The 56,829-nt window shown below is 67.1% G+C and carries 53 protein-coding genes (1 of these 53 running past the window's edge); 36 read left to right on the top strand and 17 right to left on the bottom strand.

Features of this window, described 5'->3' with window-relative positions:
- On the bottom strand, positions 1–1,678 hold the 5' portion of the coding sequence (locus AB4851_RS13620; RefSeq protein WP_414449188.1) for a glycoside hydrolase family 28 protein. The gene continues 281 nt to the left of window position 1, outside the view; 1,678 of the gene's 1,959 nt are visible here — the first part of the coding sequence; the start codon lies at positions 1,676–1,678; its stop codon lies off the left edge, out of view.
- Positions 1,679–1,834: 156 nt separating this feature from the next.
- On the opposite strand from AB4851_RS13620, the gene AB4851_RS13615 reads away from it, so the two are divergent.
- Together AB4851_RS13615 and AB4851_RS13610 are read left to right on the top strand one after the other, a co-directional pair.
- On the top strand, positions 1,835–2,071 hold the full coding sequence (locus AB4851_RS13615; RefSeq protein ID WP_414447642.1) for a hypothetical protein: 237 nt from the start codon (positions 1,835–1,837) through the stop codon (positions 2,069–2,071).
- A 155-nt stretch (positions 2,072–2,226) separates the two neighbouring features.
- Positions 2,227–3,777, top strand: a complete 1,551-nt coding sequence (locus AB4851_RS13610) for a methyl-accepting chemotaxis protein (protein ID WP_414447641.1) — start codon at positions 2,227–2,229, stop codon at positions 3,775–3,777.
- Between the two features lie 212 nt (positions 3,778–3,989).
- Here AB4851_RS13610 and AB4851_RS13605 read toward each other — a convergent pair whose 3' ends face one another.
- On the bottom strand, positions 3,990–5,348 hold the full coding sequence (locus AB4851_RS13605) for an MFS transporter (protein ID WP_414447640.1): 1,359 nt from the start codon (positions 5,346–5,348) through the stop codon (positions 3,990–3,992).
- Positions 5,349–5,398: 50 nt separating this feature from the next.
- On the bottom strand, positions 5,399–6,049 hold the full coding sequence (locus AB4851_RS13600) for a 4-carboxy-4-hydroxy-2-oxoadipate aldolase/oxaloacetate decarboxylase (protein WP_414441917.1): 651 nt from the start codon (positions 6,047–6,049) through the stop codon (positions 5,399–5,401).
- 90 nt (positions 6,050–6,139) lie between these two features.
- Between AB4851_RS13600 and AB4851_RS13595 the strand changes: the two genes are divergently transcribed.
- Entirely contained in the window at positions 6,140–7,033 is an 894-nt protein-coding gene (locus tag AB4851_RS13595) for a LysR family transcriptional regulator (protein WP_414441918.1), read from the top strand.
- A 280-nt stretch (positions 7,034–7,313) separates the two neighbouring features.
- Here the strand turns inward: AB4851_RS13595 and AB4851_RS13590 are convergent, their stop codons facing one another.
- Positions 7,314–8,213, bottom strand: a complete 900-nt coding sequence (locus AB4851_RS13590; protein ID WP_414447639.1) for a lipopolysaccharide biosynthesis protein — start codon at positions 8,211–8,213, stop codon at positions 7,314–7,316.
- Positions 8,214–8,256: 43 nt separating this feature from the next.
- Between AB4851_RS13590 and AB4851_RS13585 the strand changes: the two genes are divergently transcribed.
- The 9 genes from AB4851_RS13585 (at position 8,257) to AB4851_RS13545 (ending at position 17,975) form a co-directional block, all read left to right on the top strand.
- Positions 8,257–8,424, top strand: coding sequence for a hypothetical protein (locus tag AB4851_RS13585; RefSeq protein ID WP_414447638.1), 168 nt, complete (start codon positions 8,257–8,259; stop codon positions 8,422–8,424).
- Positions 8,425–8,733: 309 nt separating this feature from the next.
- On the top strand, positions 8,734–8,952 hold the full coding sequence (locus AB4851_RS13580) for a hypothetical protein (RefSeq protein ID WP_414447637.1): 219 nt from the start codon (positions 8,734–8,736) through the stop codon (positions 8,950–8,952).
- Between the two features lie 405 nt (positions 8,953–9,357).
- Positions 9,358–10,020: a GntR family transcriptional regulator gene (locus tag AB4851_RS13575; protein ID WP_414447636.1), complete on the top strand. Its 663-nt coding sequence runs from the start codon at positions 9,358–9,360 to the stop codon at positions 10,018–10,020.
- Between the two features lie 96 nt (positions 10,021–10,116).
- Entirely contained in the window at positions 10,117–10,896 is a 780-nt protein-coding gene (locus AB4851_RS13570) for an N-acyl homoserine lactonase family protein (RefSeq protein WP_414447635.1), read from the top strand.
- 40 nt (positions 10,897–10,936) lie between these two features.
- Positions 10,937–12,064 (top strand): sugar ABC transporter substrate-binding protein, encoded by a 1,128-nt coding sequence (locus AB4851_RS13565; protein ID WP_414447634.1) that lies wholly within the window; start codon positions 10,937–10,939, stop codon positions 12,062–12,064.
- A gap of 17 nt (positions 12,065–12,081) precedes the next feature.
- Entirely contained in the window at positions 12,082–13,605 is a 1,524-nt protein-coding gene (locus AB4851_RS13560; RefSeq protein WP_414447633.1) for a sugar ABC transporter ATP-binding protein, read from the top strand.
- 10 nt (positions 13,606–13,615) lie between these two features.
- A complete protein-coding gene (locus AB4851_RS13555; RefSeq protein WP_414447632.1) occupies positions 13,616–15,715 on the top strand; it encodes an ABC transporter permease subunit in 2,100 nt (699 codons plus the stop codon).
- Positions 15,716–15,888: 173 nt separating this feature from the next.
- Positions 15,889–16,293, top strand: a complete 405-nt coding sequence (locus AB4851_RS13550) for a DUF305 domain-containing protein (RefSeq protein ID WP_414447631.1) — start codon at positions 15,889–15,891, stop codon at positions 16,291–16,293.
- Positions 16,294–16,508: 215 nt separating this feature from the next.
- Entirely contained in the window at positions 16,509–17,975 is a 1,467-nt protein-coding gene (locus AB4851_RS13545) for an ISNCY family transposase (protein WP_414447630.1), read from the top strand.
- Positions 17,976–18,147: 172 nt separating this feature from the next.
- Here the strand turns inward: AB4851_RS13545 and AB4851_RS13540 are convergent, their stop codons facing one another.
- Both AB4851_RS13540 and AB4851_RS13535 read right to left on the bottom strand, forming a co-directional pair.
- Positions 18,148–19,176, bottom strand: a complete 1,029-nt coding sequence (locus AB4851_RS13540) for a hypothetical protein (RefSeq protein WP_414447629.1) — start codon at positions 19,174–19,176, stop codon at positions 18,148–18,150.
- Positions 19,177–19,420: 244 nt separating this feature from the next.
- Positions 19,421–20,338 (bottom strand): LysR family transcriptional regulator, encoded by a 918-nt coding sequence (locus AB4851_RS13535; RefSeq protein ID WP_414449187.1) that lies wholly within the window; start codon positions 20,336–20,338, stop codon positions 19,421–19,423.
- A gap of 165 nt (positions 20,339–20,503) precedes the next feature.
- On the opposite strand from AB4851_RS13535, the gene AB4851_RS13530 reads away from it, so the two are divergent.
- From AB4851_RS13530 to AB4851_RS13485, 10 genes are all read left to right on the top strand, one after another.
- Positions 20,504–21,355: a transporter substrate-binding domain-containing protein gene (locus AB4851_RS13530; RefSeq protein ID WP_414447628.1), complete on the top strand. Its 852-nt coding sequence runs from the start codon at positions 20,504–20,506 to the stop codon at positions 21,353–21,355.
- Positions 21,356–21,366: 11 nt separating this feature from the next.
- Entirely contained in the window at positions 21,367–22,047 is a 681-nt protein-coding gene (locus AB4851_RS13525) for an amino acid ABC transporter permease (protein WP_414447627.1), read from the top strand.
- The gene (locus tag AB4851_RS13520) at positions 22,037–22,699 is read left to right on the top strand and encodes an amino acid ABC transporter permease (RefSeq protein WP_414447626.1); all 663 of its coding nucleotides are present in this window, start codon (positions 22,037–22,039) and stop codon (positions 22,697–22,699) included. The genes AB4851_RS13525 and AB4851_RS13520 overlap by 11 nt, the downstream gene beginning before the upstream one ends.
- Before the next feature lie 33 nt (positions 22,700–22,732).
- Positions 22,733–23,692, top strand: coding sequence for an agmatinase (locus AB4851_RS13515; RefSeq protein ID WP_414439157.1), 960 nt, complete (start codon positions 22,733–22,735; stop codon positions 23,690–23,692).
- Positions 23,689–24,435, top strand: coding sequence for an amino acid ABC transporter ATP-binding protein (locus tag AB4851_RS13510; protein WP_414447625.1), 747 nt, complete (start codon positions 23,689–23,691; stop codon positions 24,433–24,435). The genes AB4851_RS13515 and AB4851_RS13510 overlap by 4 nt, the downstream gene beginning before the upstream one ends.
- Before the next feature lie 2 nt (positions 24,436–24,437).
- Positions 24,438–24,854 (top strand): RidA family protein, encoded by a 417-nt coding sequence (locus tag AB4851_RS13505; RefSeq protein WP_414447624.1) that lies wholly within the window; start codon positions 24,438–24,440, stop codon positions 24,852–24,854.
- Between the two features lie 245 nt (positions 24,855–25,099).
- Entirely contained in the window at positions 25,100–26,125 is a 1,026-nt protein-coding gene (locus AB4851_RS13500; RefSeq protein WP_414447623.1) for a FecCD family ABC transporter permease, read from the top strand.
- Positions 26,122–27,114 carry a FecCD family ABC transporter permease gene (locus AB4851_RS13495; RefSeq protein WP_414447622.1) on the top strand — a complete coding sequence of 331 codons (993 nt, stop codon included), beginning with the start codon at positions 26,122–26,124 and terminating at the stop codon, positions 27,112–27,114. Before AB4851_RS13500 ends, AB4851_RS13495 begins: the two co-directional genes overlap by 4 nt.
- Positions 27,115–27,124: 10 nt before the next feature.
- Positions 27,125–28,189 carry an ABC transporter substrate-binding protein gene (locus tag AB4851_RS13490; protein WP_414447621.1) on the top strand — a complete coding sequence of 355 codons (1,065 nt, stop codon included), beginning with the start codon at positions 27,125–27,127 and terminating at the stop codon, positions 28,187–28,189.
- Complete coding sequence (locus AB4851_RS13485) at positions 28,186–29,064, top strand: ABC transporter ATP-binding protein (RefSeq protein WP_414447620.1); 879 nt, start codon at positions 28,186–28,188, stop codon at positions 29,062–29,064. The genes AB4851_RS13490 and AB4851_RS13485 overlap by 4 nt, the downstream gene beginning before the upstream one ends.
- Before the next feature lie 34 nt (positions 29,065–29,098).
- On the opposite strand, the gene AB4851_RS13480 is transcribed toward AB4851_RS13485, so the two are convergent.
- Positions 29,099–30,016, bottom strand: coding sequence for a LysR family transcriptional regulator (locus AB4851_RS13480; RefSeq protein WP_414447619.1), 918 nt, complete (start codon positions 30,014–30,016; stop codon positions 29,099–29,101).
- Positions 30,017–30,152: 136 nt separating this feature from the next.
- Between AB4851_RS13480 and AB4851_RS13475 the strand changes: the two genes are divergently transcribed.
- The 7 genes from AB4851_RS13475 (at position 30,153) to AB4851_RS13445 (ending at position 38,914) form a co-directional block, all read left to right on the top strand.
- Entirely contained in the window at positions 30,153–31,124 is a 972-nt protein-coding gene (locus tag AB4851_RS13475) for an ABC transporter permease (protein WP_414439165.1), read from the top strand.
- A complete protein-coding gene (locus tag AB4851_RS13470) occupies positions 31,121–32,071 on the top strand; it encodes an ABC transporter permease (protein ID WP_414447618.1) in 951 nt (316 codons plus the stop codon). The genes AB4851_RS13475 and AB4851_RS13470 overlap by 4 nt, the downstream gene beginning before the upstream one ends.
- Before the next feature lie 7 nt (positions 32,072–32,078).
- Positions 32,079–33,056 carry an ABC transporter ATP-binding protein gene (locus AB4851_RS13465; RefSeq protein ID WP_414447617.1) on the top strand — a complete coding sequence of 326 codons (978 nt, stop codon included), beginning with the start codon at positions 32,079–32,081 and terminating at the stop codon, positions 33,054–33,056.
- Positions 33,053–34,072 (top strand): ABC transporter ATP-binding protein, encoded by a 1,020-nt coding sequence (locus AB4851_RS13460; protein WP_414447616.1) that lies wholly within the window; start codon positions 33,053–33,055, stop codon positions 34,070–34,072. The genes AB4851_RS13465 and AB4851_RS13460 overlap by 4 nt, the downstream gene beginning before the upstream one ends.
- On the top strand, positions 34,069–35,727 hold the full coding sequence (locus tag AB4851_RS13455) for an ABC transporter substrate-binding protein (RefSeq protein ID WP_414447615.1): 1,659 nt from the start codon (positions 34,069–34,071) through the stop codon (positions 35,725–35,727). Before AB4851_RS13460 ends, AB4851_RS13455 begins: the two co-directional genes overlap by 4 nt.
- Positions 35,724–37,658, top strand: a complete 1,935-nt coding sequence (locus tag AB4851_RS13450) for a CocE/NonD family hydrolase (RefSeq protein ID WP_414447614.1) — start codon at positions 35,724–35,726, stop codon at positions 37,656–37,658. The genes AB4851_RS13455 and AB4851_RS13450 overlap by 4 nt, the downstream gene beginning before the upstream one ends.
- Positions 37,659–37,807: 149 nt before the next feature.
- Complete coding sequence (locus tag AB4851_RS13445) at positions 37,808–38,914, top strand: porin (protein WP_414447613.1); 1,107 nt, start codon at positions 37,808–37,810, stop codon at positions 38,912–38,914.
- 135 nt (positions 38,915–39,049) lie between these two features.
- On the opposite strand, the gene AB4851_RS13440 is transcribed toward AB4851_RS13445, so the two are convergent.
- From AB4851_RS13440 to AB4851_RS13410, 7 genes are all read right to left on the bottom strand, one after another.
- Complete coding sequence (locus AB4851_RS13440; protein ID WP_414447612.1) at positions 39,050–39,646, bottom strand: hypothetical protein; 597 nt, start codon at positions 39,644–39,646, stop codon at positions 39,050–39,052.
- Entirely contained in the window at positions 39,643–40,071 is a 429-nt protein-coding gene (locus tag AB4851_RS13435) for a hypothetical protein (protein ID WP_414439173.1), read from the bottom strand. Before AB4851_RS13435 ends, AB4851_RS13440 begins: the two co-directional genes overlap by 4 nt.
- 132 nt (positions 40,072–40,203) lie before the next feature.
- Positions 40,204–40,758: a c-type cytochrome gene (locus AB4851_RS13430; protein ID WP_414447611.1), complete on the bottom strand. Its 555-nt coding sequence runs from the start codon at positions 40,756–40,758 to the stop codon at positions 40,204–40,206.
- 14 nt (positions 40,759–40,772) lie between these two features.
- Complete coding sequence (locus tag AB4851_RS13425) at positions 40,773–41,087, bottom strand: DUF4148 domain-containing protein (RefSeq protein WP_414447610.1); 315 nt, start codon at positions 41,085–41,087, stop codon at positions 40,773–40,775.
- Positions 41,088–41,270: 183 nt separating this feature from the next.
- On the bottom strand, positions 41,271–42,071 hold the full coding sequence (locus AB4851_RS13420) for an ABC transporter ATP-binding protein (RefSeq protein ID WP_414447609.1): 801 nt from the start codon (positions 42,069–42,071) through the stop codon (positions 41,271–41,273).
- Between the two features lie 25 nt (positions 42,072–42,096).
- On the bottom strand, positions 42,097–43,083 hold the full coding sequence (locus AB4851_RS13415; protein ID WP_414447608.1) for an ABC transporter permease: 987 nt from the start codon (positions 43,081–43,083) through the stop codon (positions 42,097–42,099).
- A 29-nt stretch (positions 43,084–43,112) separates the two neighbouring features.
- Complete coding sequence (locus AB4851_RS13410; RefSeq protein ID WP_414447607.1) at positions 43,113–44,246, bottom strand: ABC transporter substrate-binding protein; 1,134 nt, start codon at positions 44,244–44,246, stop codon at positions 43,113–43,115.
- Between the two features lie 289 nt (positions 44,247–44,535).
- On the opposite strand from AB4851_RS13410, the gene AB4851_RS13405 reads away from it, so the two are divergent.
- The 7 genes from AB4851_RS13405 (at position 44,536) to AB4851_RS13375 (ending at position 52,432) form a co-directional block, all read left to right on the top strand.
- Positions 44,536–44,778, top strand: a complete 243-nt coding sequence (locus AB4851_RS13405) for a hypothetical protein (protein WP_414447606.1) — start codon at positions 44,536–44,538, stop codon at positions 44,776–44,778.
- Positions 44,779–44,984: 206 nt separating this feature from the next.
- Positions 44,985–45,458: a hypothetical protein gene (locus AB4851_RS13400; protein WP_414447605.1), complete on the top strand. Its 474-nt coding sequence runs from the start codon at positions 44,985–44,987 to the stop codon at positions 45,456–45,458.
- A 527-nt stretch (positions 45,459–45,985) separates the two neighbouring features.
- Complete coding sequence (locus AB4851_RS13395; RefSeq protein WP_414447604.1) at positions 45,986–48,076, top strand: ferritin-like domain-containing protein; 2,091 nt, start codon at positions 45,986–45,988, stop codon at positions 48,074–48,076.
- Positions 48,077–48,090: 14 nt separating this feature from the next.
- On the top strand, positions 48,091–49,113 hold the full coding sequence (locus tag AB4851_RS13390) for a DUF692 domain-containing protein (protein WP_414447603.1): 1,023 nt from the start codon (positions 48,091–48,093) through the stop codon (positions 49,111–49,113).
- Entirely contained in the window at positions 49,106–49,969 is an 864-nt protein-coding gene (locus AB4851_RS13385; protein ID WP_414447602.1) for a putative DNA-binding domain-containing protein, read from the top strand. The genes AB4851_RS13390 and AB4851_RS13385 overlap by 8 nt, the downstream gene beginning before the upstream one ends.
- Positions 49,970–50,207: 238 nt before the next feature.
- The gene (locus AB4851_RS13380) at positions 50,208–51,191 is read left to right on the top strand and encodes a hypothetical protein (RefSeq protein WP_414447601.1); all 984 of its coding nucleotides are present in this window, start codon (positions 50,208–50,210) and stop codon (positions 51,189–51,191) included.
- Positions 51,192–51,334: 143 nt separating this feature from the next.
- On the top strand, positions 51,335–52,432 hold the full coding sequence (locus tag AB4851_RS13375) for a S1 family peptidase (protein ID WP_414447600.1): 1,098 nt from the start codon (positions 51,335–51,337) through the stop codon (positions 52,430–52,432).
- 25 nt (positions 52,433–52,457) lie between these two features.
- Here AB4851_RS13375 and AB4851_RS13370 read toward each other — a convergent pair whose 3' ends face one another.
- The 3 genes from AB4851_RS13370 to AB4851_RS13360 all read right to left on the bottom strand — a co-directional run bounded on the left by AB4851_RS13370 (position 52,458) and on the right by AB4851_RS13360 (position 56,741).
- A complete protein-coding gene (locus AB4851_RS13370) occupies positions 52,458–53,636 on the bottom strand; it encodes a phosphotransferase enzyme family protein (protein WP_414447599.1) in 1,179 nt (392 codons plus the stop codon).
- Between the two features lie 196 nt (positions 53,637–53,832).
- Positions 53,833–54,459: a nicotinamide riboside transporter PnuC gene (gene pnuC, locus AB4851_RS13365; RefSeq protein WP_414447598.1), complete on the bottom strand. Its 627-nt coding sequence runs from the start codon at positions 54,457–54,459 to the stop codon at positions 53,833–53,835.
- Positions 54,460–54,485: 26 nt separating this feature from the next.
- Complete coding sequence (locus AB4851_RS13360) at positions 54,486–56,741, bottom strand: TonB-dependent siderophore receptor (RefSeq protein WP_414449186.1); 2,256 nt, start codon at positions 56,739–56,741, stop codon at positions 54,486–54,488.
- Positions 56,742–56,829 lie beyond the last annotated feature (88 nt).

The following is a 56,829-nucleotide window of genomic DNA, read 5'->3' as shown; positions in this document are numbered from 1 at the left end:
TGGCCTTCACGTTCGTGATGTTGACGTTCTGCACGAGCGCGGGGCGCGTGCGGATCGCATCGCTGGCGGGCTGGTAGTCGCAATCGAACGTGATCAGGCCGCCCTGCGACGCCGACGGGTTGCCCGACGCGGAAGTCGCCACGCCGAGCGGCACGGTGCTGTTGATCGGGCTGCCGGTCAGCATCTTGCTGCCGTAGCCGGCGCCCGTCAGGCTCACGCCGTTCGGCAGCGTCACGCCGTTCACGTAGAAATTGCGCACGAAGCCGCCGCGATTCATGTTGGTCTTGATGCGGATCGCGATGTTCAGCGAATTGGTCGCCCAGAACTGGTTCAGCATCGTCAGGTTGCGCGCGTAGACGTTCTCGATGCCGCCGCCCATCTCGCTGCCGAGCGTGATGCCGCCGTGGCCGCTGTTCATCGTGCAGTTCTGCACGACGTGGTTCTGCGCCGGGCCGTATTGCGAGTCGAGATCCTTGCCCGACTTGATGGCGATGCAATCGTCCCCGGTGTTGAAGATCATGCCGTCGCACAGCACGTTGTTGCAGGCGTCGGGATCGAAGCCGTCGTTGTTCGGGCCGATGCTGTCGGCCATCACGCCGCGAATCACGACGTTCGTGCAGTCGGTGGGATGGTGCTGCCAGAACGGCGTGTTCTGGGTGTGATAGTTCTCCATCAACACGTTCGTACACCCAAGGAATTCCACCATGCACGGGCGCAGGTAATGGCCGAGCCCGAAGATGCGCTGCGCCACCGGCACGCCGGCCTCGGACAGCGCGGGCAGGTAGTTCTGATCCTGCTGCCACGGCGTGGCCGGGTTGGTCAGCATCGTATACAAGGCATCCGAAATACCGGGCACGGCCGTCTTCAGGTCGACGTTGTTCGGGTTCGTGTAGGCCTGCGACGGCGTGGACGAACTCGCGCAGCCGTAGGCGCCGGTGGTGCCCTTGTAGGTCCACCAGCAAGTGGCCGTGTTGCCCGTGCCGGCGAACGCCGTCATGGCCTGGCCGTTCAGGATCGAGGTGGCGCCTTCGCCGGTCAGCGCGATATGGCTGGCGTTGCGTGCATACACGGGCGTGCCGAAGTTCAGGCAGTCGTTGGCCTGCCAGCGGCTGTAGAACAGCTTGCCGTTGGCACCGCAATCGACGGGGCCGTCCTTCGCGTAATCGGCCGGGTTCGCGCTGAAGAAGATCGTGCAGTTCGCGCTCAGGTGGAAATTGACGTTGCTCTGCAGGACGATCGGCCCCGCGCAATACCATGCGCCGGCCGGCACCACCACGCGCCCGCCGCCTGCCGCCGAGCAGGCCGCGATCGCGGCCAGGAACGCCGGGCGAGAATCGAACGCGCCCGCGCCCTGGGTGGCGCCCGCGCCCGGGCTGACCGGCGATTTGGTCGCGTCGGTGTACGGGCTGGTTTGCGCGATGACCGAGCACGGTTGCGCGCCGTAGGCCTCCACTTGAAAATCCACGGCGGGAAACGACGACTGCGCGATGCCGTTCAGCGACGCGATGATGTTGGTCGCCAGGCCGCTCGGCCCCCAGATCGGATCGGCCGGCGCGATGGATGCGCCGCCACCCGCGGCCGGCGCCGAATCGGTGCCGCTGCCGCAGGCGCCGAGCAGCGTGCTGCCCACCAGTGCACCACCGTAGCCGAGGAAATGTCGTCGAGTAATCCTAAACATCTGCTGATTGGGGGCGTTGTCTTTCGCGTCGAATTCGGGTGCGCTCACTGCCTGTCTCCGTCCTGGATATTGTGATTGTGTCGATGAGGGCGCTACGGTGCTGCAATGGCTGGTGTCATACGATGACACGATGATAATAAGCACGATGCGGCAGCCATGATGTCCGTGCATTCCCTAGGATGGATGGGGCTGAAAGGCAAGACTGGAAAGGAATCATCGCTGATTTTCCGGAATTTTCGACTGTTGCGTCGTGGCACTGACGATCATTTTGGGCATGCAAAAAATCTGCCAAAAAATGCCTCAACATATATGATGTCCGACGTTGAAAACGACGAAAAATGCAGGATACGACAGCGCACCGGCCAGCCTCGCAGCGGCGCCGGCAACGCGTGATCGGACAAGTCGGCGATGGCGGGCGCAGCACGTTCGTCGCACGCTCAAGTTGCCGTCGGACCTGTCGAAAACTGAAGGTAATCCGTACGAGCGGGGGAGCAGCGCGTTCGTCGGAGGAATACGTAAAAAAATTGCATCCAGGGGAAAACCACAGCATGAAAAACGTCAGCATCCGTACCGGCTTGCTGTTCATCCTCGCGTTGTTCGGCACGATGATCGTGGTCGGCGGGGTGGCCGGCGTCGTCTCGCTGCACGCGGCCAATCATTCGACGAATCGGGTCCATGCGATCTCGTCGCGCGTGATCCTGCTGAACGACGCTTATAAGGACATGACGCGCGCCCGCAGCGCGCTGGTGCGTGCCTACAGCACGGCACGCGAGCAATCGAGCGTCAACACCGCGGCGATCGACAGCGGGCAGGGCAGCATCGACAAGTCGAGCACGGAGCTGAAGGCGTTCGCCGACGCCAAGCCGATCGACGGCCAGGACGCCGCGCTGCTGCAGGACATCGTGCAACTGGGCCGCGCGCACACGGCCACCGTGCAGGCCGGGCTCGACGCGCTGCGCGCCAACGATCCCACCAAGTATTCGGCGCTCAACGCCACCGACATCACCACCTCGGGCGCGGCCTATTCGGTTGCGCTCGAACGCTTCCAGAAGCAGGCCAACCAGCTCGCGCAGGACGAGGCCGAGCAGGAAGCGGCGCGCTACCAGATCGTGCTGGCGCTGGTGGTGATCGGCGTGGCGATCGCGCTGGCGCTGGTGGTGGCCGTGCATTTCGCACTGCGCAGGAACGTGGTGCGGCCGCTGGAAGACGCGGCGCAACTGCTCGGCAAGGTGGCCGACGGCGACCTCGATCTGTCGATCCCGGCCGGCGGCAACAACGAGGTCGGCCGCCTGCTGGCCGCCATCGCACGGATGCAGTCGGGTCTGACGCGCACCGTGCGTCAGGTGTTGAGCAGTTCGGATTCGGTCAACGTGGGGGCGAAGGAAATCGCGGCGGGCAACCTCGATCTGTCGTCGCGCACCGAGGAGCAATCGGCCGCGCTGGAGGAAACCGCCGCCAGCATGAAGGAGCTGACCGACACCGTGACGCGCAACGCCGACAACGCCCGCACCGCCAGCTCGCTCGCCAGCGAGGCGGCGCAACTGGCCACGCGCGGCGGCGACATGGTGGGCAGCGTGGTGACGACCATGAACGAGATCAGCACCGGCTCGACGCGCATGGCCGACATCATCGGCACGATCGACGGCATCGCGTTTCAGACCAACATCCTCGCGCTCAACGCGGCGGTGGAAGCGGCGCGCGCGGGCGAACAGGGCCGTGGCTTCGCAGTGGTGGCCGGCGAAGTGCGCGTGCTGGCGCAACGCAGCGCGGGTGCGGCGCGCGAGATCCGCGAACTGATCGACGCCTCGCTCGGCCGCGTGCAGGCCGGCAACGCGCAGGTGGCGCAGGCGGGCACGGCGATCACCGAGACGGTCGAGGCGGTGCGCCGCGTGGCCGGCATCGTGCAGGAGATTTCGGCCGAATCGAGCGAGCAGGCCAGCGGCATCGTGCAGATCGGGCAGGCGGTCGCGCAGATGGAGCAGGTCACGCAGCAGAACGCGGCGCTCGTCGAGCAGGCCGCGGCGGCGGCCGGTTCGCTGGAGACGCAGGCGCGTCAGCTGGAGGCGGCGGTGTCGTCGTTCAGGCTCGCGGCGGTTTGATCGGTGGCGGGTTTGGCGGCGATGCGGGCGTGCCGGCTCGGAGCGGCATTGTCGTCGTGTAGGCACGCGGCCGTTTGATCTGCGGCTCGCTCGCTGGGAATGCAGGAGCGCTAATTGGAAGCAGCGTTGTTGTCGTCCCGGCAAGATGCGGTTAGATCCGCGGCAGGCGCGAGGCGATGCGGCACCCCTGACGCCGCCCCCGCCGCACCCATTCAGCGTCGCACCGGCTCGGTATCCAACGGCTCCGAGATCGTCAGCAGCAACACGAAGGCCAGCGCCGAGATCGCCGACATGAAGCCGAACACATGATCCCAGCCGTAGTGATCGAGCAGCAGCCCGGCGATGAACGGCGTGGCTGCGCCGCCTAGCTGGCCGCCCATGTTGACGATCGCGTTGGCCAGCGGGAACTGCGCCTTCGCCACGAACGCGGTCGGATACACCATGTACGCCGAGAAGCCGATGCTCAACGCCACGCCTGCCGTGAAGATCAGGAATCCGTACAACAGCGGCGAGGCCGGCGTGCGGATCAGCACCACCATCATCAGCGCGGTGGCCACCGCCGAGAACATCATGCCGGGCTTGCGGCGCTTGCCGAATACGCGGTCCGACAGCCAGCCGCCGAGGATGTTGCCCACCACCGCGCCCACCCAAGGCGCGGCCGCCACGAAGCCGGTGCCGGTCACGCTGAACTTCTTGACGGTCAGCAGATAGGTGGGAATCCACGCCAGCATCACGCTCGAAATGCCCAACTGGCAGCAATAGCCGAGCGCGCAGCCATACACGTTCCAGGACGTGATCACGGCGCGCGTCGAGGCCAGCGGCGGCTCGCTGCGCACGCGCGTGAGCCGGTCGAGCCACGGCATCGCGCGGGTGCGCTCGATGCGCATCGGCGTGCCGGCCTGCGGGCTGCCCGCATCGATCAGCTCGCGCTCCGCGCGATTGACGGCGCGGCTGTCGGCGGGCTTGTCGGCCACCATCGCGTACCAGACGATCGAGAACAGCACGCCCGGCAGCGCGAACACCAGGAAGATCGCCTGCCAGCCCCAGGTGCCGATGATCGCCGCGCCGAGGATCGGCGTGATGACCGGGCCGAACTTCACGGCCGAGAGAAAGATGCCCGACGCCGTGCCTTTCTCCCTGGCCGGGAACCAGCCATTGATGGTGGCGGCGATGCCGAGCGGCAGCGGCCCCTCGGCGAAACCGAGCGCGAGGCGGCACAGCTTGAGCGAAAGCAGCGAGCCGGCCACGCCCGTGAGCGCGGTGGCGATCGACGTCAGGATCATCGAAACGGGCAGCACGCGGCGCACGCCGAAACGCGAGATGAGCCAGGCCGACGGCAACTGCGCGAATGCGTAGGCGATCAGGAACACACTGACCAGCGCGCCCGCTTCGGCGTTGCTCATCGCGAATTCCTTGCGCAGGAACGGCAGCGCGATGCCGAGGTTGGCGCGATCCGCCGCCGCCACCGTGTAGATCAGGAAGAACAGGGTGGCGACCACCCAGCGGTAGCGGGTGGGGCGCGCCGCATCGGCCAGGGCGCCCGGCGCGGCCAGGCTGCTGTCTTTTCTCATGGTGTCTCGCTCCGTGTTCATGGTGTTGTCGGTGCTGCCCGGCGCAGGCGCTAGGTCAGGTCGAAGCGGCGCAGCGTCGCCTCCAGCCCGAGCAGTTCGACCGTGGTCGCGCCTTCGCGAATTTGCTGGCGAAACGCCAGTTCCTTGTCCTCGCGCGCCTGGCTGACCTGCACCACGCGCTCGACGTCGTGCCGCGGCACCACCACCACGCCGTCGATGTCGCCGACCACGATGTCGCCCGGCTGGATCTGCACGTCGCCGATCGTGACCGGCACGTTGAGCCGGCCCGGCTGGTTCTTGCCGGTGCCCTTGATGCAGAGGCCGCGCGCGAACACCGGAAAACCCATCTCGATGATGGTGCGCGCGTCGCGCACCGCGCCGTGCATGACGAGGCCGGCCAGCCCCTTGTGCAGCGCCAGTTCGGTAAACACGTCGCCCCACGGGCCGGCTTCGAGGAAGCCTTTCGCGTCGACCACCAGCACGTCGCCCGGCTGCACCTTGAGCATCGCGTAATGGAGCATCAGGTTGTCCCCCGGGCGGATGTCGACCGTGACGGCCGGCCCGGCCACGCACATCGACGGATGGATCGGCTTGATGCCGCTGTCGAGCGCGCCGTAGGCGCCCTGGGCTTCGTAGACGGTGGCGCTGCCGAGGGCGCGCAGCGCCGCGATCGGATCGGTGGAGGGCTCGTGACGGCTCATGTTCGTTCTGCGAAGTTTGTAGGCCATGCCAGTTTTAGTTAAAGTTCCACCGCTATCAATCAGCGTTTTTTGAGCTTAAGTTCAATAAAAATGAATCTTCGACAGGTTCGCTATTTCTGCGCCGTGGTGGAAGCCGGCAGCGCCACCGGCGCGGCGGAGGCGTTGCACATCGCGCCCACCGCCATCAGCATGCAGTTGTCGCAGCTCGAGGCCCACCTCGGCGGCGAGCTGTTCGACCGTTCGCGCCGGCCGATGGAGCTGACCTCGCTCGGCAAGTATTTCTATCCGCGCGCCAAGGAATTGCTGTCGCATGCAGGCCGGCTCGACGACGAGGCGCGCGGCATCGCCTCGGGCCAGCGCGGCTGGCTCGGCATCGGTTTCGTGCGGTCGGTGGCGTATTCGGTGCTGCCGGCGGCGGTGCGGCGCTTTCGCGAGGGCTGCCCGGACGTGCATCTGGATCTGGTCGAGGCGCTGTCCGAATACCAGCCCGAGCGCTTGCGGCAGGGGCGCATCGACATCGGCATCTCGCGCTTCATCGGCCCGCTAGACACCAGCCCGGACCTGGTCTACACGGTGATGCTCGACGAGCCGTTCGTGGCGGCCGTGCCGATCGGCGACGCGCTGGCGCGGCAGCGCTCGGTGACGGCAGCCGAGCTGTCTCGGCTGCCGTTCATTCACTATCCGAAGGACGCGCGCAGCCCGTTCGGCCAGCAGTTGCTGACCGCCCTGAAGGCCGCCGGCGGCGAGCCGCGCGCCGGGCACGACGCGATCGAGATCCACACCGCGCTGGCGCTGGTGGGCGCGGGGCTGGGCATGACGCTGGTGGGGCGCTCGACGGCCAAGAACAACCGGCGCGACGTGCGTTTCCTGCCGGTGAAGGGCTTCGAGCTGCGGACCAAGCTGGTGACCATCACGCGGGCGCGCGACGACAACCGGCTGGTGGAGACGTTTCGCGACAGCCTGCTGTCGATGCGCAACGAATGAGTTCGATACAGGATGGCAAGGCCATGACCACGCATCCCCTTCCCGACGGCGCCTATCGCGCCACCTGCCGCGAGCGCAACGCGCTGTCGGCCGCCGCGAACGGGCATCGCCCGGTTCCCGCACGCGCTCATGCACGTGAAGGACGGCTGGGCGACGTTCACCCGCGACGACGAGGAAATCTGGAGTTGCAGCGCGCTCTACGCGGCTGCGAATTTCACGATCGAATCGGCATGAGACGGGCGCCGCGGCGGCCCGCTCATGCCGGATCGTGCTCGACCCGTTACACCGGGTTGGCTGCGACGAAGCTCTTGAACGCCGAGTAGGCGGGCAGCTTGGTGACGCCGTCCGATTTCACGAGGCCGTACTGGTCGTCGATCATCGCGTACATCATGACCGACTGGATGTTGTACTTGTCCTTGATCGACTTGTACTCGGTCAACGCGCGGGTGACGTAGGCTGCCTGCTGGGTCGCGGTGTCGATCGGGCCGGTCCAGCCCCATTCCGTCAGGAAGATCGGTACCCCGAACGAATCCTTGAGCGCCTGCAGCACGTCGTAGCAGGCGTTGTTGCGCCAGCCGCAGACGATATCGCCCGAGCTTTCGTACCAGTGATAGCAGGTGATGTCCCAGCGAACCGAAGCCGCGCCGGTCACGCCGTTGGTGGTGCCGTTCGGCGTGATGCCGCTCCACAGCATCTGCAACGCGCGATACGCGAGCGGAATGCCGACGTTCACACCCACCTTGATGCTCGAATCGATCGCCTTGACGCCATCGATCATGCCGCGAATCACGCCACGGAATGCGGGCCAGGCCGCCGGGTTGTAGTTGATGGTGTTGCTGCCGTCGCCGTTGTTCACCACCGGCACGTCGAGTTCGTTGCCGCACTCGATGTACGACACCAGGCCCTTCAGCGGCGTGGTCACGCTGGTGCCGAGGTTGTAGCCGAGCGTATAGGCGGCCGATTCGCTGAGCGAGGTGCTCCAACCGGCCGAGCTCGGGTTGAGCACCGGGAAGATCGACACGCCGCTTTTTGCGAACGGGCCGGTGAGCGCGGTGGCGAGCACCTTCGCCATGTCGGAGCCGGCCACGTCGCACCGGTACATCGTCGCGCCCAGGTCCTTGATCATCGCGAGCTGCGCGGCGGCGGACAGCGTGTGATAAATGCCCGAGTTGTAGGCCATGTGCCCGTTGAGGCCGTAGAAGAACGGGGCGCTCGACGTCGACGTGGAAGTCGACGTCGATGCCGAGGTGGCCGGCGGCGTCGTGGTGCTGCTGCTCGAGGTGGTGGTGGAGCTAGTGGGCGTGCGCTGCGAGTGCGGCCAGCGTTCGGCCGCGTCGCTGGCGCCGCCGCAGCCGGCGAGGGTCAGGCCACCGGCGCCGGCCAGCATGTAGGAGAGGAAGCTGCGACGTGACTTTGTAGAGGATTCCGTAGCGTTGGAGGAATTATTGCCGATATCGGCTGATTTTGAGAGGAGAGTGAGTTTCGGCACTGCAATTATTTCCGATGTAAGTACGGGAGCGCACATTGTAGGGGGCTTTTATTTTGCCTTTAGTATCAAAATGTAACGATGATTATGCGGTAATTTATGGATTAAATGATGACTGCCGGATTGAATGAATTGATGGAGTTGCGAATTGGTTGGAGGGATTTTTTATGCACTTAAACGAAGTCGGACGAAGCCAATTCCACGATGATTTACCGTGAAGACTCAAGCTGTCGTTCGAATAAATTTATTCAATAAAATCAGTGACATGATTTTTATTTTTGAAAAAATTTCCGTTGCAGAATCGAGACTCGGCGAGGATGAATTTCGCGCGTTGGCCAGCCACGCGGCGGATGCCAAAATCTCGGCAATTTTGTTCCTTGAAAAAAGGGCGAGATTGCATTGTAGGCAACCAGAAAGAATTGGATTGACTTAAATATTATCCAATAGAGTAAATATTACCAATTCAAGATTTCATGCTTTGATAATCGATAAGCAACACTGAATATATAAAGAAACCTGCGCCTTTGAATTGAACCGAATCAGCTTCATATGGCTGTCATATCATCCCCAAAACAGTGCGCGGATACCTCCCTCCAAAACCGATCCGGACCTTGCCTTCGTGAGCACGAAAAACATTCCGGCATCCTGAACAACGCTGCGTGTTTTCACCTAGGCAATAGCGGTTGACGCCCGCTTGCACAGCTTCCAAACTTCGCTCCGTGCAGTGTGATCACAGATCGCAGCTCTGAATCACACGCTTAATTCGGACGGAGGGGCAGCAGTGGCAACGCGCACGACATCGGATTTGCCGGCACTCGAACTCGTGGCGCGAGAAACGATGGCGGGCCGCGTTTACGCCCAACTCCGGGAAGCGATCATGACCGGCCGCTTCGCGCCGGGGCAGTTGTTGAGCCTGCGCAGCGTGGCCGAGGCGGTGGGTTCGTCCACCATGCCGGTGCGCGCGGCGCTCACGCGCCTGCAGGCCGAGGGCGCCTTGATCGACGGCCCTGGCCGCGCGCTGATGGTGCCGCCGATGACGTTCGAGTTGCTCGACGAACTGCGCGACGTGCGCATCGCGCTCGAAGGCGCGGTCGCCAGGCGGGCCGCCACGCGCATGACGCGCGAACATCTGACCGAACTGCAAACCATCTTCGACGAGATGGATGCGCACGTCGAAGCCGGCGACGTGCCGGCCTACCTGCGCAGCAATTTCACGTTCCATATCGCGATCTACACGCACGGCGCGAGCGACATCACGCTCTCGACGATCCGCAACCTCTGGATGCGCATCGGCCCGTTCCTGAACCTGGTGGCCCCCGACATTCCGCACATGCGCCGCTCGATGACGGCGCACCGCCATATCGTCGAAGCGCTGTGGCGTGGCGACGGGGAGGGCGCGCGCGCCGGCATCGAGGAGGACATCGGCGATGCCGCCGCCGACCTGCAGGAGCGCCTGCGCAACGCCGACAGCGGCGGTGGCCTGGACCAGGCGCATGCCTGACACGATTCGACCCCTGACACGGAGACCCACCATGACGATGCTTCACATCGAATCGAACCCGGCCGGCCACGTGCCGCCGACGAGCGGGGCCGCGGCATGAGCGCGAAGCTGAAGGTGGTGGCGATGCCCACCGGCTGGCTGACCGTCGATCGCTCGTCGCAGGTATACGGGCGCGGCTTCGGCCAGCAGATGCGGGTGCCGGTGTGGTCCACGGCCATCGTCGGTGCGAGCAAGAAGATCGTCGTCGATACCGGCATCCACGATCCGGGCTGGGTCTCGAATTTCGTGTGCCCGTGCGACCAGGCGCCGGAGGAGCGGCTCGAACGCGCGCTGAAGGAATACGTGGGCTGGCAGGCCGACGAGGTCGACATCGTCATCAACACGCATCTGCACTACGACCATTCGGGCGGCAACACGCTGTTCAGGAACGCGCGCTTCATCGTGCAGGCGAAGGAATGGGAATACGCCGGCCATCCGCTGCCGACGCAGGCCACCTATTACCAGGAATTCCTGATCGGCCGCGAGCCGCTTGCCTATTTCCGCTGGCAGTTCGTGCACGGCGTGGCCGACATCGTGCCGGGCGTGCGAGTGGTGCCCACGCCGGGCCACACGCCGGGGCACCAGTCGGTGGCCGTGGATACCGAGGCGGGCGTGGTGCTGATCGCGGGCGATTGCGCGAACTGCATGGAAAACATCGTCGATCTGGTGCCGGTAGGCATCGTGCACGAAACGCTGGCCGAAATGACTTCGCTCGCGCGCATTCGCCAGATCGCCGATTTCGTGATTCCCGGCCACGACCCGAACGTGGTGCCGGGCAGCGCAGGCATCGCGCTGCCGGCGAGCGCGCGCCTGCCGCACGTCAGGAACGCCGACTAAACCGATTTCGCAAGACCATGACGAAGAACCGGAGGAAGACATGAAATTAATCAGGACTGCGATCAAGAATGCGGGCCGAGTGGCGCTGGGCATGGCGGTCGCGGCATCGCTGGCCGCGTCGGGCAATGCGATGGCGGCGGGCAAGTACAAGGTGTTCCTGTCGATGAGCTATGTCGGCAACGACTGGCAGACGGAAGCCACCAACATGATCAAGGCGATGGCCAACACGCCGGCGCTCAAGGACAAGGTCGATCTCGAAGTGCAGGTGGCCGGCACCGACGCGCAAAAGCAGATCCAGCAGATCAATTCGATGGTGCAGGCCGGCGCGAAGGCGATCATCCTCTACCCGATCTCGCCGACCGCACTGAACCGCGCGATCAAGAACGCCTGCTCGAAGGGCGTGGTGGTGGCCGCCTACGACGGCGAAGTGACCGAACCCTGCGCGCACAACGTGACGATCGACCAGCATCAGGCCGGCACCGTCACCGCCGAATGGCTGGCCAAGACGATCAACGGCAAGGGCAACGTGGTGATGATCAACGGCGTGCCGGGCACCTCGGTGGACCGCGCGCGCACCGACGCCGCCAAGGCCGTGTTCGCGAAATATCCGGGCATCAAGGTGGTCGCCGAAGGCACCGGCATGTGGAGCCAGGCCACCGCCAAGACCGAGCTGTCGAAGATCCTCGCCACCAATAGCTGGGACAAGATCGACGGCCTGTGGATGCAGGTCGGCTGCTTCACGGCGGCGTCGATGCAGCTCGAAGCCGGCATCCCCGACAACAAGGTGAAGCCGTGCGCGGGCGAATCGTCGAACGGCCACCGCGTGCAGATGTTGCCGCCGGGCGAGGTGAAGGGGCCGGGCGGGTACCGCTCGATCGGCTATCGCTCGATCTCGTACGGCGCACCGCCGTACTCGGGCGCGATGGCGCTGAAGCTGGCCGTGCAGAAGCTCGACGGCAAGGATTTCCCGCAGCGCGTCACGCTGAAGCTGCCGCTGGTCGAAACGCCGCAATCGAAGCTGTGCAAGACGGGCAGCCTCGAGGAGCTGAAGGCCGGCTGCACCGCGTTCATGCCGGACAAGGTGCCGCCGGGCTGGTTCGCCGACATCTTCTCGGACGACACCCGTGAAGTGGGCTTCAACGCCGCGCTGAGCGGCACGCAGGACTGAGCCGGCGAGACGCGACCATGAACGACGCATCCCTGGCAATCGATCTGCACGACGTGACCAAGCGCTTCGGCGCGACGGTCGCGCTCGACGGCGCGTCGTTCCGCGTCAAGCGCGGCGCCGTGCACGCGCTGCTCGGCGAGAACGGCGCGGGCAAGTCCACCACCGTCAAGCTGCTGTCCGGCCTCATGCAGCCCGATCAAGGGCAGATCCGCGTGATGGGCCGCGAGGTGACGATGCGCGGGCCGAAAGACGCGCATCGGGCCGGCGTGCAGACCGCGTTCCAGGAGATGACCCTGGTGCGCGACCTGACCGTGGCGCAGAACCTGCTGATGTCGTACGAACCCACCGGCCTGTTCGGCCGCATCAGGAAGCGCGAGGCGCAGCGCCAGGCGGCCGAATGGCTCGACCGGCTGGAGCTGTCCGACATCCGGCCCGGTGCGTATGTGCGCGATCTGTCGCTGCCGGTGCGGCAGAAGATCGAAATCGCGAAGGCCATCGTGCGCGGGCCGCAGGTGCTGCTGCTCGACGAGCCGACCTCCGCGCTGTCCGGGCGCGACGTGGCCTGGCTGTCGCGCCGCATCGACGAACTGAAGGCGAGCGGCGTGACGTTCGTGTTCATCTCGCACCGCATGCAGGAGGTGCGCGAGTTCTGCGACAGCCTGACCGTGTACCGCAACGGGCGCGATGTCGGCGCGTTCGATGCCGCCGATATTTCGGATGACGAAGTCATCCGGCTCGTGATCGGCCGCTCGATGGAGGCGAAGTATCCGCCGAAGCTCGCATCGCCGGCGCTGCGCGAAGGGGCCATGAAGCCCGCCGCGATCGCAGCGCGCGGCATTCGCGTCGGCAGCGCCGTCAGCGAGTTCGATCTCGCGCTGCAACCCGGCGAAGTGCATGGCGTCGCCGCGTTGCAGGGGATGGGGCAGCGCGAGCTGTTCGAGGCGCTGTTCGGTGCGGCCTGGCTCGACGACGGCGAGATCCGCATCGATGGCCAGCCCGTCACGCTGACCTCCACCGCCGATTCGCTGAAGGCCGGCGTGGCCACCAGCCTGCTGCCGGAGGATCGCAAGACCGAGGGCTTGTTCCTGAAGCTGCCGGGCAGCCAGAACGTGTCGTTGCCGGTGATCGGCCGCTACACGCGCTTCGGCCTGATCGACCGCAAGCGCGAGCAGGCGGCGGTGCGGCGCTCGCTCGCGCAGATGGAAGTGAACCCGCGCGCGCTCTACAAGCCGTGCCTGTCGTTTTCGGGCGGCAACCAGCAGAAGATCGCGATGGCGAAATGGCTGCTGACCCAGAGCCGCGTGTGGCTGATGTTCGATCCCACGCGCGGTATCGACGTGGGCACCAAGCACCAGATCTTCGTGCTGATGCGCGCGTTCGCCGCCGCCGGCGGCGCCGTGCTGTTCTATTCCACCGACGTGCCCGAGCTCGTCAACGTGTGCGACCGCGTTTCGGTGATGTATCGCGGCCGCAATGTCGGCGAGCTGTCCGGCGACGCGCTCACGGAAGAAAACGTGATGCGCAAGATGCTTTCCAGTTGAGAGGCTTGTCATGAAGATTGCCGTTGCATCTCCCGACAGCGGGGTGGCGGGACCGGACGCGCGGGCGGGTTGGGGCGCGCGCATCGATCACCATCGCGGGCTGATCATCGCGATCGGCGCGCTGCTGGCGATGCTGATCGCGTGGGCCGCGTTGTCCGCCACGCCGGTGGGGCTGTACGACGTCGGCTCGGTGATTTCCAGCGCCACCACGCTCGCGCTCGCCGCGATCGGGCAGACCATCGTCGTGCTGTCGGGCGGGTTCGACCTGTCGGCGTCCGCTGTCGTGTCGCTGGCCAATGTGCTCGCCGTGCGGTTCGTGCAGGGGTCGCCGCTCGACCAGTGGCTGGGCGCTGCGTTGATCATCGCGATCGGCGGCGGCATCGGCCTGCTGAACGGCGCGCTGATCGCATGGTTTCGGCTGCAGTCGATCGTCGTCACGCTCGCGACCATGTTCATGGTGCAGGGCCTGACGCTGCTGATCCAGAACACGCCCGGCGGCAGCGTCGGCGAGCAGTTCGGCGCGTTTCTCACGTCCGACCTGATTCCCGATCGGCTGCCGATGTCCGCCGGCGTGCTGATCGTCGCGCTGCTGATCTGGTCGTTCGTGCGGCGCACGCGCTTCGGCGTCGGCCTGTACGCGATCGGCAGCGACGCCGACGGCGCGTTCGCCAACGGCATGCCCGTGACGCGCTACCGCATCGCCACCTACGCGCTGGCCGGCATGTTCTACGCCGCCGCCGGCCTGTACGTGTCCGCGCAGACCGGCTCCGCCGATCCGCTGGTCGGCCGGCCGCTGCTGCTGTCGATGTTCACGGCGGTGGTGCTCGGCGGCACCTTGCTCGGCGGCGGGCGGGGCGGCAGCGTCGGCACCGTGTTCGCCGCGATGACGCTGATGATCACCGTGAACATCCTGCTGGTGCTGAACGTGTCCGCGTTCTTCACGACCATTGCCGAAGCGCTGATCCTGATTCTCGCCGTGCTCGGCTCGTCGATCGGCAAGCAATCGGCCGCGCACGCCACCTTGCGCCATGCCGCGCAATGGCTGAAGGCGGTGCGCACCGGCACGCGCGCCCGCAGCGGCCGCGACGTGCGGCACGTGAGGTTCGAGGTCAGCGATTTCCGGCCGATCGAGAACACCGAGTTGAAAGGGCGCGCCATCGCCGACTGGATCGAGCGCAACCGCGAATGGGTGAAGTACGTGGTGCCGGCGTATCTGCTGTTTATCGCGGTCATCGCGATCACCGGCGTGGTGTACGGGCCGGGTGTGCTGGTCAGCGGCAACTTCTACAGCAGCCTGCTCACGCTGACGCTGTTTCTCGCGATTCTCGGGCTCGGCCAGGGCGCGGTGATCCTGACCGGCGGGCTGGATTTGTCGATGCCGTGGTTGATCACGCTGTCGGGCGTGTTGCTGACGGGCCTCACGCACGGCCTGAACGAGGCCGCCGTGTGGGCCGTACCGGCCGTGCTCGGCGTGGGGCTGCTGGTGGGCGTGTTCAACGGCGTGGGCGTGGTCATGCTCGGGCTGCCGCCGATCGTCGTGACGCTCGCGGCCAACGGCTTGCTGCAAGGGCTGACGCTGATCTATTGCAACGGCTCGCCGCAGGGCTGGGCGCCGTCCGCCATCAGCGCATTCACGAACGGGCACGTCGGGCCGCTGTCGATGGCCGCGTGGAGCGTGCCGGTGTTTCTGGCGGTGGCGTTGCTGTTGCTGCATCGCACGCCGTTCGGGCGCCGCGTGTATGCCGTCGGCAATTCGCCGGTGGCGGCGAAGCTGTCCGGCGTGCGGGTCGGTTCGACGTTGATCGCCGTGTATTGCCTGTCGGGGCTGTGCGCCGCGATGGTCGGGGTGTTGCTCGCGGGCTTCAGCTCGCAGGCGTTCCTCGGGATGGGCGATCCGTACTTGCTGCCGTCGATCGCGGTGGTGGTGGTCGGCGGGGCGCTCATCACCGGCGGGCGCGGGCATTACCTCGGCGTGTTCGGCGGCGCCTTGCTGCTGACCGCGCTCGGCACGCTGCTCGCCGGCACGACCGTGCCGCCGGCCGTGCGCGACATCATCAACGGGCTGGTGGTGCTGGCCGCCGTGATCACGTTGCGGGACAAGCGCGCTTGATTGAACGCGTGACTGGATGATCTCTCGGGACCCGGAGCAAGCCCCCCGGGTTTCTTGGTGCCGCCTTCGGGCGGCATTTTTTTGTAGGGGATGCCGTGGCGCTTGACCTTCCCATGGTGGGAAGCTTGATGATGCCTTGGTCATTCACCAGTCAGTCATTCGGGAGCATTCCTATGAAAATCCGTTCCATTGCCGCCGTTGTGTCGATTGCCGCAGGAATCGCATTGATCGGCGCGCCGGGCGGCGTCTACGCGCAGCAGGCCGATTCGAATTCGATGAAGATGGCGATGCCGGGCGATGCCAAGGCCGACGCATCGCCGGCAACCCAGGCGTTCGAACGCAACGCGAAATCGATGATGAGCAACATGAGCGCGCCCGGTTATACGGGGGACCCGGACGCGGATTTTGTGGCGCACATGATCCCGCATCATCAAGGGGCGGTCGATCAGGCGCAGGTCGAGCTGAAGTATGGGAAGGACCCGCAGATGCGTGCGCTGGCTGGGCGAATCGTCAAGGCGCAGAAGGATGAGATCGCTTTGATGAAACGGTGGCAGGTGAAGCACCATTCGGGGATGTGAGGCTGAGGAAGATTGTTGGAGGCGCCGCTGGATCGTGAGAGCGGTTGGCGGCGCTGGGTGGTGAGGGGTTCGTGGTGAATTCGTTATTTGACATAAGGTAAATTAACGAAGTTAAATCTGTTAGTCCTAAGTTCAAATGTCGTGTTTCCGCTAAATTGAAATGTCGTGTTTGCGGGTTCAGGCTGGCGGCCAGCATTGCTTGAGGAGCGCTGGCCATGAACGCAACTGGGACGATCACCATGTCGATGACCGAGCTGGACCGGTTGAAGGTGGTACAGGCCGTTTGCGAGCGGCGTCTGAAACCTAGTCAGGCGGCGGATCGGCTCGCGTTGAGCGTTCGTCAGGTGGAACGCCTCGTGCAGCGCTATCAGGCCGCGGGCGTTGCCGGACTGGTTTCGGGCAAGCGTGGGCGACCGGGCAACCATCAGTTGGCCGATGGGCTGGCGCGACGTTCGCTGGCCATTATTCGCGAACGCTACGCGGATTTCGGGCCGACGCTGGCCTGCGAGAAGCTTCGGGAATGTCACGGCATCGGTCTGGCGGTCGAGACGGTTCGCGCGCTGATGAGGGCTGCGGGTCTATGGATTCCGCGTAAGGATCGACCTGCCAAGGTCTACCAGCCCCGCAATCGTCGTGCGTGTCTGGGCGAACTGATCCAGATTGACGGCAGCGATCACCGGTGGTTCGAGGAACGTGCGCCAGCCTGCACGTTGTTGGTATTCATCGACGATGCGACTGGCCGGCTGATGACGCTGCATTTCACGGCGACCGAGTCGACGTTCAGCTATTTCGAGGCGCTGGGCAAGCACCTGGCAGCGCACGGCAAACCGGTCGCGTATTACAGCGACAAGTTCAGCGTGTTCTATATAAAGGATCGTGCCAGTACGGCTGGCAAAGGCGTGACGCAGTTTGGCCGCGCCCTGTACCAACTCAATATCGAAGCGTTTTGTGCGAACACGAGTCAGGCCAAGGGGCGTGTCGAGCGGGCCAACCTGACGTTGCAGGACCGACTCGTCAAGGAGCTGAGGTTGCGGAATATCAGCACGCGCGAAGCGGCCAATGCGTATGCGCCCTCCTTCATCGCTGATTTCAATCGGCGCTTCGGCAGGCCACCGAAGAGCGATCACAACGCACATCGGCCGCTGCGCGATGACGAGGATCTGCGGCAGATTCTGGCCTATCGGGTGCCACGCAAGGTCACGAATGCGCTGACCGTCCAGTACGATCGGGTGATGTATTTACTGCAGGATACGGTGCCCAATCGCAAGCTTATTCATCAGTACGTGGAAGTCGTTGAATATCCCGACGGCACGATCGAGATTCAGGCTGATGGTGTTGTATTGCCGTACACGGAATACGACCGGATTACGAAGATCGATCAGGGTGCGGAGGTCGAAAACAAGCGGCTCTCACATGCGCTTGCGGTGGCGCGTTCCGTGCAGGAAATGCGTGACGATCGACGCGCATCGGGCTCCCCTTCCCGCACTCATATGGGCGAGGAAGTTCGAGCGAAGAAAGCGCTGGTGGGTATGAAGAAACAGCGGGCGATCACGCTGGCGGATGTCACACAGGCCGTGCACGAAGTGAGCAGCAAAAAGCATCAAGAACGGGGGCTGGGCGGCTACGCCGCCCAGCCCAAAAACACGAGGAAAAGTACCGTAAAACCCGACATTTCTATTTAGCGCAGACCCCGACATTTGAACTTGGCGCAGACATTGTGTGTTAGTCCTAAGTTCAAATGTCGTGTTTCCGCCAAGTTGAAATGTCCGCTTCAACCTCGATCGATTCGCGGCCGGCCGCAGCCGGGACAGCCAAACAGACCGCCCAGCCACGGTTCACAGCACGCCGTCTGCCTCAACCCGCTCGGTTCGCCGAAGGAATCGGCAACGGTTTCGGCCCGCCATCCGGCAGATGCGAATCATCGAGCTCCGATCGTTCGCTCCCGCCGGCCGCCGATACCGACAGCGTCGCCACCGCCTGATCCAGCCCGAACGGTTTGCCGCTCGGAAAGTATTCGCGCAGCCCCCATGAAAAGAACACGTCCCGGCGTTTCGCGACGCCGTCGGCGTTGGTCTGGTGACCATACCCGTCGTCCTCGAACAACCACTGGCACAGATCGTCCGGTGCGACCGTGGTGATGCTGCCCTCCATCACGAGACTGAAATTGAAATACTGGATCACGTCGGCCTTCTGGCCGCCGCGGAATTTCCAGGTTTCGCGGTATTTGAAGAAATAGGCCGGATACTTGGCAATGTAGTCAGAGGCGTCGCGGAAGAATGCTTCCTTGTTCTGATACTGCCAGGAACTGTAGTAATCCGAAAAGTAGACGTAATAGACGGTGGGCAACACGGCTTTGGTCAATTCCTGACGAAACTGAAACACCGTGGTGTCGGTAACACGCTGGAACAGCGGCGTGTATCGGGACGGAAAGCTGGCCGACGCGTCGCCGAGGCTCGATATCGCGATCGTCTTGTGATTGAGCGGATTGGCATACGTCTTGTCCCAATAGGCGGCCGGATTTTCATGGATGGCGGCCAGGTCATCGAGCGCCTGCGAAAGCGTGGCATCGAGCCGCTCTACCACGCCAGCGAAGGTTTTTTCGAGGTTCGGCGGCGGATTGGGGCCAACATAAGCGCCAAAGAAGCTTCCGAGAAACGACGAAAAGACCCCGGCGCCCGCAAACTCCAACGAGCCGATCGACCAGAACGCCGCATCAAAAAGCGTACACAGGAATGTCTGCCCCGGATCGCTTTCCTGGTTCGCTTTCAGGTTCAGATAGACTTCGCTCACCTTATCCGAAAAGAAGGGATGAACATGATTGGTGAAATCAATCAGGTTCGCGACGTTTTCCTTCACTTTGTTCAATTGTTCAGCGGTAGGCATCGGGGATCTCCTTAATGTGTGGCCCGATCTTCATTTTGAAATCCAGCTTTCCCGTTTGCCGGCACGCCTTGCCGATTGAAAATCGGCCTCCGGCTCGCAAGCTTACTCTGGCCGATTACCGAACCGATAGATTTATTTCAATTGAATTGCACCGTCAATTGCCAAGGCCGAGTGGCTGAAACTGCGGCAGGCGCTTCCGTGTCGTTAATAAGTTCAATGAAGAATATTTTTGCGCGCCTCGCGATCACGCCACCCGATGAAGCTGTTGCGCAATATCGAGAAACAGATCGAGTGCACGTGTTCTCGGCCGCGAAATCTCGATGATCGCGCTGATCGTATTTTCATAAACCGGCCCGGACGGCACTTTCGCGAGCGCGTGCCGCTTCGCGAACGATGCCGCGTAAAACTGCGGCAGCAGCCCCACGTACTGCCCGGACAACACCAGCATCGCAACGGCTTCCAGCCCCGACGCGGACGGCCCACGCTGCATCCCGAGCATGTTGAGCGCTTCGTGTACGAACGGCTGCTCACGATAGACGAGCGGCAGCGTCGCGGCTTCGGCCATCTTGCGACGCGCGACATACAGCGCCTGCCGCTCGATGAACAGCGGCAGGTAATCGAGGCCGGCCTCGCGCCGGTACATCCCGCGAATGCCGACCTGTACGCGACGCTCCCGCAACGCCAGGTCGAGTTCGTTGAACGTCATCACCTGCAACTCGACGCTCACGTCCGGCGCCTGCTCTTTCAGCGCGGCGAGCGCTTCGGGCAGATGACAGCCTTCATCGCGGATGATGTGCTCGACCATGCCGATCGACAGCGTGCCGGACAACACCCCGCGCACCGCGTCGATTTCCGGCCGAATCCGTTCCAGCGAGCGGATCGCGTCGCGCGCGAGATCGAGCGCGACTTTCCCCGCGTGCGTCAGCACGAATCCCGATGGGCCGCGCTCGCAAAGCCGGGCGCCGAGCGTCTCCTCGACTTCGCGGATATGGCGACTGATCGAGGCCTTGGACATGTTCAACTGCTTTTCCGCCGCCGCGAAACCATTGGCCTGCGTGACCGCGCAGAAAATGCGCAGCGAGCGCAAGTCACGTTCGGTGAAATCGGGTCGGGACACTTGAACGGCTCCTGGGGGCGAGGCGAATGACGGAAAACCGTGCATTCGAAAGGTTTCATTTTTCGGAACCATACCGCCAAAAAAATCATTTTTCACCCTCTTTATGGCGAAATACATTGGGTCGTCAGGCAAATCGCGCGGAGCAGCAGGTCCACGATGCGCCGGCCACAAGACCCGACCACGACCCCACGCCACTCCGCGGAGAACGCAATGAAACAACTGAGCCGACGATCCTTCATCAGAACCACCCTCGCCTCGGGCATGGCGCTCGCGCTGCCGACGCTCGCGCTGGCCGAAGGCGGCACGCTGGCCGATATCAAGAAACGCGGCAAGCTGGTGGTCGGCACGGAAGCCGCATACGAGCCGTTCGAATTCGTCGAAAACGGCCAGATCGTCGGCTACGGACACGACGTGCTGGAACTGATGGCGGCCAAGCTCGGCGTGAAGCTCGAGCAGATGAATCTGCCGTTCCAGGGGCTGCTGCCGGGCCTGATGTCGCACAAGTTCGACTTCGTCGCGACCAGCGTCGGGATCACGCCGGAGCGCGCGAAGCGTTTCGCATTCAGCGAACCGGTGGGCGTGGTTCGCTCGGTGCTGCTGGTGCGCGCCGACGATGCGTCGGTCAAGCGCGATCTCGACATCGGCGGCAAGACGATCGGCACGCAGATGGGTTCGTCGTCGCAGCCGGTCGCCGACGAGTTCGAGAAGGAACTGAAGGAAAAGACCGGCAAGGGCTACGCGGGCACCAAGCTGTTCCAGGCCTATCCGGACGTGTCGAACGCGCTGGCGAACAAGACCGTGGATGTCGCGCTGATGCCGTCGAACATCGCCGCCGTGCAAATGAAGCGGCAGCCGAACGTGTTTCGTATCGCCGGCACGATCGGCCAGCCGAAACTGCTCGCGTGGGTCGCGAATCCGAACGATCTGGAGATCCGCAAGTTCATCAACGATTCGCTCGATGAATTCCGCGCCAACGGCAAGCTCGCCGCGTTGCAGACGAAGTGGTTCGGTGCCCCGATGGACACGCCGCACGCCGACTATCTGCCGGCCGGCGCGATCTGACGCGCGCCATCATGCTGAACTGGCTCGACAAAGGCGGCGTGATCGCGCCGTTTCTCGACGGCGTGGTGTCGGGAACGGCGCTCACCTTGGCGGCCTCCGCGTGTGCGTTCGTCATCGGGCTCACGCTCGGCATCGTGCTGCTGCTCGCACGGATCTCGCCGTTCGGCCCGCTGCGCGCGCTGGTGGTGCTGTGGGTCAGCCTGATCCGCGGCACGCCGGCGCTGATCCACATGCTGATCGCGTACTACATGGTGCCGGCCGTGCTCGACATTTCGATCTCGCCGATCACGGCCGGCATTGCCGCGCTGGCCTGCAATACCAGCGCGTACATCGTCGAAATCCTGCGCGGCTCGCTCGGCACGATCTCGTGGGGGCAGCGCGCGGCCGGTTACGCGATGGGGATGCGCCCCGCCCAGGTGTGGCGCCACGTGCTGTTGCCGCAGATGATCTATCGCGCGATCCCGCCGCTCACCAGCGAGTTCACGCTGCTGTTGAAGGCGTCGTCGCTGATGTCGATCATCGCGGTGCCGGAACTCGCCACGGTCGCACGCAACGCCACGCTGCAAACCGACTTGCCGTTGCAGGTCTTCTCGATCACCGCGGTGGTCTATTTCCTGATCCTGTTCTGCATCTCGGCCGGCTCGCGAGTGTGCGAGCGCCGCGTCGCAAGGATGCTGCCCCATGGCCATTGATTTCTCGATCGTTCGCGAAGCGGTGCCGGTGCTGCTCGACGGGCTTCGGATCACCGCGCTGGTCAGCGTGATCGGCATCCCGCTCGGCGTTGTCGCGGGGATCGTGGCGGCGTACGCGGCGCAATCGCGCACGTTGCTGAGGCCGGTGGCGCTCGCCTATGTCGAACTGGTGCGCAACATTCCTTACCTGATTCTCGTGTACCTGTCGTTCTTCGGTTTGCCGAAGCTCGGCATCGGCGCTTCGGCGATGACCGTCGCGATCGGCTGCACGGCGTTCTACACGGGCGGCTATTTCTGCGAAATCCTGCGCGCGGCGCTGCGCAGCGTGCCGCGCGGCCAGACGCAGGCTTCGCTCTCGCTCGGCATGACGTTCTGGCAGACGCAGCGCCACGTGGTCGCGCCGCAGTTGTTCGGCTACATCACGCCGCCCACCACGAGCCTCGTGATCATGATGTTCAAGGACTCCGCCATCTTTTCGGTGATGAGCCTGCCGGAGATGACGTACCAGAGCAATCTGCTCACCGCCAACACCTTTGCCTATGTCGAAGTGCTCGGCACGACGGCATTGATCTACTGGATCTGCAGCGTTCTGATGGCCGGCATCGGCCGGCGTGTGGAGACGGCGATCGGGCGGCTCACGCACCACGCCTGACGCAGATCAGGCCATTTTTCTGGAGAGTTTCGCATGACCCAATACACCGTTGCGCCGCGTATCGGCCACCCCACCCTGCTCTATTCGGAACTCGATCTCGACATCGACAACCTGAAGGCCGATATCGCGGTGCTCGGCATGCCTTATGGCGCGCCCTACGCGCCGTCCGATTTCAGCAACGACCAGACCAACGCACCGTCCGCGATTCGTCAGGCGACCGACCGCGTGGTGCGCAAGCCCGATCATTACGACTTCGATATCGACGGCCCGCTGTTGCAAGGCCGTACCGACATCCGCTTCGTCGATTGCGGCGACATCGTTCCCGATCTGACCCAACCCGGCGAGCATTACGCGCGCGCCGAAGCGGCGGTGCGCCGCATCGTGGCCGGTGGCGCGATGCCGATCGTGCTGGGCGGCGACCACGGCATCACCACGCCGGTGCTGCGCGGGCTCGACGCCAAGGGGCCGATCACGCTCGTGCATATCGATGCCCACCTCGACTGGCGCGACGACGTCAACGGCGTTCGCGAAGGCCTGTCGAGCCCGATCCGCCGCGCCTCGGAGATGGCGCACGTCGATCGCATCATCCAGATCGGCCTGCGCGCGCAAGGCAGCGGCCGCACCGAGGAACTGGTCGCCGCGCGCGCGTATGGCTCGGAACTCGTCACCGCTTACGAACTGCACGACATCGGCATGGACGCGGTGCTCGCGCGGATTCCCGACGGCGGCAACTACTACCTGACGATCGACGCCGACGGCCTCGATCCGTCGGTGATGCCGGCCGTGGCCGGGCCGGCGCCGGGCGGCGTGACCTTCGTGCAGGCGCGCAAGCTGATCCACGGGCTGGTGAAGAAAGGCCGCGTGGTCGGCATGGACATCGTCGAGATCCAGCCGGAGAAGGATCACGCGAACCTGATTTCCTGCGTGACGGCGGGCCGTCTGATTCTCAACCTGATCGGCGCGTCGATCCGCGCGGGATATTTCGACAAATGAGTGCGAACCAGGCCGTCATCGAGATCCGCGGCATCGATAAGTGGTACGGCAGCCATCACGTGCTCAAGCAGTGCTCGACGCAGGTGAACAAGGGCGAGATCGTGGTGGTGTGCGGGCCGTCGGGCTCGGGCAAATCCACCTTGATCAAGACGGTCAATGCGCTGGAGCCGTTCCAGCGCGGCGATATCGTGGTCGACGGCACCTCGCTCGCCGCGAAGTCGACCAACCTGCCGAAGCTGCGCAGCCGCGTCGGCATGGTGTTTCAGCACTTCGAACTGTTTCCGCATCTGGACCTGACGCGCAATCTCACGCTCGCGCAGCGCATCGTGCTCGGTCGCGACGAAGGCACGGCCCGCGCGAAAGCACGCGAACTGCTCGACCGCGTGGGGTTGTCGGCGCATGCGCACAAGTACCCGGGCCAGTTGTCGGGCGGACAGCAGCAGCGCGTGGCCATTGCACGCGCGTTGTCGATGGACCCGATGGCGATGCTGTTCGACGAACCCACCTCGGCGCTCGACCCGGAGATGGTCAACGAGGTGCTGGACGTGATGGTCGAACTCGCACGCGAAGGGATGACGATGATGGTCGTCACGCACGAAATGGGCTTCGCGAAACGGGTCGCGCATCGCGTGGTGTTCATGGAAGACGGCGCGATCATCGAAGACAGCCCGACCGACGCGTTCTTCCAGGGCGCCGCCAGCGCCGCCGCGCAACGCTTTCTTTCCAAGATTCTTCATCACTGAACATGACGACGCATACCCGCATCCGCCAATTCAACACTCGGGAAACCTATCCCGAACAGAAGCTGGACAACGACCTGTGCCAGGCGGTCGTTGCCGGCAACACGGTGTATCTGCGCGGCCAGATCGGCCAGGATCTCGACACCCGCGAATCGGTCGGCATCGGCGACGTGGCCGCGCAAACCGAGAAGGCGATGTCGAACGTCAAGTTGCTGCTGGACGAATGCGGCAGCAAGCTCGAGGACATCTGCAAGGTCACGGTCTACCTGATCGATCCGCGTTATCGCGAAGCCGTCTACAACGTGATGGGCCGCTGGCTGAAAGGCGTGTTTCCGGTGTCGACCGGCATTGTCGTGCAGGCGCTCGCGCGTCCCGAATGGCTCGTCGAAATCGACGTCATCGCGGTGAAACCGGACGCGTGAGTCCCGCTTGCCTCGCGAGTTTCGGCTCGACGGATTCGGCAGCCCGAGGGGGCGCCGTGTCCGGACTCGCGAGGGCAACGCCAAGTCATGAGCATGGCCAACCTCGCCGGACAACGAATCGATCGCCGCGCCTCATCTTGACGTTTCGTTAACATCTCCCCGCCTACCATAGCTGCCGTAACAGCAATCATTCCCACTCATCGACGTCGCCGTCCCGCCGCGCCGTCTCGTGCAACGGCAGTCAATTGAAATCCCCAAGATGGACCCTGGCCGCCGGCAGCGGCAGCCAAGGCAATGCGGGCCGCCAGCGTCAACCCGCATCCGGGCGGCGCTTCGCCGTGCTCGGCGTGTCGCTCGGCGTTCTAGCCCTGCTCGCCCTTGTCAGCCTCGCCGTCGGCTCGCACGCACTCGGCCCGGGCGCCGATACCGCCCTTTACCTGCGCCATTACCGCCTGCCCCGCACCGCACTCGCGATCCTCGTGGGCGCGGCGCTCGGGCTGTCGGGCTGTCTCGTGCAGACGGTCACGCGCAATCCGCTGGCCGGCCCCGGCATCCTCGGCGTCAATTCAGGGGCGGGATTGTTCGTGGTGCTCGGCATCGGCGCGGGGGCGATCGCGCCGCTCGAACAGTTCGGCCTGGCGTTCGCCGGTGCGGGCGTGGTGGCGACGCTGGTGTTCGCGGGCCGCTTCCTGTCGCGCTCGTCGGACCCGGTGCGGCTGCTGCTGATCGGCGCGGCGATCGGCGCGAGCCTCGAATCGCTCACGGCAGGCGTCACGCTGCTCCAGCCGAACAGCCTCGAACAGTTTCGCCAGTGGGCGGTGGGCTCGGTGGCCGATCGCGACGCGGCCATGCTGCCGGTGCTGGCCGCCTGCGTGGCTGTGGGCCTGCTGGTCAGCCTGGCGATGGCGCGCGCGCTCGACGTGGTGGCGATGGGCGACGAGCATGCCGGCGCGCTCGGCATTCATCGCGGCCGGCTGCTGCTCGCGTGCGGCGCGACGATCTCGATGCTGTGCGGCGCGGCCACGGCGGCGGCCGGCCCGATCGTGTTCGTCGGCCTGCTGGCGCCGCATCTGGCGCGCGTCACGATCGGCGTGGGCATGCGCTGGGCCTTGCCGATGTGCGCCCTGATCGGCGCGCTGTTGCTGTTGTCGGCCGACATCCTCGGCCGCGTGCTGATTCCCGGCAGCGAGATCCCGGCCGGCGCGATGTCGGCGGTGATCGGCGTGCCGCTGTTCTTCGCGATGGTGCGGCGGCGAGGATTCAAGCCATGACGCGCATGACGATGGCGCTGGCCGCCGCCGTGGCCGCCCTGCTCGCGACGCTGCTGGCCCAGCTCTGCCTCGGCCCGTTCGGCCTCGCGCCGCACGCGGTGTTCGACGCGCTGGCCAACCCGGCCTCGCCGGACCGCTTCGCGGTGCTCACGCTCGGCCTGCCGCGCTACGTGGTGGGCGCGCTGGTGGGCGCGGCGCTCGGCGCATCGGGCGCGATCTTCCAGACGGTCACACGCAACCCGATCGCCAGCCCCGACGTGCTGGGCTTCGGCGCGGGCTCGGCCACCGGCGCGATCGTCGCGCTCCTGATCGACGGCGGTTCGCCGGCCTCGGCCGCGCTGCTGGCGGTCACGGGCGGGCTGGCGACCGGGGTGGTGGTCTACGGCCTGTCGGGCGGCCTGCAAGGCTCGCCGCGTCAACTGGTGCTGTCCGGCATCATGATTTCGGCGCTGCTGTCGGCGGTGAACGGCTATCTGCTGATCAATACCGACGTGCAGGACACGCAGGTCGTGCTGACCTGGCTGTCGGGCAGCCTCAACACGGCGTCCTGGCAGGACGTGCCGGGCCTCGCGGCGGCGCTGGTCGCACTGCTTGCGATCTGCCTGCTGCGGCAGCGCAGCTTCGGCCTGATCGAATTCGACGACGCGGTGGTCACGACGCTCGGCGCGCGCCCGGGCCTGCAACGCGCGTCGTGGATCGTGCTCGGCGTGCTGCTGGTGGCGATCGCCACGGCGATCACGGGGCCGATCGCGTTCGTCGCGCTGGCGGCGCCGCATATCGCGCGCCGCATGGGGCGCGGACGTGTGCCGAACGTGCTGCCGCCGGCGCTGGTCGGCGCGGTGCTGGTCACCGGCTGCGACGCGATCGCCGCGAACGCGCTGCCGGTCCATCCGCCCGTGGGCATCGTGACGGGCGCGCTCGGCGGCTTCTATCTCCTCGTCCTGTTGCTCCGGCCCGACGCGCGATCCGCCGCCGCGCCCTCTTCCTGAAAGGATTGTCATGCGTTGCGCTTTACCGTTTCCTGTTCGCGCCCGCCAGCGCCTCGGCCGCCTGGCGCGCCAGGCGCGCGCGGCCGCGGCCGGCCTCGCCTTGCTGGCCGCCGGCACGGGCCTGGCCGCGGCTGCCGGCCCCGATGCCGCCGCGCCCGCGTTTCCGGTGACGATCACGCATCAATGGGGCACGACGGCCGTCACGCGCCAGCCGTTGCGCGTGGTCGCGCTCGGCTGGAACGAGGCGGACGTGGTGCTCGCGCTCGGCGTCACGCCGGTCGCGATCCAGGATTGGCAGCAGCTCGGCCTCAAGCCGGGCCAGGTCAACCCGTGGTCGCAATCACTGGTGCATGGCCCCGCGCCGGTGATCCTGCCGCGCGGCGACCTCGATTTCCGGCGGATCGCCGCGCTGCACCCGGACCTGATTCTCGACGTCAACGGCCGCGACAACAGCTCGCAGGCGAACTACCAGTTGCTGTCGCGGATCGCGCCGACGGTAGCCTCGCCGCCCGGCCTGACGAACAACAACCTGCCGTGGCAGCGCCAGGTCATGATCGACGCGCTGGCGCTCGGCAAGGTCGAAGCGGGCAAGGTACTGATCGCCGCCACCACCGCGAAAATCCAGGCCGTGAAGGCCGCGCATCCGGCGTTCGCGGGCAAGACGTTCACGATCAACTGGGGCGTGCAGAACGGTTGGCACTCCTATGTCGAAGGCGATGTGCGGCCGCAGTTGCTGGAGGATATCGGCCTGACGCTGTCGCCGGCCGTCAAGCGCCTGCCGGCCCGCAATTACTTCGCAGACCTGCCGATCGAGCGCACCGGCGCGATCGACGCGGACCTCGTGCTGCTGGTGGCGTTCGCGCGCCCGGCCGCGTCGATCGTCGGCGAGCCGGCCGTGCGGGCGCTCGACGCGTTCCGCCGGCACCGCGTGGTGCTGCTCGACAACCGGCGCGACGCCGAACTGCGCGCGGCGTTCGCCACCGGCTCGCCGGCCAGCATCGACTATTCGCTCGACCACCTCGTGCCGCGCATCGACCGCGCGCTCGCGGGGGCGGGTGACGGAGCCACGCCGTGAACGCGGCCGAAACCGACGCACTCGCCCCGCCCGTGACGGCCGCCAACGACGACGGCCTCCAGGCGCACGGCCTGAGTCTGCGCTATCCGGGCGGCACGTCGATTGCCGAGAACCTCGACGTGACGATCGCACCGCACCGCTTCACGGCGATCGTCGGGCCGAACGGTTGCGGCAAATCCACCTTGCTGAAGGCCTTGAGCCGCCTGCTGCGCCCGGCGCAGGGCAGCGTGTTGCTCGACGGGCGCGACGTGCGCGATTACGCGTCGAAGCCGTTCGCGCGGCGGGTGGGTTTCCTGCCGCAATCGTCGCAGGCGCCGGACGGCGTGACGGTGGCCGAACTGGTCGGGCGCGGGCGCTATCCGCATCAATCGGCGTTCGGCTGGCAATCGGCCGAGGATCGCGCCGCGATTGCCGAAGCGATGGCCGCCACGGACGTGGCCGAGCTGGCCGATCGTCGGGTGTCCGAGCTGTCGGGCGGGCAGCGGCAGCGTGTGTGGATCGCGATGTCGCTGGCGCAGCAGACCGACATCCTGCTGCTCGACGAGCCCACCACGTTTCTCGATCTCGCGCACCGCATCGAGGTGCTCGAACTGTGCCACCAGTTGAATGCGCGGCACGGCACGACGATCGTCGCGGTGCTGCACGACCTCAACGAAGCGTGCCGTTACGCGGACGACATGATCGTGATGCGCGGCGGCCACCTCGTCGCGCGTGGCGATCCGTGCGAGATCGTGACGCCGGCGGTGATCCGCGCGGCGTTCGGGCTGGATACGCAGGTGATCGCCGATCCGGTCACGGGCACGCCGCTGGTGCTGCCGCTGCTGGCCGGCAAGCGCCGCGCCGCATCAACCGTCGGCCAGCCCGCCAGCCGCTGAATCCGGGCCGGCGCCGTCGCGCGCGGGGTGCTGCTCAAACCCCAAACCCCGCCCCTGGCGCATCGAGCGCCGCCAGCGCCTCCCCCAATTGCTCCGCGAACGCTCGCGCCACCGGCCCGAGCGGCTCGCTGTCGAGCGCCGCGATCGCCACGCAAAACGCCAGCGCCGGCCGGAACGGCCGCATCACGAGCCCGTTGCCGGCGCAGGTGCTGGCGATCAGGCGGCTCACGATGGTCACGCCGATGCCGCGCTCGGCCATCGCGCAGGCCACGCTGACCGAATGCACCTCGGCCGCGATCGCCTGGCTGATGCGGGCATTGCGAAACGACGCATCCACTTCGTGACGCATCGAACTCTGCCGCCACAACAGCACCATCGGCACGCCGTCCAGATCGCGCGGGCCGATTTCCGCCAGCGCCGCCAGCGGATGACCGGCCGGCATCACGCACACCGCCTCGCTCACGAACTCGCGCACCATCGTCAGGCCCGGCTGCGGATCGGGCAGGCGCACGATCGCCAGGTCCACCTCGCGGCTGCGCAACGCCTGCTCGGACGCCTGATAAGTGCCCGAAAACACTTCGAGCACGGCATCGTCATAGGTTTCGTAGAAGCGCCCGAGCACCGCGGGCAGCAGCGATTGCGCGAGCGTGTTCGGCACCATCACGCGCACCAGCTTGCGGCGCGTGCCGGCCAGCCGCAGTTGCTGCGCATGCCGCTCCAGGCAGCGCGCGGCTTCGAGAATCGCCTCGGCGTCGCCTACCAGCGCGTCGGCCTCGCGGGTCGGCGCGAGCCGCCCCTGCTCGCGCTGGAACAGGGTCAGGCCGAGGTCTTCTTCCAGTTGGGCCAGCAAGCGGCTGACCGCCGACTGCGACAGGCCCAGCCGCTGCGCGGCGGCCGTCGTGGTGTGCAGCGCGGCCACCGCCGCGAACGCTTCGAGCTGTTTCAGGTTCATCGCAGTTTATGCATAGGCGTATGCCGATCGCGCATAGGCTTGCGACCGCCATATTGACGTCGAATCATCGCATCCAACGACCGGCACCGGACAGGCGCCGGCCATCGCATTCTCAACATTCGAGGTTCGACACGCAATGATGGCCTTCATCATCCGCCGCATCGTCCAGAGCGCCGGCGTCCTGTGGTTGACGTCGCTGCTGGTGTTCTGCGGCGTCTACGCAATCGGCGACCCGGTCGCGATCCTGATCCCGGCCGACGCCAGCCCCGCCGAGATCGCCCAGGCGGTGCGCGCGCTGGGGCTGGATCAGCCGCTCTGGCAGCAATACCTGCATTTCGTGGTGCATGCGCTGCATGGCGACCTGGGGCGCTCGTTCGTGTTCGACGAGCCGTCGATTCGTCTGATCTTCGAACGGCTGCCGGCCACGCTGGAACTGGGCTTCGTCGCGCTGGTGCTGGCGCTCGGCATCGGTTTGCCGCTCGGCCTGCTGGCCGGGCTGCGCGCCGGCTCGCGATTCGACCGGATGGTGATGTCCGGTTCGATCCTCGGCTTCAGCCTGCCGAACTTCTGGCAGGGGATCATGCTGGTGCTGATCTTTTCGGTCACGCTCGGCTGGCTGCCGTCGGCCGGGCGCGGCGCGCTCGGCGACTGGTTCGGCATCCATACGAGCCTGGCCACGCGCGACGGGCTGCTGCACCTGCTGCTGCCGGCGCTGAATCTCTCGCTGTTCAAGATGTCGCTGGTCACGCGGCTCACGCGGGCCGGCGTGCGCGAAACGCTGCCGCTCGATTACGTGAAGTTCGCGCGCGCCAAGGGCCTGCCCGAGCGCCGCGTGATCGGCGTGCACGTGCTGAAGAACATCCTGATTCCGATCGTCACGGTGGTGGGCATGGAGTTCGGCTCGCTGATCGCGTTCGCCACGGTAACCGAAACGATCTTCGCGTGGCCGGGCGTGGGCAAGCTGATCATCGACAGCATCACGCGGCTCGATCGCCCGGTGATCGTGGCCTATCTGCTGATCGTCGTGACGATGTTCACGCTGCTGAACCTGCTGGTGGACATCGTCCAGTCGCTGCTGGACCCGCGCGTGCGGCTGGAGGCGGCATGATCGGCCTGCTCGCCCGTTCCCTGCGCACGCGCCTCGCGTTGCGCACCGCGCTGCCCAGGCTGCCGCGGCTCGATCCGCACACCACGGCCGGCCGCGTGGTGCGCAGCCTGGCGGCCACGCCCGGCATCGCCGCCGCCAGCGCGGTGCTGATCGTGCTGATCGCCGTGGCGCTGCTCGCGCCGTGGATCGCGCCGCAAAACCCCTACGACCTCGCCCAGTTGAGCGTCAGCGACGCGCGGCTGCCGCCGTTCGCGCGCGGCGGCAGCGGCCACCTTTACCTGCTCGGCAGCGACGCGCTCGGCCGCGACATGCTGGCCGCGATGCTGTACGGGCTGCGCATCAGCCTCGGCGTCGGCCTGCTGGCCGGCGCGGTGGCGATGACGCTGGGCACCACGCTGGGCCTGTGCGCCGCCTACTTCGGCCGCACCGTCGACGCGCTCGTGATGCGCACCGTCGATCTGCTGCTGGGCTTTCCGACCATCCTGGTCGCGCTGATGGTGCTGGCCGTGCTCGGCCAGGGCGTGGACAAGGTGGTGCTGGCACTGGTCACGGTGCAATGGGCCTACTTCGCCCGCACGGTGCGCGCGGTGGCCGCCGTCGAGCGCCGCAAGGAATACATGGAGGCCGCGCGCTGCCTGGGCCTCGGCCATCGCCGCGTGCTGTTCGGGCATCTGCTGCCGAACTGCCTGCCGCCGGTGATCGTGATCGGGCTGGTGCAGGTGGCCTCGGCGATCTCGGCCGAGGCCACCCTGAGCTTTCTCGGCATCGGTCTGCCGGTCACTCGGCCGTCGCTCGGCCTGCTGATCGCGAACGGCTTCCAGCAACTGCTGGCCGGCAACTACTGGATCAGCGTGCTGCCCGGCCTGCTGCTGCTCACGCTGGTGTTCAGCATGAACGTGGTCGGCGACAGCGTGCGCGAAGCGCTCAACCCGCGTTTGCAGAAATAGGATCGACATGACGACGCCCACGCTTTCCGTGCAGCACTTGCGCACGCATTTCTTCACCGGCGACGGCATCGCGCGCGCGGTCGACGACGTCAGCTTCGACGTCGCGCCGGGCGAGGTGGTCGGCCTGGTCGGCGAATCCGGCTCCGGCAAGTCGATCACCGGCTTCTCGGTGCTCGGCCTGGTGGATGCGCCGGGCCGCATCGTCGGCGGCCAGGTGCTGTTCAACGGCCGCGACCTGACCACGCTCGCGCCCGATGCGCTGCGCCGCCTGCGCGGCAACCGGATCGCGATGATCTTCCAGGATCCGATGATGACCTTGAACCCGGTGCTGCGCATCGATACGCAGATGATCGAATCGGTGCGCGCCCATGCCCGCGTGTCGAAGGCCGCCGCGCGCGAGCGGGCACGCGATGCGCTCGCCAAGGTCGGCATCGCCTCGCCCGACGAACGGCTCTCGGCCTATCCGCATCAACTGTCGGGCGGCATGCGCCAGCGCGTGGCGATCGCCATCGCGCTACTGCACGAGCCGGACCTGATCATCGCCGACGAACCCACCACCGCGCTCGACGTGACGATCCAGGCGCAGATCCTCGCGCAGATGCAGGCGCTGTGCGAGCGCACGCGCACGGCGATGGTGTGGGTCAGCCACGATCTGGCGGTGGTCGCGGGGCTCGCGCAGCGTGTCTGCGTGATGTACGCGGGCCGCATCGTCGAATCGGGCAGCGTGGACGCGATCCTCGACCGCCCGCGCCATCCCTACACGATCGGCCTGATCGAATCGCTGCCCGAGCATGCGCCGCGCGGCGCGCCGCTGAAACCGATTCCCGGCATCGCGCCGAACCTGCTGACGCTGCCGGCCGGTTGCGCGTTCGCGCCGCGCTGCACGCGCGCCAGCGCGCAGTGTCGCAGCACCGAGCCGCCGGTGGCGGCCGACCACGATCACACCTGGCGCTGCTTCCACCCGCGCAACGGAGACACTCAATGAGCCCCCTTCCCGAAACCGCCCCGCTGCTGGAGGCGCGGCAACTGTCGCGGCGCTTCGCGCGGCGGCCCCATTACGCCGAGCGGATCGCCGGCTGGCTCGGCGCGAAGCCGGCTGCGCCGGTGGTGCATGCCGTCGACGGCGTGGATCTGACGATCCGGCGCGGCGAGGTGCTCGGCCTGGTCGGCGAATCGGGCTGCGGAAAATCCACGCTCGGCCGGATGCTGGCCGGCGTGGTGCCGCCGTCCGACGGCACGATCCGCGTGTTCGATGCGGCAGCGGGCGAGGCAACCGCAGCCGCAACCCAATCCGGCGCGCAACGGCTCGCCACCCAGTTGATCTTTCAGGACCCGCTGTCGTCGCTGAATCCGCGCAAGCGGGTGCGCGACATCATCGGCGAGGCGCCGCGGGTGCATGGCCTCGTCGATCGCGCCGGCTACGACGCGTTCGTGGTGGACGTGATGCAGCGCGTCGGGCTGAACCCCGATTTCCGCGATCGCTTTCCGCACCAGTTCTCGGGCGGCCAGCGGCAACGGATCGGCATCGGCCGCGCGCTGGCCGTGAACCCCGATTTCCTGATCTGCGACGAATCGATCGCCGCGCTCGACGTGTCGATCCAGGCGCAGATCATCAATCTGTTCATGCGGCTGCGGCGCGAGCTCGGCCTCACCTACCTGTTCATCAGCCACGACCTGGGCGTGGTCGAGCACCTGAGCGACCGCGTGGCGATCATGTACCTCGGACGCGTGGTGGAAACCGCCCCCACCGAGGCGTTGTTCGCGCGGCCGCAGCATCCGTACACCGTCGCGCTGCTCGGCCAGGTGCCGCGGCTCGCGAACCGCCGGCATCGCTTCGAATCGATTCGCGGCGAGCTGCCCTCGCCGCTCGCGCCGCCGTCCGGCTGTCACTTCCACCCACGCTGCCCGCACGCGAACGCGCGCTGCCGCAGCGAGCGGCCGCTGCTGCGCGAAACCGCCAGCGGGCACTGGAGCGCCTGTCATCTCGTGGAGGCGGCATGATGCGGCTCCGTTTCCCGGCGAACGCGCGGCGCGGGTTGCCGGCGCGACTGACGCTCGCCGCCTGGCTGGCCGCCGCGCTGGCGGGTGCGGCTCCCGCGCAGGCCGCCGATGCGGCGGGTGCCGCAGGTGCCGCTCGTCGCGACATCACGATGGCGCTGGCCTCCGAGCCGGCCTCGCTCGATCCGCTGTTCTCGCGCACGCAGAACAACATGCAGACGGCCGAGAACCTGTTCGAGCGCCTGATCTCGCAGGACGAAAACCTGCAGGTGCGGCCCGGCCTCGCGCAATCGTGGCGCAACCTCGATCCGACCACCTGGGAATTCCATCTGCGCCCCGGCGTGCGCTTCTCGGACGGCTCGCCGCTGACGGCCGACGACGTGGCCTGGTCGCTGCAACGCGCGCGCCAGGTGCCGAACAGCCCCGCGCCGTTCTCGGGCGCGGTGGCCGAGATCGCGCGCATCGACGTGATCGATGCACTGACCTTGCGGATCGTGACGAAAACGCCGTCGCCGGCCTTCGTCGAGCAGGTCGGGCTGGTGTATATCGCGTCGCGCCGCGCCGCGGCCGGCCACGCCAGCAGCGATTACCGCAACCCGGCCGTGGCGGTGGGCACCGGCCCGTACCGGCTGGTGCGCTGGATTCCGGGCGACCGGCTGGTGCTCGAACGCAACCCGTATTACTGGGGCAAGCGCCCCGCGTTCGACCACGCGACGCTGCGCTTCGTGGCCAATGACGCGGCGCGGCTCTCGGCGCTGATGTCCGGCTCGGTCGATTTGATCGACAACGTGCCGCCGGTCACGCTCGATCGCCTGCGCCATACGCGCGACGTGACGCTGTTCTCGGGGCCGTCGGCGCGGCTGATCTATCTGGCGCTCGACGGCTCGCGCCCGGTGTCGCCGTTCGTGCATGTCGCGGCGAACCCGGCCGGCGGCGCGCAGGCGGGCGCGAACCCGCTGCGCGACGTGCGGGTGCGCGAGGCGATCTCGAAGATGATCGATCGCGAGGCGATTGCGCGCTACCTGCTCAACGGCGCGGCGCTGCCGGCCGCGCAGATCGCGCCGCCCGGCCTCGGCGGCCACGACCCGCGCCTGACGCCCGACGCCTTCGACCCGGCCGGCGCGCGCCGCCTGCTGGCCGAGGCCGGCTACCCGCAGGGCTTCCGGCTCACGCTGCACGCCTCGAACGACCGCTTCGCGAGCGACGGCGACCTGGGCCAGGTGCTCGGCCAGATGCTGGCGCGCGGCGGCATCCGCATCGACGACGTGGTCACGCAGCCGTACAACGTGTACGCCGGGGCGGCCGCGAAGCGGGCCTACAGCGCGTTCGTGTTCAGCTTCGGCAACAGCACCAGCGATTCGGCGATCGCGCTGACCAACGTGATCGCCACCCATTCAACGGCGGCCGGCACCGGCGCGTTCAACCGCACGCGTTATTCGAACCCGCGCGTGGACGCGCTGCTGCAACAGGCCTCGCAAACCTTCGACACCACCGCGCGCCGCCAATTGCTGGCCGACGCGGCCGATGTCGCCTTCCGCGATTACGCGATCGTGCCGCTCTATTTCCCCGTCGATTACTGGGCGGCGCGCGGCGGCGTGATCTTTCATCCGAACCAGGCCGAACGCACTTCCCTGCTCTACGTAGAGACCCGACCATGACGTTTTCCGCTTCGCCGACCGCCGCTTTCCCCGATGCCGCCGCCTCGCCGGCGGCCGGGCTGGCCGACCTGATGGTGCCGATGCGCGACGGCGTGCGCCTCGCCACCGACGTGTACCTGCCGCCCGGCTACCGGGTGGGCATCGACGCGCCGCTTCCGGCCATTCTTGAACGCACGCCGTACGGCAAGACCGACCTGTCGCGCTCGGAGATCCACCACGGCGCGCCGCCGATGAACCGCGCCGACGTGGCGCGCTATTTCGCGGCGCGCGGCTATGCGGTGGTGATGCAGGATTGCCGGGGCCGCTACGGCTCCGAAGGCGCGTTCGAGAAATACATCGCGGAAGGCCCCGACGGCTTCGACACGATGGCCTGGATCGCCGCGCAGCCGTGGTCCGACGGGCGGGTCGGCACGATGGGCCTGTCGTACGCGGCGCACACGCAACTGGCCGCCGCCTGCCTGAACCCGCCCGCGCTGGCCTGCATGGTGCTCGATTCGGGCGGCTTCGCGAACGGCTACCACTGCGGCATCCGCCAGGGCGGCGCGTTCGAGCTGAAGCAGGCCACCTGGGCGTTCAACCGCGCGCGCAACAGCCCGGCCGCCGAGGCCGATCCGCTGGTGGCTGCGGCGCTGGCCGGGCACGACCTGCGCGACTGGTTCGCGCGCATGCCCTGGCGGCCCGGCCATTCGCCGCTGGCCAGCGTGCCGGACTACGAGCATTACCTGTTCGAGCAATGGACGCGCGACGCCTACGACGACTACTGGCGCCAGCCCGGCATCTGCGCCGAGCATTTCTACGGCGCGATGCGGCGCGTGCCGGCAATCTGGATGTCGAGCTGGTACGACGCCTACGTGCAGAGCACGCTGGCGAATTTCGCGGCGCTGTCGGACGTGCCCGAGGCGCCCGCGTATCTGATCATGGGGCCGTGGCTGCACGGCGACCGCAACGTGCGCTACAGCGGCGACGTCGATTTCGGCGAGCATGCGGCGATCGAAGGCGAGCTGGCCGAGGATTGGCTCGCGATGCGCGCACGCTGGTTCGACCGCTGGCTCAAGCCGGCGGACGCGCCGCGCGCCGTCGAGCCGGTGGCCCGCATCTTCGTGATGGGCGGCGGCAGCGGCCGCCGCAACGCCGACGGCCGCATGTCGCACGGCGGGCGCTGGATCGGTGCGCCGTCATGGCCGCTGCCCGGCACGCAAGCGGTGCCGTTCCACCTGCGCGCCGACGGCTCGCTCACCCGCGATCCGGCCGCGGCCGACGACGCGCAAACCTCGATCGCCTACGCGTTCGACCCCGCGCGCCCGGTGCCCACCATCGGCGGCGCGCTGACCTCGGGTGCGCCGGTGTTCGAGGGCGGCGCGTTCGACCAGCGCGAGCTGCCCGGCTTCTTCGGCGTGCAGGCGCCGGGCCGGCCGCTCGCCGCACGGCCCGACGTGCTGGTGTTCCAGACGCCGCCGCTCGAACACGACGTGGCGGTGGCCGGCCCGATCCGCGTGCGGCTGTGGGTATCGAGCGACGCGCCCGACACCGATTTCACGGCCAAGCTGATCGACGTATGCCCGCCCAACGCCGATTACCCGGACGGCTATGCGATGAACCTGACCGACGGCATCTTCCGCTGCCGCTTCCATGCGTCGTGGGAAGCGCCCGAGCTGCTCGAAGCGGGCCGTGTGTACGAGATCGCGATCGAGCCGTTCGCCACCGCGAACCGTTTCGCGCGCGGCCATCGCATCCGCATCGACATCTCCAGCAGCAACTTCCCGCACTTCGACGTGAACCCGAACAGCGGCGAAGCGCCCGCGCTGGCCCGCGCGCCGCGCGTGGCCGTCAACCGCGTGTGGCTCGGTGCGGGCACCCCGTCGCAGCTCGTGCTGCCGATCGTGGAAACCGCGCAACTCGACGCGCTCGCGCTGCCGCCGCACACCGCCTGAACCGGCCCGGGCTGCCGGGCCTTCCCGCCTGATTCGCCACCCCACGCCGCGCACGACGCGGCGCCATGGGGCGGATCGGCTCGTCTTTAGTTCGCAGTACAGAGTAGTCAACAACGTCAACCGTAGTGCTTGAAACAGGGGAAAACATCATGAAAACAGCATCGTTGCGGGCCATCCGCATCGCGGCCGGCGGCCTCGGGCTCGGCCTGGCGGCCGGCGCGGCGCAGGCGCAATCGAGCGTCACGCTGTACGGCATCGTGGACGGCGGCTTCACCTACACGAGCAACCAGGGCGGCCACGCCAACTACCAGGCCACGGCCGGCAGCGAGCAAGGCTCGCGCTGGGGCTTTCTCGGCAGCGAGGATCTGGGCGGCGGCAACCGCGCGATCTTCCGGCTGGAGAACGGTTTCAACCTGCAGACCGGCGTGGCCAGCGCGAACGGCCGCATGTTCGGGCGGCAGGCCTGGGTGGGGATCGCCACGGCGCGCTACGGCACGATCACGCTGGGCCGCCAGTACAACGCGTCGCAGGATTCGCTCGAACCGCTGCAGATGGCCACCGATATGGTGCAGTACGCCACCCACCCGTTCGACACCGACGACATCAACAACTCGTTCCGCACCGACAATTCGATCAAGTACGTCACGCCGACGATTTACGGGCTGCAGGTCAACACCATGTACGCGCTGTCGGGCAACGCGGCCTCGTTCGCGACCAACCGCTCGTACAGCGTGGGCGCGACCTGGACGGGCGGCCCGTGGCGGCTCGGCGCGGCCTACGTGGTGCTCGACCATCCGGCCACCGACACCACCGGCGCGATTCCGTCCGACAACTACTTCACGTTCCTGAAGGGCATCACGAACCAGCGCATCTGGGGCGTGGGCGGGCTGTACGAGATGGGGCGCGCGACGCTCGGGCTGATGTACACCAATACCCGCTTCGAACTGACGCCGGCCAGCCAGCACCAGACCTACCAGAACGCCGAGGCCAGCCTGCGCTATGCGATTACACCGGCGCTGCATGCGGCCGTGGGCGAGACGTATACGAACGTGTCGACCAACGGCGCGGTGGGTTCGTGGCACTACTGGCAGACCAACACGGCGCTCCAGTATTTCCTGTCGAAACGCACCGACATCTACATCGACCTGCTCTACCAGCACGCCAGCAACGCGGTGGCGCAGATCGAAGGCACCAGCGGCGCATCGAGCGGCGCGTCGCAGTTCCTGGCCGTGACGGGCATTCGGCACAAGTTCTGACGCGGGGCCGCTTGCGCCGAAAGACGCGCCCGGCGTAACGGTGGTGCGGCTGGCCCGCGAGATCGCGCGGCCCTGAAACGGAAACCGGCGCCGCCCCCATGCGGGCGCGGCGCCGGTTCCGAGCCGCCAAACCGCTTACTGATCGAGCGCCCGTTCGAGCGCCTTCTTCTCGGCCTGCCGTTCCGGCGACGCGTTGTAGCGCGCGGCGCGCGCCAGCAGCATCCGGCGTTCGTCATACACGCAACCGGCCGCGTAATGCGTCTTGTCCACCGTGAACGCGCGCAGGGCGCGGTCGTCGATGTCCTTGCGGACGATCGCATCCGTGCCCATCTTCAGCTCGACCTCCATCCCGTTGCCCGGTACGAGCGCGAGCACGTCGTTATACGGATGCGCCGACGGCACGATCAGCAGCACCGTGCTGCGGCTGCTCAGCACCACCGTGCTGCTCTTGACGCCGAGCGTCGTGAGCGGCGGCGTGACGGTCCACGTCGGCCCCGGCGCAAGATCCTGCGCCTTGGCTTCGCGCAGCTTCACGCGGTGCTGATCGACGCGGTCGTTGAATTCGGCCAGTTCGTCGTAGGAGGCGCGGCATTGCACGATCTTGTCGAGCAGCGCGCGGGAATCGAGCGAGGCAGAGGGGACGGCTGAGGCTGCATGGCTGGCCGGCATCGCCAGCAGCATCGACAGCGCAGTCGCGGCGCCCGCGAGGCGGAATCGGAACGCGCCGCTCATGATTTCACCACGCAGTCGGTCAGCGCGAGGTAGTGCGTGCCGGAGGTGGCTTGCAGCACGCAGATCGCCTTGAAGCGCTTGCCGACCGGCAGCGCCTTCATTTGCGCGTCGGTGGCGTCGTCGAATGCGCCGAGGCGCGCGACGGCTTCCGTGGGCTTGGCCGGATCGCCGGCCACGAAGATATTGCCGCCGTCGAGGCCTTCCGCGTGTTCGACGACCACGCCGTCGAAGCGCACGTGCTTGCCGTCGCCGAATTCCGGCAGGTCGTCGACCTCGTAGTCGGCCTGTGCGTAGCGCGCATACAGGTCCTGCAGGCGCGCATCGTGGATGTCCAGCCCGGCGGCCTGGGCGGCGCTGGCCGCCAGCATGCACGACGCGGCCAGCACGGCCCCCGCCGAGGCTCGCCCGATTCGATTTCGCAACATGGTTGTTCTCTCAGTGTGATGTCGTTATGCGCGCCACGCGGTTCGTCATGAACGAGCCGGGCGGCGCGACACGCAATGTATCAGAAAGAAAGCGAAATCGAACGGACAACGAACTGAATTGAAAGCGATGTGCTACCGGCCCGGCGCGGCGCTCAACCGGGCGTAATCGGCGGCCGACATGCCGCGCGCATGCTTGAGGAACGCCGCGAGTTGCCAGATGTCCTGATCGCTGAAGGTCTTGCCGAACGCCGGCATGGCGGTCATGCGCACGCCGTTGCGGATGGTCCAGAACATCAGCGGTGGCGTGTTGCGCCGCTTCGCGTCGAGCAACAACGGCGCGCCCGGCAGGATGCCGCGCGCGATCGGCCCGGGCGGTTCGCCCGGCGCGCCGTGGCAGGCCACGCAGGTGGCCGCGTAGCGCCGCGCGCCGGCCGCGATGTTGGCGTCGCTCATCAGGTCGGGCGGCGCGACAATGCCCCGCGCGTGCCGATGCAGCGAGTTCTCGTAGGTGGAGTGCAGCGCCCAGGCCACGATCGGATCGTGCGGCGGGATCGCGGAGACGTCGTACCAACCGGAATAGATCACCCCGAGCGCGCCGGTCGCGGCGGTGGCCGCAACGGCGGCCAGCGTCAGGCCGACAGCCTTGAACGGGAAGCGGGAACGCCGGGAAAGCGGTGAATGCGCCATGCCGTGCCGCCGGGTCAATGCGATTGCGGCGCTGCCGCACCCGCGCTCGCACCGATGACGTTGGCATCGGCCCGGCTCGCGACCGCCAGCGGCGTGGCGGCGCCAGGTGACGCCGCATCGGACGCCGCCAGCTTCGCCTCGGCGGCCTGGATGTCGGCCGGGAAATCGAGCGTCTCGCCGAGTGGATCGAAGCCCGCCTGCTCGACGCGCACGAGGTCTGCGCGCACCTGGGCGCGCGTCAATTGCGCATGGCTCGCTTGGGAATACAGGCCGGCGCAGGCGGCCAGCAGCACGACGGCGGCCTTGGCCGCCCGGATCGGGAATCGCATCGGAAGCTCCTTGTCCGCCCACGAAGGGCGAGCCGGCCGAGCGCGTCATGCGCTGTCGTGTCGATGGCCCACGCGGCCGATAAGGCATTCTCACCGTGTCATGACCCCGTCACGCTGACGTGTTCATTACCGTTTTGTCATTTTTCTGCCGACAAGGCGTGCTTGCGCCGCTTGCGCCTCGATTTACGCTGCGATCGCCGCCCCCACTTCGCGCCGCATGTCGGCGAACGCATAGCTCGCGCGGTCGCGCGGGTAATCGATCGGCACCTCCACGATCCGCTCGACGCGCCCCGGGTTGGCCGACAGCACGACGATCCGCTGGCTCAGGTACAGCGCCTCCTCGATATCGTGCGTGACCAGCACCATCGTCACGCGCTGCCGCTGCCAGATCTCCAGCAGCGCGTCCTGGAGCCGCGCGCGCGTCAGCGCATCGAGCGCGCTGAGTGGCTCGTCAAGCAGCAGCACGTCCGGCGCGGTCACCAGCGCGCGGGCGATCGCACCGCGCTGCGCCATGCCGCCCGACAGCTCGCCCGGCCAGGCATCGCGGCTGCCGTCCAGGCCCACCAGTTCGAGATGGGCGCGCACGCGCTCGCGCTTGGTGGCGTCGTCGAGATCCACGTTCTTCAGCGCCAGCGCCACGTTCTGCTCCAGCGTGAGCCACGGCAGCAACCGGTGATCCTGGAACACGATGCCGCGCGACAGGCTCGGCCCGCGCACTTCGGCCGCGCCGAGCCGCAAACTGCCGTCGTAATCGTCGTCGAGGCCGGCCAGCACGCGCAGCAGCGTCGATTTCCCGCAACCGCTCGGGCCGACCACGCTGACGAATTCGCCGGGCGCGACGTCGAGTTCGATGCCGTCGAGCACGGTGCGGGTGCGGCCCTGCGACGTGAAGCGCTTGGTCAGGCCGCGAATGTGCAGCGGATGATGGGCGGGCGCGCCCGCCTCGGGCGGCCGCGCGTCGCGGCCGAGGGTGGCAACCGGCATGGCTGGGTGCTCCGTTCGGGTTGATTTATTGCGCGCCGGGCGACGCGGACGCCTTCCAGCGCAGCGCATGACGCTGCACCGCGTACATGCCGCGATCGATCAGGAAGCCCACCACGCCGATCGTCACCATGCACACCAGCAACTGGTCGGTCATCAGCAGCGATTGCGCGCGGAAGATCAGGAAGCCGATGCCCTGCTGCCCCGCCAGCCCCTCGGCCACCACCACCATCGCCCATGCGAGGCCCGCGCTGTAGCGCAGGCTGACCATGATGGTCGGCAGCGCCGACGGAATCAGGATGTAGCGCAGCATTTGCAGGCGCGTCAGCGTCAGCACGCGGCCCAGTTCGATATGGCGCGCGTCGGCGTTGCGGATGCCCTGCAGCGTGTTGAGGAACACCGGGAAGAACACCGTCTTGGCGATCACCAGCGTCTTGGCCGGCGCGCCCACGCCGAGCCACAGCACGATCAGCGGAAACCACGCGATGCCGGGGATATGCCGGATCGTGTCGAGCGTCGGCCCGAAGAAGCGTTCGACGGGCCGGACCAGCCCGGCCGTGAAGCCGAGCGCGATCGCGGCCGCCGCGCCATACACGAACGATTGCAGCACCAGCGAGACGCTGACGCCGAAATCGTGCAGATACGAATCGCGCACCAGCATGTCCCAGAACGAGGTGGCGGTGCGCCACGGCGTGGGCAGGAACACGGCCGGAATCCAGTGGCGGGTGCTGGCGATGCTCCACAAGCCGACGATCAGCACCGGCAGGATCCACGGCCAGGCCAGCCAGCCCAGGCGCGCCAGCGTGAAGCGGTCGCGGCCGGGTTGGGTGCGGGGTTCGGATTGCCGGACGGCGGGCGTGCCGGCGTCGTCCGGCGCGTCGTGCTGATTGTGCTGATCGTGCTGATCGTGCTGATCGTGCTGATCGTGATGGTCACTGGTCGCCCGATGCGCATCGCGCCGCACCGGCCCGCCCAGCCCCGCGCGCGCCTGCTGCCGCGTCGCTGCATTTGCCATCGTGTTCTCCGTGTGGCGAGCCGGCTCGCTCACTGGTAGATCGAGTATTGGCCGCCCGCGAAGAAGCGGTCGTCGACCAGCGCATCGATCTGCGGGTCGCTCAGATGGCGTTCGGTCAGGATGTCGTCGCCGTGCTCCACGTACCAGGCCTGGAAGCGCTTGATGGTCGAGCGCACGTTCTTCGCATCCGGCTCGCCGGCCATGAAGAAGAACTCCGACGGGTCGGTGATCTGGAAGCGCGCGATATCCACCGGCACGCGCGTTTCGCGCGCGACGATCTGCGCGGCGTCGTCGGGATGCGCGAGCGCCCAGCTGCGGGCCTGCTGCATCGCGCTCAGGAACGCGCGGATCGCCTGCGGGTATTGATCGGCGAACGAGCGCATCGCGAAGTACGACACGCGGCCCGCGCCATCCACGTATTCGCCGTGATCGGGCGAGCGGCCCACCACCTTGACCTGATGCGCCAGATACAGCGCGGCGGCGTTCGAGGTGCCGAGGTGCATGGCCGTGGCGTCGATCGCCCCACTCAGCAGCGCCGCCGTGACCACCGTGGTCGAATCGATCGACTGGTAGCGGATGCGGCCGTGCGAGGTGCGGCTGTCGAGCGGCAGGCCAGCCTTGGTCAGGGCCTCGAATGGCGCCGTCCAGTAGCAGCTCACGCGGCTGCTGGCGAACTTCTTGCCGTCGAGATCCTTGATGCCGTTGATCTTGTCGTTGTCCGCGCGCGCGAGGATCGGCGTGCGGAACTTGTCCGACGGCTGCGATTCCCACACGATCACCGCGTCCAGCCCGTTGGCGCGGTGCACCACGGCCGGATAGATCATCCGCTGCGCCACGGCGATGCCGCCGCCATTCAATTGCGCCGCTTCCGCGCCGATCATCTGCGCGGTGCCGGGCGCCACCAGCGTGACCTGCTTGACGCCGATCTTCGCGTATTCGGCCTTCAGGAAGCCCTTGTCCTGCGCGATCGCGGTGATCGGGTCGAGTTGCAGCGTGATCGAGGTCAGCGCCGCTTTCGGCTCGGCGGGGCCGGATGCCGCGAACGCGGTCACGGCCGCCGCCGCGCCGAGCGTGGCCGTAGCGGCCAGCGCGAGCGGCGTGCGGCGCGACAGCACGCGTTTGAGGAAGGTCGTGGCGCGGAGAGCGGAGGATGGGCGGTGCATGGCGAGTCCCCGGGGAACGATGATAGGGAGGATTCCGAATGGTTCGGAAAAGCCGAATGCTAGAAGCGCCGCGAATCGGCTGTCAAAGCACCATTTCAGCTATTGACATCCGGGGGCAACGCTAAGCTTAGTGCCGCTCGTTGGTTGGGGTAGCGGGGCCTGGGTGACTAGAATCCGGCGGCTCCGTGCAGGGTGTTTCGCGTGCCGCTCAGGCGTGCCATGCGACGCCATCGCGTCGATCAGCGACGCTCGCGCGAGGCATTTTCACTTCATCTTGCAACCCGGGACCATGCAGCATCGACATGACGACGAACACGGCAACGCACATCGCACGCATCGCGCCGCGCGCTGGTTGCCGATGGCAGGCGTGGCACTCGCGCTGCTGGCCGGCACGCTGACGCTGCATGCCGATTCCGCGCCCTCGCCCGGCTTCGGCGGCGAGGCGTTCTCCGATGCGTATGGCCCCCTGCCGGCGCGGCCCGGCGATATCGCGGAAGCGTTGCGGCTCAGTTCGACGGCGCTGTGCCATTAATCAATACCGGAAACCTTGCCGGCGAATCGACAACGTGAATGACAAAATCGACGGTTTCGGCATCATTCATAATCCGTTTTCAATTTTGAATTACGTCGCGTCCTGCGATACCGGGACAGTCAATTAAAACGAAAAGACTCCCGGTTGATAATTCCATTTCACTTAATATACTAAACTCTCAACTCAAACCTTGAGAGGGGTTAAAAATGACCACACCGATTAACGCTCTGACGACGCAAGCCGGCAACAACCCGGGCCCGCACTACCAACGGCCGTGGGATTTCATTACCACCGATACGAATACCGGCGTGGGCGGCGAATATATCTACATCGGCTATCAAACCGGCGACAGCAATCCGGTCACGTCGCTGAATTTCGTGGCCTACGACCAGGCGCAGTCCAATCCGCCGTCGGGCTGGGAATGGAACCCGCAGGATCTGAAGGCCGGCGCGGGCGGGAAATTCATCTACATGACGTGGAAGACCAACGAGCCGAACAAAAAGCCGATTACCGCGATCACGCTGCTCGTGATCGATAGCGCGTCGCCGCCGGCGATCGAGGGTTATACGTCGATTCATCAGGATCTGAATCAGGGGGCGGGCGGCCCGTATATCTGGCCGTACTACAGCACGATCGTGCCGATGCAGGCGAAGGCCGAAGCGGTGATCCGCAAGGCTTGAGCGGCCGGCTTTCCCGGTGCGGCAAGCCGAAACCCGAGCTTGCCGCACTCGAAACGAGCCGATCGCCATGCTCCCCCCTTGCGAACGACAACCACGCCACCCCAAATAAAATTCGATTGCCCGGCGAACTTGTGTTGGCGCCCTTCAATGCCAAACGTTTTCGCGCGATCAATTCCCGCTGCGCACAATAAAATAATGGCAGCAATGGAAAATTCATCGGCGGCCATTCATTAAAATAAATAGGCGCCATGCGATTATCTTTCGCCATCACAAAATGACGTTGTCATGAAAATCGCTTGTGACGCGCCTTTTTGGCGGTGTAGGCTTGCGCCATCGCGCGGTATGCGAATGGAGTAACACGGCAGTCATGTTCGGGTGTTTCAATTCACGGGGCCATACGAATTGAAAATCCCCCGCTGCGCGAGGTAACACGGATGCCTTCATCCACGCAGCAAACCGGCCTTTATAAAAGCAATCCGACGTTGCCATTCAAGGGTTAACGCGGAAAATTCCCACAGAGGTAGGCAATGACCACGGCACACTCCGCTTCGGGCCTGATTCCCGATCACCCCTCCCAGATCGTCGGCCAGCCGCTCGACCAGCTCGACGCCGACAAGGCCGCGCTGACCGCGCTGCTGCAGGCCGCGGTGAACGTCGAACTGTTCACCATCCCGCTCTACATGTGCGCGATGAAGTCGATCCAGGGCACGCACGCGATCAACTCGAAGGGCATCGATTACTACCAGGGCCGCGTCTGGCCGGGCCGCTCGATCGGCCAGATTCCGGCCGGCCCCGACACCGATACCGCCGTCGCCAACCAGAAGGCCTACAACCTGGTGTTCTCGGTATTCATCGACGAGATGCTGCACCTGCAGATGGCCGCGAACCTCTCGGCCGCGCTCGGCGTCAAGCCGAACTTCAACAGCGCCGCGCTGCAGGACGCCGAATACAACTGGACCTGCTACGGCCCGGACAAGACGGTCATCCCGCACATCCTCGATCTGACCGACATCAACGAAGGCGTGCCGGGCCGCAAGCTGAACGTGGACCTGGCCGCGCTGACGGCCGACCAGGTCACGCTGTTCGAGATCATCGAGCAGAACCACGACACGGCGCTCGAGAAGATCAACCCCGACGCGCACGGCAAGTACTTCCCGACCGTGCCGTTCGCGAACTGGACGGCGCAGAAGACCGAAACCGACCTGCCGCTGTTCGGCACGATCGGCTGGATGTACTACTGCCTGCTCCAGTACACGACGATCCGCTACACCGACAACGTCACGCTGTTCGAGAAGATGCTGGTGCGCACCGAAGGCTCGGATCAGCCGATCGGCCAGCGCGACCTGTTCAACAACACCGCGTCGACCTCGCACCCGATGGCCGAATACCCGGGCGTCACGCCGATGCTGACCACCACCCAGCCGGCCCAGGCGCACCTGCAGGCGATCGGCATGATGTGGGCGATCTGCGACCAGGGCGAAGGCGGCATCGACTGGCCGACGGTCAACACGTTCGTGGCGATGGTGCAGGACACGGCGCGCCTGAACAACGCCTCCAACCTGCTGACGCTCAAGAGCGTGCTGCCACGCTTCCAGCCGAGCAAGGAAGCGCTCGAACAGGATTACCCGAGCTATACGGATACCGGCGCGCAAGCCCCGCAAAGCGACGACGCCACCGCCCGCGCCGACAACGGCGGCTTCGACCACCACGAGCGTTTCGAGCAGATCGCCGCCTACGTGCAGCACCTCGAGACCTGGACCCACTGGCACGCCAGCGGCCACGAGTGGACCGCCGCCTTGCTGACCACGCCGAGCTGGAGCGAGGCCGGCGCGAACCCGAGCATCCCGAAGCCGGCCGATGTGGCCGCCGCGCTGAACGATCTCAAGCTCGGCACGCCGCGCGCCGAACTCGACAACGTGGTGAAGGGTGCGCTGGCCGGCATCACCACCGTGCTGAGCGATTCGTGGGAGGACGCGGCGGTGGCGTTCCCGTTCCCGTCGATGGTGGGCTCGGGCGACCGCATGGCGCTGTACTGGGCCGTGTACGGCGAAGCGCCGACGCTGCGCGCGCCGAACGCGCCGCAACCGGCCGGCCACTCGGACACGATGCACGCCTGCCAGTCGCTGTCGCTCGACGCTACCGGCGGCGATTGCGCCGCGCATGCCGTGTATCACAGCTGCAAGGGCTCGAACCTGTGCGCGACGCAAGGCGGTTGCGGTTTCGTGCAGCCGGTCACGGGCGGCGGCAACTGCTCGCAATCGTCGAGCGCGCAATCCGCCGCGAAGATCGGTGGCGGTTGCGGCGCGCCGACGCTGTACAGCGCGCCGGCCGACAACCTCTGCAAGAGCTTCGGCGGTTGCGCGGTGCCGATCTCGGCCTCGCAGCTCTACCCCACCAGCGGCACGATGAAGCTGTACGACTGCGACGCCGAAGGCAAGATGGTGCCGCTGACGACGCCGGACGGCACGTCGTTCGAAACGCTCTCGTTCGAGAAGGGCGATTCGGTGTACGACATCGCCTGGGGCGCGCTGGAGAAGGTCTGGGCGCATCGCCAGAAGCCGGCCCCGGCCAAGCCGGCGGCCACCACGCTGCGCATCGCGCTGCCGCCGTCGACCTGATCGGAGCACCACGCATGACCATGACCGTCGAGGCTGACGGCGCCGGCCCGGGGGCATGGCCTCCGGGTATCGGCGTGGCCCCGGCCTTCGCGCCGGGGCCGGGATCGAAACGCGCCCCGCGCCTGGGCCTGCCCGATCTGGGCTTCGGGGTCGGCCTGCGGCCGCAGCACCTGCCGGCGATCCTCGCCGATGGCGCGCGCGTGGGCTGGTTCGAAATCATTTCGGAGAACTATTTCGAGGATGCCGGCCATCAGCGCGCGATGCTCGACCGGATCGCCGCCGAGGTGCCGATCGTCATGCATGGGGTGTCGCTGTCGATCGGTTCGGATACGCCGCTCGACCTCGGCTACCTGACCCGACTGCGCCGCCTGATGGACGAGGTGCGCGCGGTGTGGGTATCCGATCACCTGTGCTGGACCGGCCTCGGTTCGCACAACTCGCACGACCTGCTGCCGATGCCGCTGACCGAAGCGTCGCTCGATCACGTGAGCGCGCGCGTGGATGCCGTGCAGCAATGGCTGGGCCGCCCGCTCGTGCTGGAGAACCCGTCGAGCTACGTGCAGTTCCGCGCGTCCACGATGCCCGAATGCGATTTCCTCGCGCGGCTGGCGCGGCGCACCGGCTGCGGGCTGCTGCTCGACGTCAACAACGTGTATGTCAGCGCGGTCAATCATCGCTTCGACCCGGTGGCCTACCTGTACGCGCTGCCGCACGACCAGATCGTGCAGATCCATCTGGCCGGCCATATCCGGCACGGCGACACGCTGATCGATACGCACGATCAGCCGGTGCCCGCGCCGGTGTGGGAGTTGTACGCGCTGGCGCAGCGGCTGACGGGCGGCGTCTCCACGCTGCTCGAATGGGACGCCAACCTGCCCGACTACGACACGCTGCTGGCCGAACTCGACAAGGCGCGCCGCGTGGCGGCCGGCGAGCGCCTGAGCGAGGCCGACCTGCCCGCCGGGCAGGCCGCGCTGCCCGATGCGGCGCTCTCCACGCCGTTGCATTTCCCCGCGCCGGAGCTGATCGATGGATGACGCGATGTCGATGGCGGCGATCCAGCGCTGGATGCAGATGGCCACCACCCACCCGGGCGGCCTCGACGCCGGGCTGGCGCAGGCCGCGCAGCACGAGGGCGCGGACATCGTGGCCGTGATCGCAGTGCCGGGCGGCGTCGATCCGCTCGCGCGGCTCGCCGTGTACGCGGACGGTTACTGGCTGCGCCTGATCGGCTGTCTCGAAGCGGAATATCCGGCGCTGTTGCGCCTGCTCGGCCCGACGCTGTTCCGCTTCTTCGCGCGGGCGTATCTGCATCGGCATCCGTCGCGTTCGCCCACCCTGCATGCGCTCGGCGCGGCGTTTCCGGCGTTCCTGCTCGGCTCGCAGCGGCGCGCGGGCGGAGGCGTGGCGCGGCCCGTGTCGCAGTCGTTTCCGCTCGACCTGGCGCGGCTCGAACGCGCGATCGCCGAATCGGGCCGCGCGGCCGGAATCGACAACCCAGTGCGCGGCGCGGGCGCGGCGACGATGGACGTGCTGCCGTTGCTGACCGGCGCGTCGTGCACGGTCGCCCTGCCCGCCACGACGCGGCTGCTGACGCTGCGCCACGCGGCCGACGGCATCCGCCCCTGGCTGCGCGGCCAGCGCCCGGACGAGCCGCCCGCGCGGCAGGCGAACCATGTCGCGATTCGCCGCCACCGGTTCCGCGTGTCGATGGAGCCGCTGGCGGACTGGCAGTTCTTCGCGCTGCGGCGCGTGGCGCGGCGGCCCGGCACGCTGGCCGAGTGCGCGCGCGCCGCGGCGCGCCGTACCGGCCTGAGCGAGAGCGAGCTGCATGCGCGGCTCGCGCTGTGGCTGCCCACGGCGCAGGCGGCCAGCCTCGTCATGCTGACCTGAGCGCTTGAAGGCGGCTTGAAGGCGGCTCGAGGGTGGCTTGAGGGCGGCGAGCCGGGCGGAATTGCCGGTTCGCTTGGGTCTCGCCGCATCGTCGGCAAATACGACGCGATGGTGTCGCATCTCGCCAATTTCATGTCGCCGCGCTTCGCACACGGCCATGCCGGTTCGCATTTCCGGCAAACGCCATCGCACGCCACTCGCAAACTGGCGCCAGTTGAACACTGGATTGCACTCAACGATGGCGACTATTTCGCGGACATCGAACCTCAACGCGAACCACGATCCCCATGCGGACACCGCGCCGCATGCCGACCCCGCGCCCGCCGCGCCGGGCACACCCACCGCACGGGCAGGCGGCCCGCTGGCGGATCTGTCGGCCACCGGTGCCGACCGGAACGGCGCGTCACGCAGGATCACGGCCCGCCCGGTGCTGTCCACGTCGGCAAGCGACGCCGGGGAGCCTGCTTCGACCCGCCACGCCGCGTCTCCACCACCCAGCCCGCACCTGCGCACGATGGTTGCGGCCCGCTCGCACGGGCTCGCGACGGCACCGGCTGCGCCCGCGCCGTCGCGCCGCCCGCACTTCGACGAGATGAAATACGACGGCTCGCGCGCCGCCGCGCGCTGGCCGATGGTGGCGCAGTGCCTGCAGTGGGCGCGGCAGGCCGGCTTCAGCCTCCATCCGACGCGGGAGACGTCCTGCACCATCCGCAACGCCGCGCCGTACTACGACGCGCGCAGCGGCACCGTCAAATACGAGCGCGAGCCGCAGCGCGGCGTGGGCACGATCCTGCTCAACACGCAGATGATGGAGAACACGACGCTGGCCGCGCTGACCATCATCCACGAGGTCACGCACGCCCAGCGCGGCCCGCGCGAACACGCGGCCGACCCGGCCTCGTACCGCCACGAGCGCCTGACCGACGAGGGCGAAGCGGTGTTCCAGACGCTGCGTTTCACCGAGCAGGCGATGACGAGCGGCATCGATCGCGCCGCGTTCGTGCGCGACGCGGCGGTAGCCATGCCGCTGGCCTGCATCCAGGAATGGCACGCGGCTTACCAGCAGCACGGCGGCATGCCGAGCGAGGCGCTGTTCCGCAAGCTCGGCGAGATCTACGACCGCCATGTGCCGCAATCGGCCGGTTGGGATCGCGCGTTCGAGCGCATGGCGGCGCGCCTGAAGCTGCCGCTCGACAGCGCGCGCTTTACCGAGATCGGTTGACGCGCGCGGCCGTTTCCCCGCCTTCCAGCTTCCGCATCCCCACGGCGCCACCGACTATAATCGGTGGCCCGATCTGCCCGTGTTTCCCGCCGCGCCTTGCCTGACGGATCGCCACCGCATCGTTGCCCCACGAGGAACCTCACATGCGCATCGACAGGAAACACAGCGCCGCGGCCTGGCGTCATGCGCTCTGGCTGCTCGCCGGGATCGGCACCGGCGCACTCGCCCAGCAGCCCGCCCCGCCCCAAGCTTCCCAAGCGCCACAAGCTTCCCAAGCCGCCCCGCAGCCGGGCGCGACGCACGCCGAACAGGTGTTCGCCACCGTCTCGCCGAAGATCTGGACAGTCAAGGCGGCCCAACCCGAAAACAACCAGTTCATGATCGGCAGCGCGGTATTGATCGCGCCGGGCCGTTTCATCACGGCCTGCCATGTGGTCGAGAAGGCCATCGACATCAAGCTGACCAACGGCCCCGACACCGTCAACGTGGACGAAGTGCTGCGCGACCCCGACAACCGCCGCGACATGTGCCTGCTGCGCGTGGCCGGCGGCATCGATCGCCAGCCGGTGCCGATCGCGCCGATCAGCACGCTGCGCGTCGGGCAGCGCGTGTATGTGATTTCGAGCCCGCGCGGGCTGGAGCTGTCGCTGACCGACGGGCTGATCTCCTCGCTGCGCCAGGAGCCGGAGAGCCAGGTGCCGATCATCCAGTCGTCCACGCCGGTGGCCAGCGGGTCGAGCGGCGGCGGCCTGTTCGACGAACAGGGCCGGTTGATCGGCGTGGTGCGCTCGGTGGCCACCGCCACCGAGAATTTCGCGTTTTCGTATCCGGCCGAATGGGTCGCGCAACTGCCCGACCGCTACGGGAAGGAAGTGGCCGCCTGGCAGACCACGATGAAGGGCGTGGGCATCCAGTTCTCGCCCGACGGGCACGCGCTCGGCAGCGGCTTCGCGGCGATCTCGGACCTGAACGCCCTGCCCGTGCCGGCCGCCCAGAAGGCGCCCGTGGTGCTGGCCTACCGACAATTCCTGCTGCTCGCGCCGCCGCGCGCGTTCGTGTTCACGAGCGACGGCAAGTTCGGTTCGATTTCCACCTCGGCCGAACTGGCGCAGTTCCAGCAGCAATGGCAGCAGGCGCATGTGACGTACCGCTTCTACGCGGTGGACAACGCCGTGGTGTGGAACCCGGCACAGGCCACGCAGCCTCAGCCTCAGCCACAACCGAAGCCGCCCGCACAATAACGCGTGATGCGCGGGCGGGCTGCGCTCAGGCGGCCGGCATCCGCGCGCGCAGCGCGTCCAGCAGCCGCTGACCGTCCGGCCCGGCGAACCAGCGCGCATGGCCGATCAGGTAGCCGTCGTAGGCCGCCTCGGTGCCCACCGGCGACGACAAGATCCCGTTGAAATACTCCACTTCCGACAGCGCGAACTCGGCATGCGCGATCGGCAGCAGCGCGATCAGCGCGCGGTAGGCGTCGCGCGCGAGCGGCTGCACCGATTCGTAGCCGTCGAGCAGCGCGTCGAGTTGCGCGAACTCGATGCGGCGCGATTCCGCCGATGCCAGCCAATCGACGAGGTTGCGCTCGATCGCCGTGGCGAGATCGAGCACGGCGCAGGTGCGGTCGCTCAGGCCGAAATCGAGCACGCTGACCACCTCGGCGGCGGCGTCGTCGCCGGTCCAGAGCAGGTTCGAGGCGTGCCAGTCGCCGTGGGTCCAGCACGGCGCGAGCGTGTCGAGCAGCGGCACGAGTTCGCGATGGAACGGTGCGATCTCGCGCATTACGTCGGCGTGCCAGTCGCGGCCGTCGAGCGCGCGCGCCAGGCCCGGCTGCGCGTGGACCCAAGCGTCGAGCGCCGCGCCCAGGTCGGGCGAGGACAACACGCGAAAGCTCGTCAACAGGGGCCGCAACTCGCGCGCAGGCGCGTCGTAAACGGCTGCCGCGCGATGCAGCGTGGCCAGCATGCGCCCGGCCGCCGCCGCGTGGGTCGTGTGGAAGAACGGCTTCCACGACATCACGCCGCGATAGGTATCCACGCCCGGCGACACGCGATGCACCTCGTAGGTCCAGTCGCCGCGCGCCACAGCGGTTCGGCCCGCCACGTCGGTCAGCACCTCGGCCACCGGCACGCCCAGCGCGCGCAGGTGCGCCATGAAGCGGTGCTCTTCTTCCAAGCCGGCCACGTCGCGGATCGCCGCGTGGTGACGCTTGACGAACAGTTCCGCGCCGTCGCCTGCACTGGCCAGCACGGCGGCCGAGAACGGCCGGGGGCTGTGCCAGGACAGCCGCGCGAGTTCGGCCGCCTGCGGGAAATCGGCCAGCAGCCCGGCCACTTCGGCGCGCGTGATCAGTGGCCAGTCGCGTTCGGCCGTTTCGCCATCGACAGTGAACTGGAGCGGCGCGGGTGCGGCGTCCTCGGCGGGGTCGTGGGGGGAATCGGGGGTCATGCGTGGCCTCGTTGCGCCGGCAGGCGAAGTTGGCCGATGGTATTGACCAAGCCTCGGGGGCAATCAGCGCTCATGCGTGGCCTCGCTGCGTCGGCAGGCCAAGTTGGCCGATGGAATTGACCGAGTCCCAGGGCAAATCGGTGCTCATGCGTGGCCTCGTCGAGCCGGCGAACCCAAGCGGCCGATCCGACGCGCCTCATCGGCTCGTCTCCAGCCGCACGGCTTCGGCTTCGGCATCCGCGCGCGCCAGCGCCCTCGCCCAATCGCGCCAGCCGATCGCGGCCAGCACCACGAACAGCGCATACAGCCCGGCCGTCAGATACAGCGCCTTGTAGACGAACATGCCCACGTAGATCACGTCCACCACCAGCCACAGCTGCCACGACGCGATATAGCGGCGCGCCGTCCAGTATTGGGCGACGAGGCTGAACGCCGTCAGCGTGGCGTCGACATACGGCAGCGAGGCGTCGGTCCAGTGCGCCATCGCGCTGCCCAGCAGCACACTGAGCACCACGGCCGCGAACAGCCCCGGCGCGAGGCGGCGCAAGCCGACGTCGCGCTCGGGCAGCACCGGCTGGTCGCCATCGCCGGGCTGGCCGGCCGATGCGCGCCGCTGCACCAGCCAGCGATACCAGCCAAACAATTGCAGCGCGGCGAATGCGCCTTGCAGCAGCATGTCCGAATACAGCTTGGCGTCGAGGAAGATCCACGCGTACAGCGCGACCGACGCCAGCCCGATCGGCCAGCACAGCATGTTGCGCCGCGCCGTCAGCCAGATCGCCAGCGCGCTGACGATCACACCGGCAATTTCGAGAGGTGACATGGGGCGGTCTCCGGGGCGCGCGACGCTCAGAAGTCGTACGTGACCGACATCCGCGCCGTGCGCGGCGCGCCGAGGAACAGGTAGGCGTCGCCCTGCTGCTCGCCGGCGTCGCGCCAGTAATAGCGGTTGAACAGGTTGTCGACCCACAACCGCGCCGTGATGCGATGGCCGCCGAGCTTGGTGCTGTAGCGCGCGCCCGCGTTCACCACGATCCAGCCCGGCACGCGCGCCGTGCCTTCCTCGTTGGCCGTGCGGCCGGCGCTGTATTCGAGGCCGCCGAGCAGATGGAAGCCCGGCAGGCCCGGCACTGCGTAGTCGGCGTTCAGCGTGGCGCGCAGCGGCGGCGTGTTGATCACCTGATGGCCTTCGTAGGCGGGCGAACCCGAATCGTAGGCCCGCGCGCGGATCGCCGTCAGCGACGCGTTCAGCGCGAGCCGCTCGGTCACCTGGCCCGACGCGCCCAGCTCGATGCCGTCGTGGCGCTCGCGGCCCTGCTGCACGAACGTGTAACCGGCGTCCGACGAGTCAGGCTGCGCGAACTGGAACGGCCGGCTGATCGTGAACGCGGCGGCCGTCAGCGTCAGGCGGTTGGCCCAGTCGTATTTCGCGCCCACTTCATAGGCGTTCGATTCGATCGGCGGCAGGAACGCGTAGGCGTTGCTGGCGCGCACCGGCGCCTGATCGCCGAGCGACAGATCCTTGCTGTACGAGCCGTAGAACGTCAGCGGCGCGACCGGCTTGTAGACCAGCGCCAGTTGCGGCAGGAACTTGGTGCGATCGGTGCGGGTGGTGTCGCCGTCCTGGCTGGTCCAGGCGCGCTGGCGCAGCAGCACCTGACGGCCGCCCAGCAGCACCTGCCAGTGATCGCCCAGGCTGATCTTGTCCGACGCGAACAGCGACACCTGCCACGCGTCGAGCTGCGGATACGACACGCTCGCCTCGTTCGGCGACGGCGCGAACGCCTGATCGGGGCCGTAGATATTGTCGGTGCCCACGTAGTCGTAGACGGCATCCGACAGCCGCACCACGCGATGCAATGCGCCCACGCCGAACAGCACGTCGTGACGCAGCGGGCCGGTCGTGAACTTGCCCGACACGGCCGCGCGCACTTCGTCGTTGCGGCGGTATTCGCCGGGGCTGCGGTAGTCGTATACGTCGAAATCGCCGTTCGACGCGAAGAAGAACGGCGAGGTGCCGCCCGCGCCGCAGCTCGGCGAATAGCCGCAGCCGTAGGCGAACGCCACGTTGTCGTCGATCATCGTGCGGCTGCGCCCGCCCGTGACGTAGGCGCGCCAGTCGTCGTTGAACGCGTAGTCGAAGCGGGCGTTGAGGTTCAGCGCGTCGGTCGTGACCGGCTTGGCCCACGGCTGCACGCCGAGCAGCTTCGAGGTGGAGGCCGCCGGCGGCACCACCGTGCCGCCCAGCAGTTGATAGCCCGACACCGAGCGCTGGATCCACTGCTGGAATTCCGCGTTGACCTGCAGGCTCGCGCGCGGCGTGATGTTCCAGTCCGCCGCGATCGAGCCGAACGTGCGGCGGCCGTTCGCGTCGTCCACGTACGAATGGATGTTTTCCTTCGCCGCGTTGATCCGGAACCCGAACTGATTGTCCGGGCCGAAGCGGCGGCCCAGGTCCACCGAGGCCGAGGTCGAGCCGCGGCTGTCCACGCCCGCCGTCACGCTCGACACGTTCTCCGGCCGCTTGCTGACGAAGTTGACCACCCCGCCCGGCGACAGCACGCCGCTGTCGATCGCCGCCAACCCTTTCAGGATCTCCACGCGCGCCTTGTTTTCCAGCGGCACGTTCTGTTCGCCCGACAGCGCGAGGCCATCCAGCCGCAGCGCGCTCGCCGGATCGAGCGGGAAGCCGCGGATCGTGAAGTTGCCGTAATAGCCCACCGGCGTGTAGTCCGCGTTAACCGAGGCGTCGTTGCGCAGCACGTCGGCTACCGTCTTCGCTTGCTGGTCGGCGATCTGCGCGGCCGTCACCACCGTGACCGAGGCCGGCGTGTTGAGGATCGACGCGTCGTCGCGGCCCGTGACCGACGCCGTGCGTGCGCGCCACGATGTATCCGCCCGGCCCGACACGGCGACCGCCGGCAGCACGCGGGTGGCGGTAGCGTCGTCCTTGCCGGTACGCGTTTCGGAGGCCGGCACCGGCGCGGCGGCCGGCGCATCGGCCGGGGCGGCGACGGCGTGGGCCGCCATCACTGTCAAACCGAGGCCGAGTTGCCGCTGCAACGTGCGCGGTCGCGGGAGTTTCCGCAGCGCAGCCGCGGGCATTCGTCGAGTCATCTGGAAATCAGGGGAGTAACAGGGAAACCGCTCAAACCGGGGCAAACCCGCGGCCCGCGCCGGGCGGGGCGCGTAA

The sequence above is a fragment of the Burkholderia sp. 22PA0099 genome (assembly GCF_047497165.1).
In the GTDB taxonomy this organism is placed as follows: Bacteria; Pseudomonadota; Gammaproteobacteria; order Burkholderiales; family Burkholderiaceae; genus Burkholderia.
This window is presented reverse-complemented; position numbering and strand designations above follow the sequence as displayed.

Coding starts and splice junctions, on each gene's coding strand:
- AB4851_RS13615 (WP_414447642.1), top strand. CDS start 1,835: ATGATGTCCGTGCATTCCCTAGGATGGATGGGGCTGAAAGGCAAGACT.
- AB4851_RS13610 (WP_414447641.1), top strand. CDS start 2,227: ATGAAAAACGTCAGCATCCGTACCGGCTTGCTGTTCATCCTCGCGTTG.
- AB4851_RS13605 (WP_414447640.1), bottom strand. CDS start 5,348: ATGAGAAAAGACAGCAGCCTGGCCGCGCCGGGCGCCCTGGCCGATGCG.
- AB4851_RS13600 (WP_414441917.1), bottom strand. CDS start 6,049: ATGAGCCGTCACGAGCCCTCCACCGATCCGATCGCGGCGCTGCGCGCC.
- AB4851_RS13595 (WP_414441918.1), top strand. CDS start 6,140: ATGAATCTTCGACAGGTTCGCTATTTCTGCGCCGTGGTGGAAGCCGGC.
- AB4851_RS13590 (WP_414447639.1), bottom strand. CDS start 8,213: ATGGCCTACAACTCGGGCATTTATCACACGCTGTCCGCCGCCGCGCAG.
- AB4851_RS13575 (WP_414447636.1), top strand. CDS start 9,358: ATGGCGGGCCGCGTTTACGCCCAACTCCGGGAAGCGATCATGACCGGC.
- AB4851_RS13570 (WP_414447635.1), top strand. CDS start 10,117: ATGAGCGCGAAGCTGAAGGTGGTGGCGATGCCCACCGGCTGGCTGACC.
- AB4851_RS13565 (WP_414447634.1), top strand. CDS start 10,937: ATGAAATTAATCAGGACTGCGATCAAGAATGCGGGCCGAGTGGCGCTG.
- AB4851_RS13560 (WP_414447633.1), top strand. CDS start 12,082: ATGAACGACGCATCCCTGGCAATCGATCTGCACGACGTGACCAAGCGC.
- AB4851_RS13555 (WP_414447632.1), top strand. CDS start 13,616: ATGAAGATTGCCGTTGCATCTCCCGACAGCGGGGTGGCGGGACCGGAC.
- AB4851_RS13550 (WP_414447631.1), top strand. CDS start 15,889: ATGAAAATCCGTTCCATTGCCGCCGTTGTGTCGATTGCCGCAGGAATC.
- AB4851_RS13545 (WP_414447630.1), top strand. CDS start 16,509: ATGAACGCAACTGGGACGATCACCATGTCGATGACCGAGCTGGACCGG.
- AB4851_RS13540 (WP_414447629.1), bottom strand. CDS start 19,176: ATGCCTACCGCTGAACAATTGAACAAAGTGAAGGAAAACGTCGCGAAC.
- AB4851_RS13535 (WP_414449187.1), bottom strand. CDS start 20,338: ATGCACGGTTTTCCGTCATTCGCCTCGCCCCCAGGAGCCGTTCAAGTG.
- AB4851_RS13530 (WP_414447628.1), top strand. CDS start 20,504: ATGAAACAACTGAGCCGACGATCCTTCATCAGAACCACCCTCGCCTCG.
- AB4851_RS13525 (WP_414447627.1), top strand. CDS start 21,367: ATGCTGAACTGGCTCGACAAAGGCGGCGTGATCGCGCCGTTTCTCGAC.
- AB4851_RS13520 (WP_414447626.1), top strand. CDS start 22,037: ATGGCCATTGATTTCTCGATCGTTCGCGAAGCGGTGCCGGTGCTGCTC.
- AB4851_RS13515 (WP_414439157.1), top strand. CDS start 22,733: ATGACCCAATACACCGTTGCGCCGCGTATCGGCCACCCCACCCTGCTC.
- AB4851_RS13510 (WP_414447625.1), top strand. CDS start 23,689: ATGAGTGCGAACCAGGCCGTCATCGAGATCCGCGGCATCGATAAGTGG.
- AB4851_RS13505 (WP_414447624.1), top strand. CDS start 24,438: ATGACGACGCATACCCGCATCCGCCAATTCAACACTCGGGAAACCTAT.
- AB4851_RS13495 (WP_414447622.1), top strand. CDS start 26,122: ATGACGCGCATGACGATGGCGCTGGCCGCCGCCGTGGCCGCCCTGCTC.
- AB4851_RS13490 (WP_414447621.1), top strand. CDS start 27,125: ATGCGTTGCGCTTTACCGTTTCCTGTTCGCGCCCGCCAGCGCCTCGGC.
- AB4851_RS13480 (WP_414447619.1), bottom strand. CDS start 30,016: ATGAACCTGAAACAGCTCGAAGCGTTCGCGGCGGTGGCCGCGCTGCAC.
- AB4851_RS13475 (WP_414439165.1), top strand. CDS start 30,153: ATGATGGCCTTCATCATCCGCCGCATCGTCCAGAGCGCCGGCGTCCTG.
- AB4851_RS13470 (WP_414447618.1), top strand. CDS start 31,121: ATGATCGGCCTGCTCGCCCGTTCCCTGCGCACGCGCCTCGCGTTGCGC.
- AB4851_RS13465 (WP_414447617.1), top strand. CDS start 32,079: ATGACGACGCCCACGCTTTCCGTGCAGCACTTGCGCACGCATTTCTTC.
- AB4851_RS13460 (WP_414447616.1), top strand. CDS start 33,053: ATGAGCCCCCTTCCCGAAACCGCCCCGCTGCTGGAGGCGCGGCAACTG.
- AB4851_RS13455 (WP_414447615.1), top strand. CDS start 34,069: ATGATGCGGCTCCGTTTCCCGGCGAACGCGCGGCGCGGGTTGCCGGCG.
- AB4851_RS13450 (WP_414447614.1), top strand. CDS start 35,724: ATGACGTTTTCCGCTTCGCCGACCGCCGCTTTCCCCGATGCCGCCGCC.
- AB4851_RS13445 (WP_414447613.1), top strand. CDS start 37,808: ATGAAAACAGCATCGTTGCGGGCCATCCGCATCGCGGCCGGCGGCCTC.
- AB4851_RS13440 (WP_414447612.1), bottom strand. CDS start 39,646: ATGAGCGGCGCGTTCCGATTCCGCCTCGCGGGCGCCGCGACTGCGCTG.
- AB4851_RS13435 (WP_414439173.1), bottom strand. CDS start 40,071: ATGTTGCGAAATCGAATCGGGCGAGCCTCGGCGGGGGCCGTGCTGGCC.
- AB4851_RS13430 (WP_414447611.1), bottom strand. CDS start 40,758: ATGGCGCATTCACCGCTTTCCCGGCGTTCCCGCTTCCCGTTCAAGGCT.
- AB4851_RS13425 (WP_414447610.1), bottom strand. CDS start 41,087: ATGCGATTCCCGATCCGGGCGGCCAAGGCCGCCGTCGTGCTGCTGGCC.
- AB4851_RS13420 (WP_414447609.1), bottom strand. CDS start 42,071: ATGCCGGTTGCCACCCTCGGCCGCGACGCGCGGCCGCCCGAGGCGGGC.
- AB4851_RS13415 (WP_414447608.1), bottom strand. CDS start 43,083: ATGGCAAATGCAGCGACGCGGCAGCAGGCGCGCGCGGGGCTGGGCGGG.
- AB4851_RS13410 (WP_414447607.1), bottom strand. CDS start 44,246: ATGCACCGCCCATCCTCCGCTCTCCGCGCCACGACCTTCCTCAAACGC.
- AB4851_RS13405 (WP_414447606.1), top strand. CDS start 44,536: ATGCAGCATCGACATGACGACGAACACGGCAACGCACATCGCACGCAT.
- AB4851_RS13400 (WP_414447605.1), top strand. CDS start 44,985: ATGACCACACCGATTAACGCTCTGACGACGCAAGCCGGCAACAACCCG.
- AB4851_RS13395 (WP_414447604.1), top strand. CDS start 45,986: ATGACCACGGCACACTCCGCTTCGGGCCTGATTCCCGATCACCCCTCC.
- AB4851_RS13390 (WP_414447603.1), top strand. CDS start 48,091: ATGACCATGACCGTCGAGGCTGACGGCGCCGGCCCGGGGGCATGGCCT.
- AB4851_RS13385 (WP_414447602.1), top strand. CDS start 49,106: ATGGATGACGCGATGTCGATGGCGGCGATCCAGCGCTGGATGCAGATG.
- AB4851_RS13380 (WP_414447601.1), top strand. CDS start 50,208: ATGGCGACTATTTCGCGGACATCGAACCTCAACGCGAACCACGATCCC.
- AB4851_RS13375 (WP_414447600.1), top strand. CDS start 51,335: ATGCGCATCGACAGGAAACACAGCGCCGCGGCCTGGCGTCATGCGCTC.
- AB4851_RS13370 (WP_414447599.1), bottom strand. CDS start 53,636: ATGACCCCCGATTCCCCCCACGACCCCGCCGAGGACGCCGCACCCGCG.
- pnuC (WP_414447598.1), bottom strand. CDS start 54,459: ATGTCACCTCTCGAAATTGCCGGTGTGATCGTCAGCGCGCTGGCGATC.
- AB4851_RS13360 (WP_414449186.1), bottom strand. CDS start 56,741: ATGCCCGCGGCTGCGCTGCGGAAACTCCCGCGACCGCGCACGTTGCAG.